This window comes from Neobacillus vireti, from assembly GCF_036962345.1.
In the GTDB taxonomy this organism is placed as follows: Bacteria; Bacillota; Bacilli; order Bacillales; family Cytobacillaceae; genus Neobacillus; species Neobacillus vireti_A.
This window is the reverse complement of sequence record NZ_JBALNB010000020.1, coordinates 1-45,171: the sequence shown is the minus strand read 5'-3', so window position 1 is coordinate 45,171 and position 45,171 is coordinate 1. Positions and strand designations below refer to the sequence as shown.

The following is a 45,171-nucleotide window of genomic DNA, read 5'->3' as shown; positions in this document are numbered from 1 at the left end:
AGGATGAAGGACAAATCAGAAGATTCTTCAACGAGTTTTGTCCTTCATAAAGTATTTTTGGAAAATAATCAACATCAATCTTTAACAAAGCCAATTTAAAAAGAGGCATGCAGCCTCTTTTTTATTTTCTATTTAATCTCTTCTTAAAGTAAGTGTAAATATAAATGGACAACATCAACCAAACATAACCAAAGGCAAATCCGCCAATGACATCGGTCGGGTAATGTACTTGAAGAATGACACGACTTGCACCAATCAGCAATAGTAACAATACAGTGATGGTCACAACCATTCTTTTAGCAGACGCAGAATTCAGCCCTTCAATCACCAGGTACGCAATAAAGAAATAAAACGTTAATCCCACCATGGCATGTCCACTAGGAAAGCTTAAACTATCCACATGTGCTAAGTGTTCGAGCTCAGGTCTTGGACGTGCAATCCACTCCTTTAAAAGCTTGTTCACTTCATTTCCTAGCGCAGTTGAAAGTGCAATAGCTGCTGCTCCCAAAAAGTGCCGTTTTATTAACAATAACCACACTAATACAACCAATGCAACAATTCCAATCCCCTTTTTATCCCCTAACTCAGTCAACAGGAGAAAAAATGGGTTTAAGCTGTCAGGTACATAGGCAAATAAGTCCGCGAGTCTTTCATCTACCCAAAAAGTTTCGTTTGCAGCCACTTTCATAGAAATATAAATTGATATAATAATTGCTAGAAATAACAATATGTAGGTACTTTTACTTTTCATAAGCCTTAAGTAATCCTTTCTTTAATAAAATACTTTAAAATTATAATGGTAATATAGATAAAAATCTACTTTATAGTAAAAAGGTGTTAAAATAGTTTGAAAATACGATTTATTTTATGGTCAGGGGGTTAATAAAATGATAAATCAATTGTTTGCAAAATTAGAAGATTACTATGAAGAAATGGTTTCGATCCGCAGGTTTATGCATCAGCACCCAGAACTGTCCTTTCAAGAATATAACACAGCCCAGTTTGTAAAGGAGTTCTACGAAAACCTTGGAATAGCTGTAAAAGGTAATGTAGGGGGTAACGGGGTCGTAGCAAGAATTAATGGGAAACTTCCCGGTAAAACAGTTGCCCTCAGGGCAGATTTTGATGCACTTCCTATTCAGGATGAAAAAGAAGTACCATATAAATCATTAGTCCCTGGAGTCATGCATGCATGTGGACATGATGGTCATACTGCAACCCTTCTCGTGTTAGCCAAGGTATTAAATGAGTTGAAGGATGAGCTCAAAGGAAATTACGTCTTTATCCACCAGCACGCTGAGGAATATGCACCAGGCGGGGCGGTCACAATGATTGAAGATGGTTGTCTAGATGGTGTGGATGTCATTTTTGGAACTCATTTATGGGCAAGTGAACCGACCGGTACCATCCAATATCGAACAGGTCCCATTATGGCGGCAGCTGATCGTTTTGAAATTGAAATTCAAGGTAAAGGCGGGCATGGAGCTCAGCCACATAAGACAAAGGATGCCATCGTCACGGCTTCCCAGCTTGTTATCAATCTACAGCAAATCGTCAGCCGGAAGGTAAACCCTGTTGAATCTGCGGTCGTCACAGTTGGCTCATTTTTAGCTGATAATGCCTTTAACGTGATTGCAGATAAGGCGAAGATTATTGGAACCGTCCGTACCTTCAACGATGAAGTTCGCCAGTTCATAGAAGAAGAAATTGATAGAATTATCAAGGGCACTTGCTATCTTTCTGATAGCACGTATAACTATTTGTTTGAAAGAGGTTATCCAGCAGTAGTTAACCATGCAAAAGAAACAGAATTTCTTAAAGCTTCTGCTAGGGAAATTCCCGAGATAATCCATATTGAAGAATCGGAACCGCAAATGGGTGGAGAGGATTTTTCTTATTACTTAAAGAAAGTACCGGGCACCTTCTTTTTTACTGGTGCAAAGCCGCCTGGTAAAGACTCATCCTACCCCCACCACCATCCAAAATTTGATATTGATGAAAAGGCAATGTTAATTGCTGCCAAAACACTTGGTACTGCAGCCATTCGGATTCACCAATCTGAGTAAAAATAAAGCCCCTGACATTATTAAAGTTCAGGGGCCTTTTTAAGTATTCTTAACCGATAGGCATTCATTGCAGTCTCGCCCAAATGTTTTAGCAGATTGTTATTGGCATAAGCGCCAACGAAGGCACCGATACCCGGCACTAGCTGGAACATCTTTACCAGATCAATATAGTCTCTGTATTCTTGTTGAAATTTTCGCCAATCCATTTCAACAAGGGATTGCTTTCTCTTCTCCCAGTTTTCGATTTCAGATAATGTTTCTCGACGAATCTCATCACTTGAAAATGCCAACTGGAAGATATGGAGAATAAATAGCCGTTCTTCAAATTCTTTCGTGTTAAATCCATATATAGCAGCCGCTTCAAAGAGAAATTTCATTTTAATCGATAGAAGTAAAGGAAAATCAGCAAGGCCAAGCAGAATTCCACCTGCTCCCGTCCCTGCCCCTTCAACCAGTGCAGTTTTCTGAAAGACAGCCGTTTTTTTTCGCATTAATTCATCTCGTTCTGCTAGTGTTAATCCAGCAGCTTGATTTTTGTTGGTCGTTAATTGCGAACCAAATAATGTTGTTTTGACCATACCCTTAATGCTTTCAGTCATCATGTTATGGACTTTTTCAGGGATCATTTCATTTATTTTGCCTTGAGCTTTTTTAGATATTCGATTCATCATCCCAGAACGTCTTGTTAATTTTCTTTTCCAGTCTTCTACTTCGTCATATACTTTTAACTCATATTCATTCATGCTTCACTCCCCCTCAGCAAAAAGATATTAGTTTTTTTAAAAATACATTCATGCTTTTAGTCTTTTCTTACTATAAAAATGAACAAATAAATAACTAAACAGCAGTCCTGTCAGGAGGATGATTCCCGTAAACATCCATTGCCCTTTTATCAATAGAACCAAGGCAAACACGGAGGTTTGAATGAAAAGAATGTTCCTAAGAATCGTATGGAAAGCCTCAGTTTTATATGTTTGAGAAACTGGATATAAGTCAATCCAAAGCTTGTTTTGGTGATGATACCATAATGGTAAAAGCTGGAATCCAGTTAAATAAAGAAACAAAAGAGAGAAAACTAATTGCCCTGCTCCAAAGGAGATAAAATACAGTGCAATTGCACCAATGACCGTTAATCGAATAAACAGTCCTAAATAATCTGATGACCTCAAGAATGTCCTAGCAAATAAATAAAGATACGTATTATTTTGCGTAAAGGAAATCGAATGAATAAACAAGTCCAGCCATTTTCTTCTTTTCACTGTATCCTTTAATTTCGGTACATCTGTAAATAAATTGGCTAACCGATAAAAGGAAGCCATCCGTTTCTCTTCTTGAGCTATAAGCAAATCCCACTTCAATCCCATTTTCTTCGTTTTACTATTAAAGGAGAAATAATAAAACGCCAAAATGAATGCAAATATCAATAAAAATAAAATATTTGCATTGCTAAAAAGTAAAAAGGTAAATAAAACATTTATGAAATAGCGGACAAACATGTCCCAAATATAAACTGAAGGCTGCACATAGTAGTGAATCCTCCAATTGACTGCAATATTCCAGGCTTTCATAATCAACAAGGCCAGGAAGAAAATAAAAAATGATTGAAATCCGTTTACGCTCACATGTGCGTACAATGGCATCAATACAGCAAGGAACATTAATAAAATATATCCTTGAAAGACTAGACTAATCAACCCAGAGCGTAAAAAGTATCCTTTTAACCTTGATTCGAGTGGAATTAAAAATACTTGGTCTGCTTCTAATAAAAAAGTATATACAGGGCTGTGGGTTAAAATAATTCCTAATATCAATGCAATAATAATCTCAGCAGGAAAATTTAGTGATAATGTTTTTATCCAATTTTGGTAATAAAATGCAGCTGTACCAATTAAAAATAGCAGGACGACCATCAAATGGCCATTTAATATATATCGAAGATAAACGCCAAATTCTTTTAAACGATGGACTGCCCTGTCTTTCCAGAGCTTCTTATCATCAAACATAATTCTCTTCCTTCGTTAATTGGATATATAAATCATCTAATGAAGCAGCTGGCATCGCGAATTGTTTACGGAGTTCGTTAAGCGTACCTTTTGCACGAACTTTCCCCTCATGAAGAATAACGAAGCGATCACAGTATTTTTCTGCTGTGGAAAGAATATGAGTTGACATTAAGATTCCTGCACCGTTATCTTTCATTTTTTTCATTAAATCAAGCAGCGATTGAATTCCTAGCGGGTCTAATCCAACAAATGGCTCATCAACAATGTAAAGTGAGGGCTGTACCAAAAAAGCACACATAATCATTACCTTTTGTTTCATCCCTTTTGAAAAATGTGCCGGGAACCATTTCATTCTTTTTTCCATACGAAACTCAGCTAATAACCTCTCTATTCTTGTTTCATATGTAGTTTTATCTAATCCATACGCCATAGCCGTTAAAGTTAAATGCTCTTCAAGGGTAAGTTCCTCGTATAACACTGGTGTCTCGGGAACAAAGGTAAACATTTTCCGGTAAACTTCTTTATCTTCATGAATGGAACGTCCCTTTATCTTCACATTGCCCCGATGAGGCTCCATTAAACCGATAATATGTTTAATGGTGGTACTTTTCCCTGCACCGTTTAAACCGATTAATCCCACCAATTCTTTTTCATTCACTTCAAATGTTACGTCTTTAAGTACAGGATTCCTTGTGTATCCACCTGTTAGGTCTTCAATCGATAATAAAGACATGTGTAAGTCCCTCCATATCATAATTACCTTACATTTTACCAAATCACCTTTGATAAAAATAGGATTTCAAATTCTTATTACTTTTTTGTATATTTCTGTTCAAACGGGTTATCATAATATTCGAAGGGGAAACACCTACTCGATGAAGTGATTCATCAAAAATTTGAAATGAGGTGTCTGTCAAAGACATTTTACTTTTCAAACACGCAGATTCTAAACGTTTCAAATAAGGGGATGGTTGTTTTGCACAAGTTGCCTGGTAACCATTTAGAGTTCATGTAACACCAGCTATTTATTAAAAAAATAAATGAGGTGTTTACGGCAGATTATCATCCGTTTTTATAAGTTGAAAAATACTTTAAAAACAACATAGGGGATGGTCAGCTTGAACAATGATTACTCTTTATAAAAAACACTAAATTGTCAAATGAGGTGTTTATCAAAGGTAATTCCCGAATGAACGTATAGTTTGAAGCAATTCCCCTTCGAGAGGACAGGATTCCATGCGGATCCTGTCTTTCTTTTTTATTGTCATTTAATATGGTAAAATACGGATTAAAATAAAGGAAGGGGCTTTTAAAATGAGTGATTGTATTTTTTGTAAAATCGTGACAGGGGACATCCCAGCAGCAAAAGTATTTGAAAATGAACATGTCTTAGCCTTTCTAGATATTAGTCAAGTAACAAAAGGACATACTCTCGTTATCCCTAAAGTACATAAAGAGAATGTTTTTGAACTCACTCCTGATATCGCTAAAAACCTTTTCGAAGCTGTACCTGCAATAGCCAATGCACTAAAGAAGGAATATCATCCGCTTGGTTTAAACCTTGTGAATAACAATGGCGAGGCAGCCGGGCAAACTGTTTATCATTTCCATATGCATTTAATTCCGCGCTATGGACAAGGGGACGGATTTGGGGCCGTTTGGAAATCCAATACGAGTGATTATACATCTCAAACGTTAAAAGAAATGGCAGAAAATATTAGCAAGCATTTATAAAGGATAATAAATTATCTGAAAATTACTTCTTTATTATTTTGATATTCCTGTGCTATAATGATAACAAGTTTTTCGCTGTAGACATTTAGCGTACTACAGGAGAGGCAAATAGCTAGTTTAGCAGAGGAGAGATAAGAAATGAATACAAAGAATCTAGTAGTCCTATCACTTTTAGCAGGAATTGGTGTTGTTTTGCATACCGTAATGCCAGCATTTCTAACCATTAAACCAGACATGATGCTGGCTATGATGTTTTTAGGAATTATTCTTATTCCAGAAATAAAGAGTGTTATGCTTTTATCAATTGTAACTGGAGGATTATCTGCCCTTACAACGGGATTTCCTGGCGGCCAGCTTCCTAATATCATTGATAAGCCAATAACAGCCTTAATATTTTTTGGATTATTTTTGGCATTAAAGCAATACCGTAATTCTATTATTAGTGTTGCTGTCCTAACTGCTATTGGGACGTTAGTTTCTGGCTCCATCTTTTTAGGATCAGCAAATTTAATTGTAGGCTTGCCAGGTCCTTTCACAGCACTATTTGCTGCAGGTGTTTTACCCGCAATTGCGCTGAATACAATTGTTATGGTTATTTTGTATCCAGTTGCTCTTTCAGTTGCTAAAAGAACGAAGCCGTCAACGTCTATCACCATTTCAAAATAAGAAGCAGAAAAAGAACCGAAAAGGTTCTTTTCTGCTATAAACGTAGTAACAATCAAATGCTTGATAACAGAATGGACAGAATTAAAAAAAGTGCTCCACCCCCAGCTAATGAAGAAGCCCGTTTTTTTAATACTTGCTTAGGTGGATAAAATCCGGGTCTTTTTAAAGATAGAATATTACAAATAGCGCTGGCAAAGAGCAATAGACTTAACAAAAAAAGAATGGTTATCACGCTTTTCATATACAACCCCCTTATGAATACCAAAGCTGCTACTACGATTTATATGATATAGTGTCCTTCCCTATGTTTTTCTATATGGAATATTCAAAAAGTTGGAATTATTAAGGGAAAAAAAGTAAAATAAAAAAGAAATACTTTTTCAAGTAGAAAAAATCATAATTTCTAAAAATTTTGTGAATTTATATCTTTATTAATTTTTATTTTATTGGCATAATGTTAATAGAGAAATAAAAAAGTAGGTGAAATTGGGGATGTCGGAGAAACAGTATTCAATGAAAGAAGCGATGCTATTTAGCCAAAGGATTGCACAATTGAGTAAAGCTTTGTGGAAATCAATTGAGAAGGATTGGCAGCAATGGATTAAGCCTTATGATTTAAATATTAATGAACATCATATCCTTTGGATCGCATACCATTTAAATGGGGCTTCAATTTCGGATGTGGCAAAGTTTGGGGTCATGCATGTCTCAACAGCGTTTAATTTTTCAAAAAAGTTAGAAGAAAGAGGTTTGCTAACATTTTCAAAGAAAGAGAACGACAAACGGAATACGTATATTCAACTCACCCCTCAAGGTGAAGATATCTTTCTGCGAATAATGGAATCCTATCATCCAACAGGTAATGCTGCGTATACAGGTGCATTGCCATTAAGAGATCTGTATGGGAAGTTTCCCGATATTATTGAAATGATGGCAATTGTTCGTAATATATATGGTGATGATTTCATGGAAATCTTTGAACGTTCTTTTCATAATATTGAAACAGAATTTAATGAAGATGATGGTAAACTTAAGAAGACAGAGAAAACAGAACAAGAACTCTCTTAGTCATTGAGGCATTTATTAAACTCTAGAAAAAGAGTTTCGTAAAGGTGCTGCCTTAAACATGATTGAACAACTTCTTTCGCGTCAAGTTCTGCTGGCAATGAATTTAAAAACTCGATGAAAAGCGGATGAAAATGGATAAAACCTTCCGCTTTTTGTTTTTCCATTTTTTTGTTCAAATCCTCACAAATCTCATTAAATGCCTGCACTTCCTGTTCTGATATCCCCTTCTCAATTACCAATCTATAAAAATCAAGGTTGGGGGCAGCTAACATTTTTAACAGCAACTTTTGATGATATTCAAGAAGTTGCACTCGAGATTGTAGTTCAACTAATTTATCCATTTACTTTGACCTCCTGACTCTTGTTCTAAATTATCATACGTTCATTATTTACCTTTTCAAGCTGGAAATAAACCTTTTTGTTCAAATAGTTTTGCAGCATTGTTTATTTTAAATTAATAAAAATTCATTTACTACTTTTCTACCATTCTTTTTAACTATCTTTTTCTGTAAATTTTTGATAATGTAATAAGCATATAAACGAACATCAGGGAGGGAATCGTTGATGATCTCCGTATTTATTGTTTTCGCCATCTTTATTTTGTTTTATGTTAACAAAATGACTAATTCCCTTTGTATTCAAAAGGATATTCCAGAGGAACGTCAGCATAAAGTATTTCGCACAATAAATATATTAGTCACCATATTACTGATTTCATCCTATGTAGAAATTTTGTATACATAGGTTTACCATCATGTAATTCTGTCTGAACAAAAAATAAGAGCGATGAGAAAATTCTCATCGCTTTTTATTCAGCTTATAGCCAAGATGCTCCAATAATGATTAGCAAGATGAAAAGGACTACAATTAACGCAAATCCCCCACCGTGGAATGTTCCAGACACACAATCCTCCCCTTCCTTAAACGGTTAAAGCTGTTGTCTGCATCAGATGTTATACATTTATTAAAACCAAGATGCTCCAACAATAATCAATTGAATGAATAGGACTACAATCAATGCAAATCCTGCTCCGTATCCGTGTCCACCACTCATCGTAATACGGCTCCTTTATTACTTACTACGATATACTATTCAAGCTTTATTCATTTCGTCTAGGCTCTTACCTTATTTCTTAGGAAAAAGTCCAATTTTTTCTTTCTGGGTGTTTATCTAATAAGGATAACAGCTTAGTCAAGGGGCAGATGAATAGGTTTTTAGTTATTTCTTAGATATTATCGTATGTATCAATTCCGTATTAGCTTTAGGTAAATGCCCAAAATTTACGAAACAAATACGCAGAATTTTTTTTGCAGTGGTAAGCAATTATGTTATAGTATAGTTTGTGGACAAAAACCCACAAGAATTTACTGTTTAGGAGAGGTTCCTCATGAAAAAATGGATGTTAGCCCTTACATTAGCTGGCGGGGTTATTGCCTTAAGTGCATGTAATCAGAGCGGCAGTTCTACTGTGGCAGAAAGCAAGGCTGGAGATATTACACAGGAAGAACTTTATGAAGCTATGAAGGAAAAGGTGGGTGCACAAGCATTACAACAGCTTGTATATGAAAAAGTCCTTTCCGACAAATACGAAGTAACCGATAAAGAACTGGATGCGAAGGTTGCGGAATTAAAGGAGCAGCTAGGTGAAAATTTCGATGCTGCACTTGCACAATACGGCTATCAGAATGAAGATGACTTTAAAGAAACCATGAAACTTGGTATGTTGCAAGAAAAAGCTGCTATGAAGGCAATAAAAGTAACGGATAAAGAAGTTAAGGAATACTACGATAACTATAAGCCTGAAATAAAGGCTCGTCATATTCTTGTTGAGGATGAGGCAACAGCAAATGAAGTGAAGCAAAAGCTTGATGCGGGCGAAAAATTCGAAGATGTAAGTAACACTTACTCTACGGATGAGGCTGCTAAAGCAAATGGCGGCGACCTAGGCTGGTTTGGTCCAGGAGCTATGGTTCCGGAGTTTGAAGAAGCTGCTTATGCGCTTAAAAAGGATGAAATCAGTGGCCCTGTTCAGACATCACATGGTTACCATATTATTCAAGTAACTGACAAAAAAGAGAAAAAACCATTTGAAGAAATGAAAGGCCAAATGGAAAAAGAATTAAAACAATCAAAACTAACGAATGAAAAAGTAAACGAAATCATGCAGAAAGAAATTAAAGACGCAGATGTAAAAATAAGTGACAAAGACTTAAAGAACGCACTTAATCCTGCTGCTGCAGCACAACAATAACAATTAATAACATAAATTAAAGTAAGAAGGGACATTGCATCCCTTCTTATTTTTATTCTGCCGTGACTCTTTCTCCCTCACGTCTTTCTTTTTCTGCTTCAAGTCGCGTTAAATATATTTCTCCTTCTTTTTCGATATTTTCCATTTCCAATAAGCGTTCTTCCCTGCCTGTTTTGATCGCCATTAACGCACTAATAACAATACCAACCACAACTGCATATACCCAAATAGGAATAGTCAATTTACATTTGCTCCCTTCATTAGCGGTTGTCCACTTTTTACTTAAACATATTCGATTAAAAGCTAAATATTCATCCTACAAGCAAAAAAAATAACCCCGCAGGAGGGTTATCTATTATTTATGAAATACAGGCTTATAGAATGAACGATTATCTAAAGCAAATACTCGTTCAGTGAATTCACCCGGTTTTACACGTTCTAACGCACGGTCAAGCATGTTCATTTTTGCATCGAGATTATCAATATAATGGAGAATTTCAGCTTCTTTAATGAGCGGCGGCTTCGGGCTGCCCCACTCCGCTTTTCCGTGATGGCTTAAAACAAGGTGCTGGAGGATTAATACTTCTTCACCCGCTATCCCGAGTTCTTCAGCAGCTTTCCCTATCTCATTTACCATAATCGTAATGTGACCAAGCAAGTTTCCTTCGACCGTATACACGGTTGAAAGGGGACCTGATAGTTCTACTACTTTGCCCATGTCATGCAAGATAACACCTGCATAAAGCAAGTCTTTATCAAGGCTAGGGTAAAGTGTGGCAATAGATTTAGCTAAATCTAGCATGCTGACAACATGGTATGCCAATCCAGAGACAAACTCATGGTGATTTTTCGTTGCAGCCGGATATTCCAAGAAAGCCTTATTATGTTTCTTCAATAAATGGCGAGTAATTCTCTGGATGTTCGGATTTTTCATTTCAAAAATATATTGTGTCAGTTTGCCAGTCATGTCTTCTCGACTTAATGGAGCTGTCTCAATGAAGTCTTCCAATTTAACGATGTCACTTGGTCCTGTTCTGCGAATCTGTCTAATCTTCAACTGGTTTTTCCCGCGATAATTATGAGTGTCCCCAATAATCTTAACGATTTTTTGCGCCGTATAGTTCTTTTCATCCTCTTCATTGGCGTCCCAGAGTTTCGCTTCTATTTCACCACTTTGATCTTGCAGGATAAGTGTTAAAAACGGCTTTCCATTACTAGCGATTCCTTTTGTGGCACTTTTTATAAGTAAGTACAAATCTACCTGTACGCCTGTATCATAATCTAGGATTCCTTTATTCATCTTTCTCTCCCCTTCCCCGATAGTAAAAGTATAACATTGTCTATGAAATTACTTCGACATGATCTTTATGAAGATGTTGAATATTTTCAGTTTGAAAATGTGGAAGCAAATGTTTGTGACAGGTAAAAAATAAAATTTGGTTCGTTTTTAATGTGGTCAAAAGCTCTATGATCTTTTTGGTTCGGTTCTCATCAAAGTTCACAAAACTATCATCGATGATTATAGGAAAGTGATACTTTTCATATAATGTAGCAGCAAGCGCCAATCTAATAGAAACGTATACTTGCTCTGTAGTTGCTTGACTTAACTCATTTGCTTCAAATAACGTATAGTCACTTCTTTCAATAAGAAAACCTGTTCCTGACTTTTGCAAATGTATACGGTGATACTGTTCCTCAGTTAGAAAATACAGGTATTCCTCTGCCTTTGCCAGCATTCTTGGTAGATGAGCATTTTTATACTTCTCAACCGTTTGTGATAAAATGTTCTGTGCTATGCAGTAAACAGACCAATCTTTGGCTGCGTCTTCTAATTCAAATTTTTTCTGTTTAAAGATATGAAGCAGCTCAGAATAAGATCCTCCCTCTTCAAGGACTTGAATCTGGTAGTTAATCGCAGCTTGTTCTTTTTGCAGTTCAGCTAATTTTGATGATAAGGCTTTTATTTTATCATGATACTGGCTTATTTGTTCATCCACATTATGGATATGTAATAATCTTTCCTGCTCTTTTCCTGTTAGGACCGAGTATTGTAACTGTTTCTTTATATCCGCAAGCCTTTCAATTAGCTTGATTTTCTTTTCAACTTTCCTGCCCAGCTCATAGAATGCCTCTTCATCTACTACATTGGCTTCTTGAAGAAGTTTTTTCCTTTCCAAGATTAGATGTGCTTGCTCCTGCTTCATTTGTTTAAGATCTGCTTCGAAATCCTCAAGCTTTTCTTTCTTCTCTTGACTCTTTATAAGCCTTCCATGTTCTTCCTTTAATTTATCCCGCAGTAAGAAGGCGGTTTTTGCCAAATCATTTCCATGATCAGCTATATATTCTTTTGAGTAAAATGCAAGTCTTTCAGTAATCTTTGACTGTTCAAGGTTGATATTTTCCAATCTTATGAGCAGATGCCTTTTTTCTCTTCCAACTAATTTATATTGTTCAATCAGCTGAAATGCTTCAAGGAAAAACGAATTGGCAATGTATTCAGGGATATTAAGCTCCTTGCTGAGTTTCAATAGCAATTCTTTATTTTCTGCTTCTTCACTTTCCCACTCTTCAAATTTCCGGATTACCTTTTCATATTGGGTTTGCTGCTGCTCAAGCTTTACTTTTAACAGCTGAAGCTTCTCTCTTAGGAGTTGATCCTGATTCAATTTCTCTTGGATGGCTGAGATGTTACTATTTTTAAAAGACCCAAGTTTTTGAATTAACTGTTTTTCCTTTTCTAACAATTGACTTAGCACCTGGCTGATGTCAGTTTCATTTTTAGGATTACGACGATTCCCCAGAAAAGCACCAATGAGGATGCTGCCTAATATTCCCATAACCAATAGTATCCATTGCTGACTATATAATCCGTAAAAGGCTAGCAACAGTAAAAGCACACCGATTACAAGAAATTGTATTTGCTTTTGTTTATGAATTTTTGCAAAAGCTTTTTTTTCTTGCTCATTTGAATGTTGATAATACTCCATTTTGTCTTGGACAGCTTTTAATTCAAGTTCAACTTTTCCTTTTTCTCTCTCTTCAGTAACTAACTTTTCAAGTCTTGCTCTTTCTTGAACTGCTATCACTTTCGTTTCGGCCTTGTGAACTTTTTCTTCTAGTTCCTCCAGCACGTTTTGCTCCTCGCGAAATTTCTCCTCAAGCTCCTGTTTTACTTCCGAAAGCTTTTGCTTTTTTCGAGAAACCTGCTCAACTTGATTTTTCATATAAATATTTGTATTAATGGCAAATATTTCTTCTTCATTCAAAGGTAAGTGCAGTCTTTCGTTAATATTCGAGATTTTATCTTCTAAATCAACTAATTTTAATTCACATTGTTGTTTTTCTAAAGTCAATTGTTCGTAAATGGGAATCTGGTTTAAAGCAGCAAGCAACTGTGACTCGTGTTCAAGAAATTGCTTATCTGGCTTAATCGCTGCAATTTCATTTCTTAATTGCATCACTCTTTCCATTAAACCAGAAATCTGAGCATTATATGGATAGATAAGCTGATTTAACTTTTCTATTCGCTCAACACCTCTAGCAGGAAATGGAATATCCCCTAACGACACAATTTCATTATTGATCCATCTCTCCTCTTTAACGAGTGAATGAATTTTCTGCCATTCATTTAATTTATCTACCTCACCCTTTAGCTCCAGAAGAGAATGACTTATATTCTTTATTTCTGTATTAATTTTTTCTTTATCTGTAATTAACTTCTCGTATTCTTGATTTTTAGCTGCTGCTTTAGTAAGTTCACTGTTAAGTTCATGAACGGCTTTTAGTTTTTCATTTATCACTGGCTTCTTGCCGCTTGGTTTAAAACGGGCCTCTAATTCCTTTTGAAGCTCTGCCTCAGTCTTTGCTAATCGTTCTGTTCCGAGTGTACCAGTAGAAAATAAAAATCTGCCTAGTTCTTCGCCCTTCATTTGGTGGATGTTTTGCAGCCCATGGATATTAAATGAAAAAATGGCTTGGTACAACCCTTTATCCATATTTCCAAGTAATTGTTTAAGCAGTTCCTCATTACCAGTCGTTCCATCCTCTAGCGTTACCGTAACATCTCCGAGAGCCTTACCTCTTATCCTCTCAACCGTTACAAGTCCATGTCCATCAAAGAATATCCTAAGCTTTCCACCATAACTTGACCCATTTTTGGGCTCATAGCGAAGTTCCGAAGATTGTTTTGTTGGGAACCCAAATAATATGCCATGAAGAAATGCCATGATAGTGGATTTCCCTGCTTCATTTTCACCATAGAACACTTGAAAGTCGGACAAATTTTTTATTTCTATGTTATTTAAATGACCAAAGCCATATATGTGTATCTCTTGGATTTTCAACCTTTCCTCTCACCTCCTACTGATATAAAAGCCCAATTAATAGTCTTTCAGCCTTTTCTACTAATTCTTTCTGCTCACTTTCTGTTAAGCCTTTTAAATATTTTCTGCCGCTTTGATGATGTTCATATAATGGCGCTATTGCAGATTCTACATTTTGATAGTTATCTATGGCTGCAAAAAGCTCTGTATAAAAATCCGCTTCATTCATTAGATGTTTTCTATCATGCTCAAGGTTTTGCTGTATGAGTAAGTCAACGATCCAAACAAATGATTGTTCCTCATTTTCATAGTCTAGAAGTAAATCAAGCAGCTCAGTGTCTAAGATTTTTTTCTCGTGACTATCCTCCAAATGAACATTTTTTAGATTCAAGGTTAACAGAGTTCCCCTTCCTGTTTTCCGGAAACGTTCAATCGTAACTTGGCATAATTGCAAGACTTCTTGAAAAGTATGTGCAGAAGCTGCATCGACAGACACTTCTTCCCATACTACATCGGAAGTTTCAATAAATTTAATATTAGCTTCTACTTCATTTAAACAAACATGGTAACAGCCTTTTATCCCAATTTCCTTCCTATTTCGGCCTTGAAGGTTTCCTGGATAGATAATAGGTGGATTTTCAGATAATATTGTGCGTTTATGAATATGACCTAAAGCCCAATAATCAAATTGTTTCTCCATAAGGTCCTTGATTGAGAAGGGAGCGTAATTATCATGCTCCGTCCGACCTCCTTCATTCCCATGAAGCAGTCCAATATGGAAATCCGCGGGCTCGATTTTGTGATAGTCATCGATCCGTTTTTCTAGGATATGTCGCTGTAAATAGCTGAAGCCGTATATATGGACCTTTTCACCGCGTTTTGTATGTAATACCTTCATTTCAACATCACTTCCAAAAAAGTGGACATTTGAAGGCATATCTAGATGAACCCATGAACCATTTAAGTGGTCATGGTTACCGTGTATAATATAAACAGGAATTTCCTTTTGTAAAAGCTTCTTCATTTCATTACGGAAGCGAGATTGAGCCCGTAAGCTTCTGTCTTCACCATCGAATAAATCTCCTGCGACGACAACAAAATCAACGTTGTGATCAATAGCTGCTGCTGTTAGTTTTTTTAAAGCTGCAAACGTACTCTCTCTCACTCTTGAAAGGATGGCAGCAGGTAAATTCTTCAAGCCTACCATCGGACTGTCCAAGTGCAGGTCAGCTGCGTGTATAAATGATATCTGTTTCATAGAATTTCCTTTCAGTGAGTTTTCCTTCATTGTAGCATCCTAAAAAACCGAATGCACGTTCTGGATGAAATTTTTTAAAAAAGCTTTGCCAATTTTGACAAAGCCTCGTGCTTTTATTCTTTTTTTGTTAATTGCAGCGCCTTTTTTATATCTTTGAAAGAATTTGATTTCCCATACATAAGGACTCCCCCACGATAAACACGAGCACCAAATACTGCTAAGAAGGCAATCGTGCCTACTAGGACCGCAATCCCTAATGCAGCCTCCCAAACTGGAATATTCAGCATTCCGACTCGTAAAAACATAATCATTGGGGTGAAAAATGGTATATAGGATGTAATGACGATAAAAGGTGAATCCGGCTTTCCAAGACCAAACATGGCAATCATAAATCCGGCTACCACGAGTAATGTCATAGGAGTAATCATTTGTTGAACATCTTCAATTCTACTGACCAGTGAACCCAAAAAGGCGGCAAGGGTCGCATAGAGGAAATAACCTAGGATAAAGAAAATAACAGCATAGGCAATTGTTGATAAAGATGTATTCCCAAATCCAAATGCATCAAAAAAGCCGCCTTCTAGAGAAGATAAATTCCTTTTTATCGAGAAGTAACCTACAGATAAAAGTACTGCGAGCTGAGTTAAACTTAATAAACCAATACCGAGTATCTTTGCAAACATCTGTTTAATCGGTGATACACTGGATATCAAGATTTCCATCACTCTCGAAGACTTTTCTGTAGCCACTTCCATTGCAATCATATTGGCATACATGATCACTGCAAAATAGATGATGAACAGCAGGACATAAACAAGTCCTCTAGCCTGATTTAATTCTTCTTCTGTTTTGGCATTTTCTTCAAGAGCCGTTTTCTCGAAGGAAACGGGTTCATAGAGTTGCTGGAGCTGCTCTTGTGTTAAGTTGATTTTTGAAGCTGCCAGCGCCGTTTTCATTTGCTGAAGCCCAGTTTGAAGATCGGTAGATAACGTTGAATCTGCTACACTCATCGCTTTATAAGTAGCTTCAGGCAATTGGTCTTGGTCGTAACGCAGCTCGACAACCCCTGTATATTTGCCTTCTTCTACAGCCTTTTCAGCCTCTTTTTCCGTACCGTTAAACTCAGTCAGCTCCAGGTTTTTATTTAAAACGTTCATTTGTTCTTTAAGCGGTGCATATAGCTGACCTGTTTCATCTAACACAGCAACCTTTTCTTTATCACTGCCTTTATCAAAAACCTCAATGATTGAGCTCATGTTGGTCAAACCTAAAGTGATGACTACGGTCAACAAGGTTGTGATCAAAAATGACTTTGTTTTTAATTTACTGAAATACGTATGGAATAAAATAATCCAAAACTTATTCATATGAATCACCTACTTTCTCGATAAAAATATCATTTAAAGAAGGTTCTTCCAGGTCAAATTTCCGAATGAATCCTTTGTTTACTATATCCTTAAGTATTTTTTCTGCAATGTATTCTCCCTCAATTTGGAGATGGATTCCCTCTGAAGTAGACCTTGACTTAACCACACCGGAGAAATTTTTTAGCGAATCCAATGGAAAATCGGCATGAATCACTAAATTCTTCTTACCAAATGCACGTTTGATTTCTTTTAATGAACCATGTACAACCGGAGATCCTTTATGCATAATACAAAGGTGCTCACACATCTCTTCCACATGGTGCATCTGGTGGCTTGAAAAAACAATGGTCGTTCCATTTTCCTTTAGTGAGAGCACAGCCTCTTTGAGCATTTCAACATTAACAGGATCCAAACCGCTGAAAGGCTCATCAAGAATTAATAATTTTGGTTTATGTATGACCGCGGCAATGAACTGAATTTTTTGTTGGTTTCCTTTTGAGAGCTCTTCTACTTTTTTATTTTCATACTCAGGGACTTTAAATCTCTCCAGCCAGAATTTCAATTCGGAGACTGCCTCGCTTTTTGGCATTCCTCTTAATCTTGCCAAGTAAACGATTTGGTCGCTAACCTTTAATTTTGGGTATAAACCTCTTTCTTCTGGAAGGTAGCCAACTAAATGGCTGGTTGAATAATTAATCGGCTTGTCGTCCCAAGTAATTCGTCCGCCGCTAGCATCCAGCAGTCCTAAGATCATTCGAAACGTTGTTGTCTTCCCGGCACCGTTGGCCCCTAAAAAGCCAAACATTTCTTTTTCAGGTATAACGATGGATAAATCCTTAACGGCCGTAAAGTCGCCGAATCGTTTTGTTACATGGTCAAGTTTTAATACCATACAAATTCCCCCTTCAGAATTTACTATACGTTATTCATCTGGTAAAGTTTCACTTTTGCAAAATACCAAGAATTATGGGAATATTATAATATTAACAGGTATTTAGGAGGAGTAAAAATGAAAACTTACAAGTTAACTGCATTTGAAGCAAATGGAGAAAAAATAGTTGATGAAGCCATTCAAGCTGAACATGATGAGGCAGCAAAGGAATTGGCTGAAAAATTATTAGCTGAAAAGAATTTACTAGAGAAAACACATCGTTTCACATCACCAAGCGGGAAACTATTATTGTTCCATTCCTAGTCTTTTAAAAAGAAAAAAGAAGCGATTTCGCTTCTTTTTTCTCTATTTTATTTATTTTCCAATAAATTTTGCTGGTCTCTTTTCTATAAATGCCCGCATTCCTTCTTGGTGGTCGAATGTTCGACGCATATTTAGCTGACCATGCTTTTCTAGTTCTAATAGTTTTAATAGCTGCGGCCGATTCATGTCAGCTAGTATTTTTTTTGTTTTAATCATCGCCTGCACGGGACGGCTAAGCCATTCAGATAGTCTAGCTTCTAGGACATCTTGCAAATCTCCAGCAGCCACCTCCTGAATTAACCCCATTTCTAAGGCTTCCTGTGCATTCATCATTTTCCCTTCCCAAATTACCTGTTTTGCCTTAATTTCTCCCAATCTTTTTTCTAAAAAGAAATGGGAACCCCCATCTGGTATTAAACCAATTCCAATAAAATTCATGGCCAGTTTGCTGGTATTGTCGGCTATAATGTGATCAGTAGCCAGCGCAAGACTGAATCCAAGGCCTGCAGCTGGACCATTTACAACACTAATAGTCAGTTTTGGAATACTATAAAGTGTAATAATTAATTCACTAATAGAATCCATTACCGGGAAGAATTCGCTTTCACTCAATTCAGAAAGCATGGTTTTAATATCTCCGCCTGCTGAGAACGCTCTGCCGCTTCCTGTTAACACTACAACATCGATGTCATCTGATTCAGCAATTTCTTTAAGCTTGCTGACTAATCCCCTGATCATGTCACCATCAATTGCATTTAACGCTTCCGGCCTATTCATTTCAACGGTTGCAACCCGGCCGTTTACCCTCACTTTTACCTTATCCGTTACAAAATTGATTGTCACCCCAAACGCCTCCCATTCCTTTACTCACTTCCATTATAGCTTGAATTGATGTGATAAAGAATAAATTTTCATAATATATGGAATTTTCACTATGAAGGTTTATGAAACTTTCATACTACAAAAAGGACAAAGAGAGTATTCTCTTTGTCTTTGACGAAATGCAGTGCAGTTCAATGCCTCACCAACCTACTTCCTTAACATTTCATTTTGCACCTGTTCACGTAAGTTCATCTTTAAAAACTTTCCAACTGATGTCTTTGGTATTTCGTCCATAAATAAGATTTCATCTGGAAGCCACCATTTGGCAAACTGCGGTTGTAAAAATTCTATTAACTCTTCTTTTGTCACCTTATCTTTATATGCTTCCTTTAACACCACACATGCTACAGGTCTCTCCTGCCACTGTTCATGCGGGACAGCCACTACTGCCGCTTCAAACACAGCTTCATGGGCCATTAAAGCATTTTCTAAATCGACAGAAGAAATCCATTCACCACCGCTTTTAATTAAGTCTTTGGTACGATCGACGATTTTTACAAACCCTTCCTCGTCAATCGTCACAACATCTCCTGTATGAAGCCAGCCGTCCTGAAATGCCTCCAAAGTTCGCTCATCTTTATAATACTCTGATGCAATCCAAGGGCCCTTGATGCATAATTCTCCCATTTCTTTTCCATCCCAAGCAACTTCGCCAGTCATGCCGATAACTTTAATGCTTAAGCCCGGAACTAGAACCCCTTGCTTTGCTCTTATTTCTAGTCTTTCTTCATAATCTAAATTTTCTTGATAGCTTTTTAATGTTGAAATAACTACGAGCGGACTTGTTTCGGTCATACCATACGCATGCAGGAATGGAATGTTGTGCCGTTGTTCAAAAGCCTTAATCATCCCTTTTGGAGCTGCAGAGCCGCCGCAAAGCACGCCTCTTAAACTGCTAAGGTCATAAGAGCACTCATCAACTTCTTTTAACAACCCCAGCCAAATGGTTGGGACACCCGCCGTAATGGTTACTCTTTCACTTTCAATAAGCTCTGCAATTAGTTTTGGTGTAAAATATGGTCCCGGCAGCACTAGGGATGTGCCAAACCATACTGCAGCAAAGGGCATTCCCCATGCATTGGCATGAAACATTGGTACGACTGGTAATGCAATATCTCTTTCACTCATTGCCGCACTGTCTGCCAGACCTAACGCCATACTATGGAGAAAAATCCCTCTATGAGAATAGACGACTCCTTTTGGATTGCCCGTTGTCGCAGAGGTATAACACATACCAGCAGGGTCATTTTCTTCTATGTCTTCAGGATAGTTAAAATTCGGATTCGCTTCAGCTAATAAATCTTCATAATGATAGATTGGTGAAAGTGTGGTTTCAGGGAGTACCTTGTCATCTGTCATAATCACATAAGCCTTAACGCTTTTTAGCTCAGATGCACATTTTTCAAGTAATGGAATCAAATCAGGATCTACTAAGAGGATACTATCTTCTGCATGATTAATAATGTAGGAAATATGCTGCGGAGCAAGACGAATGTTGATCGTATGAAGGACAGCACCGATACACGGTATTGCAAAATATGCCTCTAGATGACGATGATGGTTCCATGCAAGTGTTCCTACTCTATCACCTTTTTCTATTCCTAGCTTTTTAAGACTATCTGCCAGTCTCCTAGTTCTTTCACCGATTTGCTCGTAGGTCATTCGATGCATACCGCTTGCAGTTCTGGAGATTACCTGTTTTTTAGGAAAATACTTTTCCGCTCTTTCCATCATCTGTGTCATTGTTAAAGGCGTTTGCATCATTGCTAAATCCCTCCATTAATGATAACGTTCTCAAATCATGTTATTCTTTTGTCCTATAAAATATTCGTCATGATTATGACAACCCCTTTATAAAGAACGAAAAATTCGCAAAAAAATCTCCTGCCTTTTATTAAGCAGGAGATCCTTTTTCTGAGAAGATTTCATCTAATATTTTTATTTTTTGCTCTGTATACGTTTCAAAGCTTTCATTATATGTTTTTGGATCTTTTGGATTCGCAAACTGAGTGATTTTCCCTGTTAATGGGTCGATGAATTTACTGGCTGCTCCGCATCCAAGCCCAATAATGGTCTGCTGCTCCTCCATAATCATGATATTATAAATACTTTCTTGATTCGGAAACGCATACCCGACATTCTCAAGATTGCCAAGAATGTTTTTTTGCCGATAGAGATAATAGGGCACATAACCGTGACTATCTGTCCACTCTGTTGCCAATTTCATCATTTGCTCTACTTCATCACGATCTGCTACTTTATATTTTTCTTTATTTTTCGTCATCTCCGAGGCGCGTTTGAACGATAACGTATGGACCGTTAATGATTCTGGCATCAGCTTTTCGGTTTCTGAAAGTGAATGTGTAAATTCAGGCATCCCCTCACCTGGAAGACCAATAATAAGATCCATATTAATATTGTTCATGCCCATTTCTCTTGCCAAATGATATTTATCAATGGTTTCCTTAACACTGTGATGGCGCCCAATCGCTTTTAATGTTTCCTGCGTATACGACTGTGGATTAATACTGATTCTGTCTATTTTCCATTTCTTTAATACCGATAATTTCTCAGGGGTAATCGTATCCGGACGTCCTGCCTCGACTGTAATCTCACGGATATTCTCAACGTCTGGGAACGAAGTATACATCTCTTCGTACAGCATATCCATTTCTTCTGCCGTAATACTTGTAGGTGTCCCTCCCCCAAAGTAAACGGTAGTAATTCGTACACCTTTTGCGTTCAGCCATTCACCAATTTTCTTCATTTCAAAATGCAGCCCGCCTAAGAAAGAATCGACAGATCCTTGTCTGCCGTTTATTGCATAGGCCGGGAATGTACAATATGCACATTTTGTCGGGCAAAAAGGAATACCGATGTATATACTAACCTCTTTTTGAAGGGAATAAAGATCAGGAACAACCGCCAGCTGTCTGTCGACAATCTGCTGCATAAGCTGTATTTTTTCATCGGTAATCAGGTAATCATCCTTTAATTGCTGGTGAGCAATTTCTTGGGGAATCGCTTCTTGAACTTTACGATGTAAAAGCTTTGTTGGTCTAATCCCTGTTAAAATCCCCCACTTCTGAGTAATTCCTGTCCAATTTTGCAATAATGTTACATACACATGGGCAACGGCATTTTTTATCTGCTTAAAATACTCCTTCTCTGTTTGAAAAGGCTGCACTGCTTTTTGATAATCGTTTGAAAAGGTTTTGCCCTCTGTATCAAGTAACTCAGCACAAACATGAATAAATTTATCTTCATTTATATTAAATTTTATGGTTAAATCAGCCTTATTGTCTAAAACCTTTACAATCTCTGTTTCTTCAAAAAACAGATTTGCAATCAGCGTTAATTGACGATTTAACCTTTCGTCGTCTAACCCAATAATCGAAATTCTCATTAGAACCACTCTTTCAAATAGCTGTATTCTTAAAATAGTTTTAAAAATCTTAAACGCCTTAAATAAACTTCTTTAAGTGTACATAATCACCAAAATAAGGTCAATACAGTGGAAATCATTCACAAAACCTAAAAGACATCACCGTATGTGACGATGATGCCCGCTTAATTACTTTTTAATAATATTCATTTTTCTTAAAAACTCAATTGGCTGCTGTTTTCTGAAGTGCTCTTTCACCATATAGGCGACACCATGCTCATTTTTCGATCTAGTTACCCAGTCCGCTGCTCTTTTTACCTCAAATTCTGCATTAGACATTGCCACACCTAGACCAGCAGCCTGAATGGCTGGAATATCATCTAATCCATCTCCAATTACAACCATTTCCTTTAACTTGATGCCAAGATGACTGCCTAGAAAGGTCAAGCCATTTAGCTTCGAAACTCCTGCAGGGACGATATCTAACCGTAAACGATCTAATTGAATGGTGTTTATTTCAGTAAACATCTTATCCATTGCTTCTTTTGCGTCCTCCAAATCACTCTCCTCTTCAAAATAAACCTCAATTTTCGGAGGAGTAACGGGCTGATCATGTAAATACTCACTTAGTGATCCAACAAACTGCTGAGAATAAAAAACAGGATCCCCCGATGTAAATACGGTTTTCGCTAGCAAATTGTTATTTAATTTCAGCCTATTTGCTAAAGAAAATTGTTCATGGACTAACCTGATTTGACAAGGCATTCCTTCTAAGAAACGAACGGTATCATAGGTAATATTCTCGTGAATTCTTTCAACATAATTCTGTTTATCCTGGACATTTGCAATAACCGCACCTTGGTGCGTAATAAGCGGGTTTTTTATTTTTAATGCCCTTGCAACCTTCTTGGCTGAGGGAAAACTTCTAGATGTCATAAGCGTTACATAAATTCCCTTTTGCTGAACATACTCAATGGCTTCCTTCGTTGACTTATGAATTTTTCCATTACTTTGCAAGAGAGTTCCATCAATATTTAATGCAAGCAAACGATAAATCATGACGCTGCCCCCTGTTCTTGGTGAAGTTACCCTTATATCACTTTTATGATTTTTTCACCACAGATAGAACAAGGTCAAATAGAAAAGAAAAAACTTCCGGATCTCCCGAAAGCTTTTTTGTTCTCTATGACATGTTACCGTAAAGTTCCTCTAAAGGCTTCATAATTAGTTGATTTAGCTCTCCAATAATCATGCTCATTCTTTGCTCTGCCTGCATTAGTCGAGAAATTCTTTCATTCTGTTGGACTACAGCAACCGTTGATTGTGCCTGTTGAACTTCCTGCTCTGTAATTTGCTGACCCATCATTTGTTTTTGTTGTAAATTCATTTGGACCTGTCGGAAGTTATCAAACATTCTTTTTGCTGCTGGATCTGCATTTACTTCATTATACATTTGCTGTAAATGTTTATATTCATCACTTTGACGAATCGCCTTTTCCAAAGCATAGGCTGCATCGTATAAATTAACTGACATCCATCCCACTCCTCTATAGAAAATAATCTTAATAACTATAACAAACTATGTTGGGAAATGCGAGAATGTTCAATCTTATGACATTTTTGAATCACCAACCATTGGGCGATTACATACGATACCATATCAACGAATGCCTATTTTTCACCAAATATTCGCCGTTAAATGAGGAATGTTCTATGACCCTAATCACGATTGTTCCTATAAGAGCCTCTAATCCGACAGAGCTATTTGTTCATATTTCATCACACTTAATTAATCAGTGGCAGCTAGAAACACGTGATATCAGAATTTCTATAGGAAAGAAAATGGTATCAGTAAAAATTCAGCCAGTAGAAATGCCAGCAAATATGATTTATTTTCCAGAGTTTCTGTTCCAGCATTTTTCCCTGCCGATTCAACACTATAAATTTCACGCCATATATAATAAAGAATTTCATTACCTTTTTTTTGGTCCAGTCATTGGTCTGGTTACCGATTTTAAGAATGAAGGAACCGAAGAACCCCATTTTCGTTCCATTCACAGCTTTTGTGAAGAACTTCATCATGGAATAGCAGACAATGGAGGTTTCCTCTATGTTTTTTCCTATCCAGATTTTTCTGTTCAAGGATTTTATTTCAAGGATGGGCATTGGAAATCTGCTGAACTGCCATTTCCTGACGTTATCTATAATCGGATCCATTCTCGCAGAACAGAATACGGGAAGGAATACCAACAATTTCGTCAATCGCTCGCAGACTTACGTATTCCTATTTTTAATGATCGCTTTCTTTCGAAATGGGAGGTCCATGAGCACTTAATCCATGAAAATCATCTCCACTCCTATATTCCTGAGACCAATATCTACACAAAGGATCATCTAGCAGCTTTTGTACAAAAATATGAGACTGTTTTTATTAAACCTGTACATGGAAGTCAGGGGCGTAACATATACAAACTAGCTAAGGATGGTAACAACACTCTATTGCAATCGTCAGTAACCACGATATCAGGGAGCAAGGAAATTGTTTTGCCCATTGACAAGCTTTATCAGCATTTAAAACCGTTACTGAACAATCGAATCTACATTATCCAGCAGGGTATTCCCCTGCTTACGTATCAATCAAGAGGAATGGACTACAGAGTGCTGTGTCATAAAAACTACCAGAACTCCTGGAATGTAACCTCTGTGGTTGCCAGAATTTCTGCTGAAGAAGAGTTTGTATCAAATATTGCCAGGGGCGGAGAAGTAATGACTCCAATCCATGCTCTAAAAGAAATCATGGACATTTCCGAAGCAAAACAGCTGATATCCAAAATAAAGGAACTAGCGATTGAAACAGCTTTAATCATTGATAGAAAGTCGCCGGGAATAACCGGTGAACTCGGAATTGATATTGGAATCGATATGTGTCATAAACCATGGCTTATTGAAGTCAATTCAAAGCCATCAAAAAACTTTGAGGATGGTCAAATGAAGCTAAGACCGTCCGCTAAGGCGATTATCCAGTTTTGTACGAAACTCGCATTAGATTCGGGACTCAGAATGGAGGATTCATAGATGATAACGTTTGGCATTATGACTTTAAATTTTGAAAGCGAGGCCTCCTATATTTATCAAATAGCCTCCCGCAGTCATTCATTTGGAATAGAGTGTTATCACTTTCTTCCTTCGACTATTAATCCACTTACAAATCAAGTGCAGGGGAGACGTTTTGACAACAAGGAACAGCGTTGGGTGGAGGATGAGTTTCCTATTCCTTCTCTCATCTATGACCGCTGTTTTTATGGTGATGATGAACATTCAAAGCAATGTATCCCGATTGTTTCTTGGTTAAAAAGCAGAGAAGATAGTACCTTTTTAGGTTTTGGGCTGCCCAATAAACTAGATTTATATGAAACATTAAGCCATTCTAGTCTAGCCCCCTATTTACCTCTTTCACAGGCGATTGGAGATAGCTCGGATGTTGTCAATGCCTTAAAAAAACAGAAAAGAATCATTCTGAAGCCAATAAATGGCTCTCAAGGGTTTGGAATTTATTATTTAAAGAAAAACGAAAAGTCCATCCATGTCAAAACAGAAAAAAACAAAAAAATTATCTCAAGGATTTTTCCGAATGAGTCAAAGTTATGCCAATGGCTCCAATCGTTACTCAACTACCGGCCTTATCTGTTGCAGCCTTATCTAGAGCTATCAAATAACGATTCACAGCCTTTTGATATCAGAATTTTACTCCAGAAAGATGAACAAGGTCTATGGGTTGAACGTGGTATGGGAATTCGAGTAGGAAATACTGGAGGCTTATTATCAAACCTAAGTGCAGGCGGCACGGTCAATGATTTCCCTTCATGGTCCTCCACCTTATCATTAGTCAACAAAGAATATATTTGTAATGAATTGAACTTCATAACAACCAATCTCCCGCACATACTTGAAAAGGAAATCCTGCCGTTATTTGAGATTGGTATTGATATCGGAGTGGCAAAGAATGGTGCCCTTTGGATTCTTGATGTTAATTCAAAGCCAGGAAGAAAAGTGATAGTAAAAACAAAGCCAGATTTACAAGAAACCTTATTTCTTGCCCCGCTTCTTTATGGGAAATACCTTACTGATACTGATCATAAAGAAAGGAAAAGCTACTATGAGAAAACGCTATACCATTGAAATTGCTGAGACGAGCAAATTAATTGCATACTGTCCTCAGGAGCTCTTGCAGGATAAGATACTAAAAAAAATTGCCTTTGGATCGAAAGCAGTCGAGGTTGACTTTGTCCCGCATCCTAAGCATGAAAATAGCATAGTAATTAGTAAAGAAATTCAAAAATACCTTCTTTTTCCTAATTTTTCAATAAGATTACATGTATTTGTTGAAGAACAAGTTCTCCATATCGGACCATTAGTTGGTATCTTTACAGCTGGATTCACTCCGTTTCCACTCCGTCCGATTGGAGACAGAACGAACTTTTTCTCTAAATTGTTATCGGTAAAATCAAATGTTGGAGCAATCCCATTTGTTTTTGGTGAACAGCATATTAACTGGGAAAAGGGTACGATTAATGGCTATTTTTATCATGATAACAGTTGGCAGAGCTTAGAGGTGCCATTTCCTCACGTGATCTATGATCGACTGCCGAATCGAAAAAGCGAACGAAACCCAAAATTAGCAAAAGTGAAGGAAACATTACAAAAGGACTACCTCATTCCATGGTATAATCCTGGATTTTTTAGTAAGCTGGATATTTACGAAAGATTACAAGAGGATGATTCAGTCACCATTTACCTTCCAGAGACCCATCCATTCACATCCTTTTCATTGATTGAAGGCATGTTATCAAAATATGGTCATATCTATCTAAAGCCAATAAACGGCAGCCTTGGGTTAGGGGTTCATCAAATCCTCTATGATAAAATTCAGGTCGAGTACTACTGCCGCTATCAAGATCATACTGGTGTGAATCGTTTAAGGAAATTTTCTTCAATTGAAGCTCTATTTCAAACGGTCTTTGCACATCGTAATTTAGACAAAATGATTGTCCAACAAGGAATTCACTTATTGAGACATGAACAACGACCGATTGATTTCCGTATCCATACGAATAAAGATGATGCCGGGGAATGGCATGTCACAGCATTGGCTGCGAAAATAGCAGGACGCGGCAGTGTAACCACCCATGCGAGAAACGGCGGGGAAATTAAAACAGCTGCTGAAATTTTTGAAAAAGAAGAATGCCGCCTTTATACAGAGAAGCTGGTAAAGGCCGCTCTCCTGTTAAGTAAAAGCATCGAAAACAATATGGAAGGCTTTATAGCGGAGATTGGATTTGATTTAGGCATTGATAAGCATGGTAATGTTTGGTTATTTGAAGCAAATTCAAAACCCGGCAGATCGATTTTCAGCCACCCTGAGCTAAGGGATTTTGATCAACTTACCTGTAAATTATCAATGGCTTTCGCGGTTTTTTTAACGGAACAATCTATCCTGTATCCCGAGGATGTTATCAAATGGTAGGTTTATGGAACAATAGTGTAAACCCCGTTATCGGAATTTTAACCGCACGAAAAAAGGATGGCTCGATTGCCGGAAATGGTCCCCTATTTATGGAAATACAAAAACGGCTTATTTCACTAAATGGAATAAGCTTTGTCTTTACACTTGAAGGAGTTCATGAAGAGGTTATTGAAGGGTTTTCCTTTAATCCAGAAGAGAATTCATGGAAAAAAATAACGGCGCCCTACCCAGACCTTGTATATAATCGAATTCCCTTCCGGAAAGCAGAGATAAAAGGCACTGAATTCTTTTCTTCTTTAAAGGATAAAAACATCCCCTTTTTCAATCCAGGATTTATCGATAAATATGAGCTATATGACCTCTTTAGAAGCCATCCATTTCTCCATTCCTATATACCTGCTACTATTCCTGCCGTTCAAAAACCAATACTTAGCTCTTTCCTAGGCAAATTCAGAAGTATTTACTTAAAGCCTGCTCAGTCTGCAAGAGGAAATGGGATATTCAAATTAGAAATAGATTCACATAAACAAGTCCATTTAAAGGGATTAAAGAAAGCCGAATTGTTTTTAACTTTTGACCATTTTTGGATGAAATATGAACACGAATTGATAGAGAAAAACTATTTGGCTCAGGAAGAGATAAAGCCCAGCCTTTATGATGGTAAACGGTTCGACTTTCGTATTCTCGCTCATGCTAAATATGATCATTATATTGTAACAGGAGTTGGAATCAGACAATCACAGGAGCAGGATTTAACCACTCATATCCCTACAGGAGGAAGACTCCTTCCGTATGAACTATTACAGACTGAGGATCATGATCAATTTATTGTAACCATTGTCGAGCACATCGGCAAAGCTCTTTCAGCACAGTATGGTTTTTTTGGTGAATTTTCAATTGATGCAGGGATTAGTCAATCCGGGCAATACTATATTTTCGAGGTAAACTCAAAACCAATGAGCTTTGATGAAGATGAAATAGAAGCTAGAAAAATTGAGCACCTGTGCCGGTTGTTCCTGCAGCTCACTGGTTTTAAGTTTGACTGAAAAATTATTCTGGAATGTTACTGTCTTTTCTCGTAAGCTAGAGGTAGTAACTAGCCTGCAGGGAGATGAAAAGAATGCTGACACACTTTCAATTTAAGCCTTTATTTGAAAATAAAAATATCCCGGGATGGAGTTTTTCTTTTTACTATCAAAAACTACGATATTCTGGTATTTATCACCAAACTGGAAAAATTGAATGGAGTGCTCCTACACCCAAACAGGTGGATATGGAGGATTTGACCAGTCAAATTCACGAGCTAATGCTTTATCATGTCTATGATTAACCGAATGAAATCCTGCCCTTTCCACAAACTAAGGAAAAGCTAAGGAAGGGTAGGATGAAGATGGATGAAAAAAACAGGGTTCAAGTAAAAAAAGACTTAGAGTATGAAGGAAAAGACAATGTCTATTTAGATATTGACAGAATCATAAACGAAGGATTGTCGGGGGGATCTGTCCATTCTCGGCATGATACAACTAATATAGAAGAAGCACGAAACCTTACGGAAGAGGAACCCCCTCACACAACAGAATGAAGGTTGAAAGACTAATTCCTTGTGACTATCAGGAGTTAGTCTTTTTTTATGATATAATTATTGCATTATTCTAAAATGACATAAACGGAGAAGTTGACCTTGCTTAAAAAAATCATATCGTTATACAAGGATTCAGTCCTATATTCTGAACCTCCACTATACATATCTGACAAATACTACATATTCTTTGATCAATCTGAGAAAGATTGGCTTGCAATTCCAAAATCCAGTCTAACTGAAAAAGAGTTAAATCTGCTTCAGGTTCTTTATGAACAAGTAAAAGTTCCTTCAATGCCCTTACCTACACTCTCTAGAAAATGGCATGAATTTTTATTTTTAAATAAGGAACTTCCATCATTCAATTCTGAAAGTGAATTCCGATTTATTCAGTTCCAGATTAAAGGCAGCGGAGTGGATCAAGATGAGATCGAATCTGCCTTACAAGGCTTTTTTTCTGAAGACATCCAAATCATATGGGAAGATCCTTATAATGGTATTGTCATAGAAGAGAAGAGGCAGATTACTCTTTCAGAAAGTGAGATTACTTCCATATCTGATACATTAGAAAGTGACTTTTATGTAAAGGTATTTTTTTATATCGGCAAACTTTATCCCTATTCCAATCAGTTGCGAACCCAGTTTCAACAAGAAAAGGAGTATTTTGAATTTGCAAAGAAACATCTTTCAGGTGCAAATATTCTCTCTTTCGAAAAAGTATTTCCTTCTTTTGTTGCGGCAAACCTTCCTGAACAGATTAAAGAAAAGGTATATAAGAATTTTTCAGGGGTATTTTTAGAGGATCCCGAATTATACGGTACGATTAGAGTTTTTCTGGAGAATAACTTAAACGCCAGTATGACAGCTAAAAAATTGTACGTTCATCGAAACACCCTCCAATATCGAATAGACAAATTTATCGATAAAACAGGCGTTCAATTAAAAGATTTTTACGGAGCTTTCACTGTATTGTTAGCTTGTTTATTATTCGAATATGACAACCTGCACAAAGAATAAGCTGGTAACTTTGTGCAGGTTGTCCATATTGTTTGTAAACCTTTTCATGTACACTTAAGTTAATCAAAACAGGGAGGGTTTACACAATGGCAGAATTAAAATTAGATCATATTTATAAAATTTACGATAATAAGGTTACGGCGGTTACCGACTTTAACCTACATATACAAGATAAGGAATTTATCGTATTTGTTGGTCCATCAGGCTGCGGTAAATCAACAACACTTCGTATGGTTGCAGGACTTGAAGAAATTTCACAAGGTGACTTTTTCATCGACGGAAAAAGAGTAAACGATGTAGCTCCTAAAGATCGTGATATAGCCATGGTTTTCCAAAACTATGCACTTTATCCACATATGACCGTTTATGATAATATGGCTTTTGGTCTAAAACTTCGTAAGTTTCCAAAAGATGAAATTGATCGCCGCGTAAACGAAGCAGCTAAAATCTTAGGATTAGAAGCTTACTTAAAAAGAAAGCCAAAAGCATTATCAGGTGGTCAACGTCAGCGTGTTGCATTAGGACGTGCGATTGTCCGTGACGCAAAGGTATTCTTAATGGACGAGCCTCTTTCTAACCTTGATGCAAAACTTCGTGTTGCCATGCGTGCAGAAATCGCTAAGCTTCACCGTCGTTTAAACACAACTACTATTTACGTAACACATGACCAAACAGAAGCGATGACAATGGCTTCAAGACTGGTAGTAATGAAGGACGGTCTTATTCAACAAGTAGGAACACCGAAAGAAGTATACGAAAAGCCTGAAAACGTATTTGTTGGCGGTTTCATCGGTTCACCTGCAATGAACTTCTTCAATGGTAAGCTTGAAGATGACAAGTTTGTAGCTGGTAACACTTCTATTTCTGTACCTGAAGGTAAAATGAAGGTTCTTCGCGAGCAAGGTTATGTTGGAAAACCAATTATCCTTGGCGTTCGTCCAGAAGACATCCATGATGAGCCAGTATTCATTGAAGCTTCAACAGGTACAAAAGTCAAAGTAAACGTAGACGTAGCTGAATTAACGGGTGCAGAATTAATGGTTTACTCCAGCATTGACAGCCAGGACTTTGTAGCGCGTCTTGATTCAAGAGCTGATATTCACCCTGGAGATTCACTTGATCTAGCATTTGATATGAATAAAGCACATTTCTTTGATGTAGAAAATGAGTATCGTATTCGCGCAAAGAATGAACAATAGATAAACGTAAAGGTCCCTTCTTCCGGGACCTTTTTATTCTTTTATAAAGATTACATCATCCTTCTGACAGTTTGGACATGTATAGAGGTGCGGGCATTTTTGACCTGAATTTGTGTCCATGTAACCGTCTTCCATCTTCATTAAATCGATATCCATGTACGGGCTGTAATCATCATAAAAATCCATTAACCTTCCGCTATCCAACATTTGCTGTCCACATTGTGTACATATCAGATATACTTCGCGTAAACCATTGCAAATCGGGCATATTGACATTTCTATTCACCCTTTAGTTTTTTGTATGAGGTTAGTTTGTGTTACTAAACACGCACTATGTAATGGGAAAAATTACTAATGAATTAATCGAATAAGCTGTCCATTTTTTATCATAATAAATATTACAAAGCAAGCAACACTTACAAAGCACCACCAACTTATAGCGATGGGTTAAACCATATAAAGGGTCTTAAGCCGGTGCAAATCCGGCTAACCCAGCCACACTAAGGAAAGCAGAAAGCAGCTCCAATATCTTATAACTTTAATGATGGGTTAGGCCAAGGTGGCAATGGTTTATCTTAACCATAATGGTTCAATTCCATACTGACCCCAAAATTATTAAGAGGAGTGTTATTCAACTATGGCTAGTAACAACAACTCTAATCAACTTTTAGTACCTGGAGTGGAGCAAGCACTTCAACAAATGAAGTATGAAATTGCATCAGAATTTGGTGTACAACTTGGTGCAGACACAACTTCTCGTGCCAACGGTTCTGTCGGTGGAGAAATCACTAAGCGTCTTGTAGCAATGGCTGAATCACAACTTGGCGGATACCAACGCTAAATATTAGTAACGCACAATCAAACAAATAAATATCATGGCTTAAGCCCCCTCCACCTGCGGAGGGGGCTTTCAATGGGTTAAACCATTTTTTCAGGTTTAACCCATTCGTCAAATTCCTTAGCGGATACATACCCTGTTTTAATGGCCGCTTCCTTTAAGGTGCTGTTTTCTTTGAAAGCCAGCTTGGCAATCTCTGCTGCTTTTTCATAGCCAATATGTGGATTTAATGCTGTCACAAGCATTAAAGATCGTTCCACATGTTTTGTGATTATTTCTTCGTTTACTTCTATTCCAACTGCACACTTTTCATTAAAAGAGCGAATGCTGTCTGTTAACAGGGTAATCGTTTGAATTAGATTGTAAATGATGACCGGCTTAAAAACATTTAATTCAAAATTACCCTGACTTGCTGCAAAGCCAATGGCAGCATCATTACCGAAAACCTGGCAGACTGCCATTGTTAATGCTTCACTTTGAGTAGGATTGACTTTACCAGGCATAATAGAACTTCCCGGCTCATTTGCCGGTATCGTTAACTCACCTATCCCGCTGCGCGGCCCGCTAGCAAGCCATCTCACATCATTGGCAATCTTCATTAAATCGGCTGCAAGTGCCTTTAGGGCACCATGTACATAGACAATTTCATCATGACTTGTTAAGGCGTGAAATTTATTAACGGATGACTGAAATGGGTAACCTGTCAAAGTTGAAAGCTGTTTCGCCATTTTATCCCCAAACTCATGATGGGCATTAATCCCTGTTCCTACCGCAGTGCCGCCAATCGCAAGACTTAGCAGGTACTTGAATGAGTCTGAAATCATTTGTTCACCTTTTTCAAGCATTGCCCTCCATCCGCTGATTTCCTGTCCAAGAGTCAATGGTGTCGCATCCTGCAGATGAGTTCTGCCAATCTTGACGACATTCATAAATGCCTTTTCCTTTTTAATTAAAGTGGTCTTTAATTCGTGAAGAGCGGGAAGTAAATTCTCCGTTATTTTTATGTACGCAGCAATATGCATGGCTGTGGGAAAAGTATCGTTAGAACTCTGCGACATATTTACGTCATCATTTGGATGAATCTTCTCTTTACTTCCTTCTTTCATTAATAATTCATTTGCACGGTTTGCAATAACTTCATTCACATTCATATTGGTCTGGGTGCCGCTTCCTGTCTGCCAAACTGCTAGTGGAAAATGATCGTTATAATCTCCTGAATGGATTTGATCACAAACAGCTACGATTGCCTTCATCTTGATATCAGCTAATTTACCTAGTGAATGATTTACTATCGCTGCTGCTTTTTTAACGAGCGTTAAACCATAGACGACTTCCAATGGCATTTTTTCGGAACCAATAGCGAAATTATTTAGACTTCGCTGTGTTTGTGCTCCCCAAAATTTATCCGCTGGAACCTGAACTTCGCCTAGTGTATCTTTTTCAATTCTAAAATTTACCATTCTTTTCACCTCACTATCATATATATTCCCATTAAAGTAAAAAAAACTACAGACATTTAGCTGTAGTTTAATGTTTAACAATCATATACCCGATATAATATGAAAGAATTAAGAAGCTTCCTATTACATTTACAATTGAGAAGTCTGCCATTTTCATCCCACCCCTTTAATATAAAAGCTTAAACAAATATAAATTAACATACTATCTGGGGTTTCAATGTGATAAAAATAACAGTCTTTCACCAAAATTGTGAAATATTTGTGAACTTTTATCCAGCTATGCTAGAACCACCTTTTTGCAGTTCATACATTTGATAATATCTTTTCTTTAGCATCATCAATTCTTCATGTGTACCGCGTTCAACAATTTTTCCACGGTCTAGGACTAGAATTTGATCTGCACTTCGAATGGTGGATAACCTATGGGCGATGATAAAGGTAGTTCTTCCTTTTTTCAGGACATCCATAGCTTCCTGGATTACTGCTTCTGTTTCTGTATCAATACTAGATGTTGCTTCATCTAAAATTAAGATAGCTGGATTAAAAGCAAGAGCTCGCGCAAAGGAGATTAACTGGCGCTGCCCGCTAGAAAGTGTACTGCCTTTTTCGATTACTGGTTCATCATACCCCTTTTCCAAGTTTTTAAAGACTTTTTCTGCCCCCACATCCTTTAATGCCTTTTCGACCATTTCTTTCGAGATTTCTGGATCATTTAGGCTTACATTCGAGGCAATCGTACCGGTAAATAAGTACGGATCCTGCAACACAATCCCCATATGATTTCGAATCGTTTGACGAGGTATGCTGCTAATGTCCTTCCCATCAATAAGAATCTTTCCTTTTTGACAATCATAAAAGCGGAAAAGTAGATTCATGATCGAGCTTTTTCCCGATCCAGTGTGTCCTACTAGTGCAACTGTCTGCCCATGTTTAGCTTCAAAATCAATATACTTTAAGACATATTCGCCTTCTTTGTAGCCAAATGACACATGATCGAATGTAACATTGCCATTAAACCTTTCGATACGTTTAGCACTTACATTTTCACCTTGCTCATCCAATAGCTTAAACACTCTTTCGCCCGCAACTAATGCGCTCTCCAAATTGGCTAGTTGGTTAACAATTCCCTGTACGGGATTAAAAAGACGATTGATGTAATCAACGAATGCATAGAGAACACCCAGTGAAATGACTGATTCAGGATGTAACGATTGACCGCCAAAGTACCAAATGAATGCAACAAAAACTAAGTTTCTTAAAAGGCCCACTAAATTATGTGAAGTTAAGGCATTTAAACTTAATAATTTATTTTGATACGTAAAATGTTCTGTATTAAGCTTTTCAAACTCCTTTTGGGTATCTTGCTCCCTGCTGAATGCTTGAATAATATTCATACCGCCAATGGATTCGTTAATCGTGGCATTAATATCACTTATTCGAGAACGAATAACATGATTATATTTAGCAGCAAACTTACGATATAAGATTACCCAGCCATATAGGATCGGCAATAAGATTAAACAAATGGCAGCCAGCTTCACATCTAAGATAAATAAGGCTGCATAAATGCCGGTAATATAAATCGCACCCGTAAAAAATTGAGCTAATACGGTTACATAAAGTTCGCGAATTGCCTCAGTGTCATTGGTAACCCTTGCTACGACTTTTCCCGCTGGCAGGTTATCAAAATAATGGATGGGAAGCCGTTGAATTTGACCGTATACATCCTCTCGCATTTTTTGGATGATCCGATTGGCTGACTTTTGCAGCATATACCGCTGTCCGTATTGAAATAGCGCTGATATAACTAATAAACCAAAATAAATGATTAGCAATTTGACAATCCCTGGGATTTCAAGTTGGTAGAACGCCATTAGCTCCTTATTTGTTAACGACTCTGCGGTATACTCAACCTTTTCATTTCCCTTTTGAAGTGTTAAGATTCCCTGTTCGAAGGTTCTCTTTCCATCAAATTCCAGTTTCTCCTCTATAAAGATAAACTTAGCAGCTACCTGCAAAATTCTAATTTCTTTGCCCTTTTCTTCATTTTTAGAGAAATTCTTTGCTTTTTTATAAAATTTCCCTTTATATTCTGCGGCATTTTCTCCATTCTTCTTCGTTTCATACCAAACAGACTCAATCCCTAGAATGTGCTGGTCGATAATATTTTTTGCGATAAATGGACCTGCTAGGTCAGTTCCAACGGAAATAGTCAGCATCAATAGGGCAGCAATAATGATTTTTTTATAGTTTAAGGCATATTGAGTTAATCGCCGTCCTGTATTCATGCTGTAACCTCCTCTTCAAAATTACTTTCCACCTGTTGCCGTAAATATTGTTCTTTATACCAGCCCTCATTCAATAACAATTGTTCATGTGTTCCCTCTTCGATGATTCTGCCTTCATCTAGGACAATAATGTGGTCAGCATGCTGCACTGCTGACATTCGGTGTGTGGTAATGATAGTTGTTTTGTCATTCCTAATCGTACGAATATTATCGACGATTCTCTTTTCCGTTTTCGCATCGACAGCAGATAAGGAGTCGTCAAGAATAAGAATTTCCGGATTTTTTATTAGCGCACGTGCTATGGATATCCTTTGTTTCTGACCCCCTGATAGTGCTACTCCTTTTTCACCAACAAGTGTCTCTAACCCTTCTGGAAGCATATCTAAATCTTTTCGGAGTGCAGCTAAATCGATGGCCTTTTCCAATTCTTCCTCCGTTGCTTCCTTGTTTCCAAATAATATATTTTTCTTTACAGTTCTTGAAAAAAGAACATGATCTTGGGGTACATAGCCAATCCAATCACGGACCTGATTTACTGTCTGCTCTTTAAGTGAGACTCCTGAGATCGAAACCAAACCTGTTCCAAGAGGATATTGCCTTAATAATTGTTTGATTAGAGTGGTTTTCCCACTTCCAGTTTTCCCGACAATTCCTAGTGTTTGCCCTTTTTGCAACTGGAAGGTAATCTTGGATAAATTATCCCCCTTGGAGGTTGGGTATTTGAATGTTACCTCTTTGTACTCAATACTGTCGGCATTTTCAACCATAACCGGCTGTGGAGGTTTCTCTACTGTCTCTTTAAAGGCAAGTGTTTCATTTACCCTGTCCAAAGAAGCATTTCCTCTTTGCATGATATTAATCAATTCTCCGATTGCAAACATCGGCCAAATCAGCATACCCAGATATACATTAAAGGAAACTAAATCACCTAGTGTTATCGACTGTTTGAATACTAAATAGGCTCCATAACCGAGGCCAATCATATAGCTGATTCCGACCAGTATTTTTACGGTTGGATCAAATAATGAGTCAATTCTTGCTACATTGATATTTTTGTGAAAAACATCTTCTGTTAATTGATGAAACCGTCTTGCGTCTGCCTCTTCCTGAACATAGGCACGAATCACTCTCACGCCTGCAACAGATTCTAAAACTCGATCATTTAACTCCCCGAATGCATCCTGTGCTTCCATGAAACGTTTATGAATCCTATTTCCGTAAACCTTCATGATATAAGCCATGATTGGCAGTGGCAGGATAGCGGCAATCGTCAGCTTCCAGCTAATTAATATCCCCATTGTAATAATAAGTATCAGCATCCAGACACTTGAATCTACTAGTGTTAATATCCCAAACCCTGCGGTAACGGATATCGCCTTTAAATCATTGGTTGCCCTCGCCATTAAATCTCCCGTTCGATTTTTCTCATAAAAGGTAGGCGACATTTTTAATAAATGTTTCATAAATCGAGAACGTAACTTCCTTTCAACAAGGAAGGCACCGCCGAATAATTTATACATCCAAACGTACGTAATACCGTATGAAAAAACCATTATTATCATCATATAGCCAACATACTTAAAGATACTCCCCGTACTTATTTCACCAAGATGTATATCATCTATGGCCATTCCGATTAACTTTGGGGGTAAAACATCTAGTACCCCAACTAAAATTAATAATGTAACCGCAATCAGATAACGCTGCCAGTTTTCTCTAAAAAACCAACTTAATTTCTTTAAAACTGAAAACATGTCTAACCCCCCTTGTAAAAAAAAGAAAAAGGCATACCGCAATAGAGTGCAGTATGCCCCACCTAAAAATAGAGACAAAAAAACACACGTTACGTATAAAAAGAACGTAACCTGTGTTTTAATCCATCCAATTTTTTAAATCGACTCACCAAAAAAGGTCAAAAGGACGCAGGTTACATTCGAATATTCAGTTGCAGATAAAGTTCCGTTTACTTCAATCATTTTGTAACCCTCCATTTCCTTTTTTTTCATCCTTTGTTAGAGTATCACCAGTTTATTTAGATGTCAATTGCTATTTTTCAGAATTTTCCTAACGACTAATCTGTCTTTTTTCGAAAAATCTTCCGTACAAATAATAAGTAAAAAAGTGTTGGCATTGGTGCTTGAATAAGACCAACGATTCCCCATAACCAATAATTATGGTTGCGTTTCCTGGCATCTAAGAATAAAAAGATACTTTGAAGCAGCAGTATCCCAGCTATTAGAATGATAACAGCTGGTGAAAGTTCTTGAGTCATTGATTTTTCACCTTCTTACTAAAACGGCTCATGGTATAAAGTGCAATAAAAACCGTGGTAATAATTTGAATTAGTATAAAAACGGTCGGCATTTGATATAAAGAAACAATGACTCCGCTTAAAATCATTAATGCGGTCATAATAAACAAGGATAATTCTTTTCGTAAATTTTTCCTGTTTTTCTCCATTTCAACCTCAACCATTTGTTCAAACCATTGTAAATCAGGAGTATAGATAGGGAATTGATCAACCTTACTTAACCCTTCTTGTAGTTTGTGAATAGCATCTAAGTCATGTTTATTTTGATGTTCGTTTTCGAGTTGGACGACCTTCTGTTTCTTCACCTAGTTTCAGCTCCCTTCTTACTGCCAAAATTCCATTATGGACTCTTGATTTAACCGTACCAGGGGAAATTTTCATCCAAGCACCAATTTCATCATAGGAATATCCATAATAATGTTTAAGTACGATTGGGACCCGTACATCTACTGGCAATTTTCCTAATGCCTCCAAGGCATCATTCCATTCCTCATTACGGCTTTCAAAATGCCATTTTAACTTACGAAAAACTTCCTCTTGTCCTTTCCATTTACGCTCTCTTTTTTGCTTTCTACATTGATCAATGTATGAATTGGTAGCAATGGAGATTAACCAAGTTGAAAATTTACTTTGACCATTATAGAGATGAATTTTTTGAATACATTTTGCCATAGTATCTTGTGCGAGTTCTTCTGCTATATCGGGATTCATTGTAATTTTCAATAAATACCTTACAAGGAATGGATAATTTTCTTTAAAAACACAAGCAAATGCAAGATGATCCCCTTCTTTTGCACTTTTTATGATTGGATCCATCCGTTAGTCCTCTCTTTCCCCCATCAATCCCTCTTTTATCTATTTATGTATAAGACGTGTATGCACGATTTTCGTTCACTGATTTTTTACTTTTTTATAATCCAAAATCTACTTTATTCTATCACAAAAGGCACGAATTTCTTCGTGCCTAGGTTCGAATACTTACTAACGCGATTGATGAAGGACAAAACTCACCTAGATTCCATACAATTTGTCCTTCATCACATCTATGAAGGACAAAATTCACCTAGATTCCATTCGATTTGTCCTTCATCACACCTATGAAGGACAAAGCTCACCTTGTTTCCATTCGATTTGTCCTTCATCATATCTATGAAGGACAAAACTCACCTTGTTTCCATTCGATTTGTCCTTCATCACATCTATGAAGGACAAAATTCACCTAGATTCCATTCGATTTGTCCTTCATCATATCTATGAAGGGACAAAACTCACCTTGTTTCCATTTGATTTGTCCTTCATCACACCTATTAAGGACAAAACTCACCTTGTTTCCATTCGATTTGTCCTTCATCACACCTATTAAGGACAAAACTCACCTTGTTTCCATTCGATTTGTCCTTCATCACACCTATGAAGGACAAAACTCACCTTGTTTCCATTCGATTTGTCCTTCATCACATCTATGAAGGACTACATGGGCAATCTCGTTCCGCCACCCTATTAATGATTAAAATTAGGTCCTATTTTATTCCAGCGTTTCTCCCATTTTTCTTTTTGCCTACGCCATTTTTCTTCCCATTTTCTGGCACCTTCATAAAAATTCTCTTCAAGTGATTTTCGAATTATCTCTTCCTCTTCTTGTTTATCTTTCATCAACGTATCAATGTGTGGGACATTAAAACGTGTGGGAGGAGTATCTTTTAATGCTTCTTTCATGATTTCACGGAACACAATTGCTGCCCCTCCACCACTTGTTGTTTTAAGGTAATGTTTCTCATCGGTTTTATCGTATCCTACCCATACCGCTCCAACTAACTCCGGTGTATAGCCAACAAACCATTGATCTTTAACACCTTTAACCCCTTCGATTGGCACTTGTGTTGAACCTGTTTTCCCTGCAATTTCTATGCCTGGTATTTGGGCACTCTTCCCCGACCCCTGCTCTACTACTCCAAGCAGCATCGTATTTATTTGATCCGTCACAGCTTTTGTTGTAACTTTTTCTTTCCTCTCCTTCCACTCTGCTACCAGATTGCCTTCTGCATCTATTATTTTATTAATGACATGGGCTTTCTTTCGGACACCATTATTTGCGAAAACAGAATAGGCTTCAGCCATTATTAAGGGAGATACTCCGCGTTCTACACCCCCTAGAGCAAGGGAAAGATTTCGGTCACCCTTTTCTAAAGGAATCCCATATCTTCTCGTTGCCTCTAATCCCTTTTCAATCCCAATTTCATTTAATAGCCACACGGCTGAAACATTTTTCGAATCCTTTACCGCTTCGTACATAGGTACTTCGCCTGCATATTCATGATTGTAATTGCTTGGTTCATACTCCCCAAAGCTCATTGGTTCGTCCTTTAACATATCTGTTATTTTCCAGCCGTTTTCTAGTGCAGGCGTGTAGACTGCCAGCGGTTTTATCGATGAGCCTGGCTGTGCCTTTAATTGAGTTGCACGGTTATAACCTCTAAAAGTATGTTCCCCGCGTCCTCCAACGATTGCTCGGATGCCGCCGGTTTTTGGATCAAGCAGAATCCCGCCGCTTTGAACAATTTGATCACTTCCCTTTGGAAATAAGGTCTTATTTTCGTAGGTTTTTTCCATCGAATTTTGCATATTAGGATCCAGTTCGGTATAGATTTTATATCCCCCTGTTAATAATTCATCTTGAGACAAATGATATTCCTTAATGGCTTCCTCAAACACTTGGTCAACATAGTGAGGATATTTCCCTCGGTAGGGGTCCCCGCCTCTATTATTTAAGATTACTTTTTCATTTATTGCTTGTTCATACTCCTGTGGTGTTAAATAGCCTTGCTTTTTCATTTGTGCTAGAACAAGGTTTCTTCTCTGTGTTGCTTTTTCTAAGTGACGATAGGGATTTAAAGATGAAGGGGCCTTAATTAAACCTGCAAGTAAAGCTGATTCACCAATCGTCAGATCGTTCACTTCTTTTGCGAAATAATTTCGTGCCGCATGCTTAATTCCCCATGCTCCACCACCAAAATAGATCTGGTTTAAGTACATTTGAAGGATTTCCTGTTTACTGTATTGCCTCTCAATTTTTATTGCTAAAAATACTTCATCTACTTTTCTTTTCAAGGTTTTTTGTGAGGTTAGTAACGTGTTTTTTGTTAACTGCTGGGTAATGGTGCTGCCGCCCTCTACCATACCGCCAGCCTTTATATCCCGGATAAGCGCCCTGGTAATCCCGATAAAGTCAACACCATGGTGTTCATAAAATCGTCTGTCCTCGATGGCGATGACTGCATTTTTCAACGTGTCAGGGACATGTTTAATTGAAATGCCTTCATTTTTGTTGGCTGATATCTTGCTGGCAATTTCACCATGTAAATCATAAAATACTGTCGCTTGAGGGAGTTCATTCTTTAGTGGAGAAATATCCACATCCATCGAATAAGCATATACAATTCCTAAAAAGCCTAAAATCAGAAGAGAAAAGGAAAGAACCATCACTTGGGTCATATGCCACCGCTTCCAATTATTCACAACCTTTTTCATGCTCTCCTCCTTGATGTAAATATACAATTATGTTGGACATCATTTTCTTTTTCCCTAAAAAGGGAAAAATTAACCAAATGGGTGCAAATAAAAAAGCAACCGAAATATTTCCCGATTGCTTCTCTTTATTGGTATAGCTTGGTAACCTCTTTAAAGCGGATTTTCGCTTGTTTCTCATCAAAGCTGCTATAAATCCGATAATGTTTGTCATCCAAAATACGAAAATGTTTACTAAGAATATTCTGCTGAAGGATAAAGCCGTTTTTTCTTAACACTTCTCGCCACCAAATCCGGCCGCCAAATGTTTTCATTTTTCGGTAGTCGATCCCTTCGCGCGCAACTGTCTCTAGAACTTCTAGCGGTTCATTTCCAAATAAAAATTGGACTGTTTCGGTTTCTCGAAACAATGCAACGATTGATACAACCGTTGACCAGCTTGCAAGTACCCTCCCTTTTTCAATCTGTACCAGTGTTTTTTTGGATATACCTATAATCTCAGCCATTTTATCTTGTGTATAACCTGCTTCTGTGCGGATTAATCGTAATTTATCAGAAACTAGCTTAATGATCTCTTCTCTATTCATCTTCGTAACCCACTTTCAATTCCTACTAGTGTAATATTACACAAGTTCCCTACAAATTAAAAGAAAAAAACTGCTATCGTATTTGATGATAGCAGTTTTTTGTTCATTTAGGGGGAATGCCGCACTGACTTTGACTAGAGCAGGATTTTTCAAGATCACAAGCTGCACATTTTCCTTTTTTTGATTTATTTATAAATTTAACCAATGCCCATGTGGCGTAACCAAAAATCGCAGCGCCAATGATAATATTTGCTATCATAGAGATCACCTTCCTACTCTTAGACTAGACCAAACAGCTTGCCGCCCTGATAAATAAACAAGCATAAAACATACGCAAGTATTAGGGCATAAAGAATTGAAAAAGCCGTCCATTTTCTTGAACCTGTTTCTTTATAGATTGTTGCGGCAGTTGCCAAACAGGGGATATATAATAGAATAAAAACCATAAAGCTGTACGCAGCAAGCGGTGTATAGAAATCGCTCAGTAAACCTTGCAAACTCGCATTTTCGGGTACGAAATAAATAATATTCATGGTAGAAATAATAGCTTCTTTTGCTAAAAATCCTGTTATTAGAGAGGCCGCTGCCTGCCATGTCCCAAATCCAATTGGATCAAGAATTGGTGCAAATACATTTCCAATCGCTGCTAAAAAGCTATCATCCATTTCCACTTTTAATCCATTTGGTCCCGTATAGGATAACAGCCAAATGAAAACAGAACCAGCAAAGATAAATGTTCCAGCTTTTCGAACAAAGCCCTTTCCCTTATCCCAGGTACTTCTCCAAAGCGACTGGAATTGAGGTAGCCGATATGGCGGCAGTTCAATAACGAACAGAGATATTTCAGATTTCAATAAGGTTTTAGAGAATATTTTTGCTAATAGTAATGCAATTACAATTCCCAGAACATAAAGACTTAACACAACTAGAGCTTTGTGTCCAACAAAAAATGCACCAACAAATAATGCGTATACAGGAAGTCGTGCAGAGCATGACATGAGTGGTGTTAATAATATTGTCATTAGTCTTTCACGTGACGTTTCAATTGTTCTGGCAGCCATGATACCAGGTACATTACAACCAAACCCGATCATCATCGGAATAAATGCCTTTCCATTTAGCCCAACAGACTCCATAATCCGATCCATTACGAGGGCAACCCGTGCCATATAACCTGAATCCTCTAATAAAGAAATAAAAAAGAAAAGAATAAAAATCTGTGGAACAAATACTAGTACCCCGCCGACACCTGCAATGAGACCCTCAATAATCAGCGCATGGATAAAGTCAGAAGCGTGTATCGCAAGTAATAGGCTTTCAAATCCCGCTGTTACCGGTCCAGTCAAAAATCCATCAAGGATGTCAGACAATGGTGTTCCCAGCCAATCAAACGTCAGCATAAACATCAAATACATGCATAGCAGGAAGATTGGCATTCCTAAGTAACGATTGGTAACAATTGCGTCTATTTTTTCCGACAAGGGTTTAGTTGTACCTATTTTTTGAACAGATGACTTTAAAATTTTCTCTATAACTTCTTTCCTCTTCATATATATAAAACTTGCAAGTGTTTTTACATTGTTATTTTCTTGTATAACTACAGACTCTAACTGGGAAATAAGTTCTTCAAGCTTATGAACCTCAACAAAATCAGCGAGATATGTTTTTACATATTCATTGCTCTCAAATAGTTGAATAGCAAGCCATCTAGGTGAATGATTGGTCTTCCCTATTAATTCCATACTTATTTTATTTATGGCATCTTCTACAGCACCACCATAATAAATATGTTTTTTTACCTTTGAATGGTTGGATTCAGTGGAAATAACTTCAATTAATCGATCACACCCTTTTCCACTCCGAGCAACTACAGGAACAACGGGTACCCCTAGGATTAGTGACAGCTTTTCAGGATCAATTTGAATTCCTCGTTTTGATGCGACATCAACCATATTTAGGCCGATTAGAGATGGTTTTTCATATTCAAGCATTTGTAAGGTTAAATGTAAATTACGTTCTAACTGAGAAGCATCTAAAATATTTAACAGCCTGTCTACCTGTTCTTCCAAGAAAAAAGAAGTTACAACCCCTTCATCCTTTGATAATGGATTAAGTGAATAAACACCAGGCAAGTCAATTAACCTTCCTATATTATTCTTAAAGACTCCGACCTTTTTCTCAACGGTTACGCCACTCCAGTTACCAACGTATTCATAGGATCCTGTTAGATTATTAAACAATGAGGTTTTTCCAGTATTCGGGTTTCCAATGAGGGCAACTTCCATTAAACTCTCTCCACTTCTATTAAGCGTGCCTCTTTGCGGCGGAGACCAACACACTGTCCGCATGATTCAATCATCACTGGTCCGCCAAATGGCATGATACATTTAACACAAACTTCTGAACCCTCAGTAATTCCCAGGTCCATCAGCCTTCTCTGTACTAAGCGGCCTACCTTAGAAATATTAACGATGATTCCTTTCTCTCCTACCTTAAATGATCCGAACATTTCTATCACCCTTACATATGTTAATTGAGAATGATTATCTTTATTTATAAGGTAATTTTACCATTTATATCTGCTAAATTATGTGACAAAAAACCGAAATAAAATAAGAAAAGCGTAAGCGCCCTGGTCAGCGGCG

At 37.4% G+C, this 45,171-nt stretch carries 47 protein-coding genes; 16 read left to right on the top strand and 31 right to left on the bottom strand.

Translation table 11 applies throughout. The annotated features are described in order from the left end of the window. Positions 1-121: 121 nt before the first annotated feature. Positions 122-751, bottom strand: coding sequence for a phosphatase PAP2 family protein (locus V7108_RS23555; RefSeq protein WP_335517694.1), 630 nt, complete (start codon positions 749-751; stop codon positions 122-124). A 136-nt stretch (positions 752-887) separates the two neighbouring features. Here V7108_RS23555 and V7108_RS23550 point away from each other — a divergent pair, with 136 nt between their 5' ends. Then, positions 888-2,066 (top strand): M20 family metallopeptidase, encoded by a 1,179-nt coding sequence (locus tag V7108_RS23550; protein WP_335569618.1) that lies wholly within the window; start codon positions 888-890, stop codon positions 2,064-2,066. Between the two features lie 20 nt (positions 2,067-2,086). Here the strand turns inward: V7108_RS23550 and V7108_RS23545 are convergent, their stop codons facing one another. From V7108_RS23545 to V7108_RS23535, 3 genes are read right to left on the bottom strand one after another with little or no spacing between them, the layout of a single operon-like run. Beyond that, positions 2,087-2,809 (bottom strand): EcsC family protein, encoded by a 723-nt coding sequence (locus V7108_RS23545; RefSeq protein ID WP_335517699.1) that lies wholly within the window; start codon positions 2,807-2,809, stop codon positions 2,087-2,089. Positions 2,810-2,857: 48 nt separating this feature from the next. Then, complete coding sequence (locus V7108_RS23540; protein WP_335569617.1) at positions 2,858-4,069, bottom strand: ABC transporter permease; 1,212 nt, start codon at positions 4,067-4,069, stop codon at positions 2,858-2,860. Beyond that, positions 4,062-4,802: an ABC transporter ATP-binding protein gene (locus V7108_RS23535; protein ID WP_335517705.1), complete on the bottom strand. Its 741-nt coding sequence runs from the start codon at positions 4,800-4,802 to the stop codon at positions 4,062-4,064. Before V7108_RS23535 ends, V7108_RS23540 begins: the two co-directional genes overlap by 8 nt. Before the next feature lie 581 nt (positions 4,803-5,383). Here V7108_RS23535 and V7108_RS23530 point away from each other — a divergent pair. Then, on the top strand, positions 5,384-5,803 hold the full coding sequence (locus V7108_RS23530) for an HIT family protein (RefSeq protein ID WP_335520165.1): 420 nt from the start codon (positions 5,384-5,386) through the stop codon (positions 5,801-5,803). A gap of 138 nt (positions 5,804-5,941) precedes the next feature. Then, entirely contained in the window at positions 5,942-6,469 is a 528-nt protein-coding gene (locus V7108_RS23525; protein ID WP_335520167.1) for a tryptophan transporter, read from the top strand. Positions 6,470-6,521: 52 nt separating this feature from the next. Here the strand turns inward: V7108_RS23525 and V7108_RS23520 are convergent, their stop codons facing one another. Further along, positions 6,522-6,710, bottom strand: coding sequence for a hypothetical protein (locus V7108_RS23520; RefSeq protein WP_335569616.1), 189 nt, complete (start codon positions 6,708-6,710; stop codon positions 6,522-6,524). A 251-nt stretch (positions 6,711-6,961) separates the two neighbouring features. Here V7108_RS23520 and V7108_RS23515 point away from each other — a divergent pair, with 251 nt between their 5' ends. After that, entirely contained in the window at positions 6,962-7,537 is a 576-nt protein-coding gene (locus V7108_RS23515) for an HTH-type transcriptional regulator Hpr (protein ID WP_335520170.1), read from the top strand. Here the strand turns inward: V7108_RS23515 and V7108_RS23510 are convergent. Then, the gene (locus V7108_RS23510) at positions 7,534-7,878 is read right to left on the bottom strand and encodes a DUF1878 family protein (RefSeq protein WP_335520173.1); all 345 of its coding nucleotides are present in this window, start codon (positions 7,876-7,878) and stop codon (positions 7,534-7,536) included. The two genes, V7108_RS23515 and V7108_RS23510, sit on opposite strands and share 4 nt — an antisense overlap. Before the next feature lie 223 nt (positions 7,879-8,101). On the opposite strand from V7108_RS23510, the gene V7108_RS23505 reads away from it, so the two are divergent. Beyond that, entirely contained in the window at positions 8,102-8,281 is a 180-nt protein-coding gene (locus V7108_RS23505; RefSeq protein WP_335569615.1) for a hypothetical protein, read from the top strand. Between the two features lie 73 nt (positions 8,282-8,354). Here V7108_RS23505 and V7108_RS23500 read toward each other — a convergent pair whose 3' ends face one another. Both V7108_RS23500 and V7108_RS23495 read right to left on the bottom strand, forming a co-directional pair. Then, positions 8,355-8,441: a YjcZ family sporulation protein gene (locus V7108_RS23500; protein WP_335512118.1), complete on the bottom strand. Its 87-nt coding sequence runs from the start codon at positions 8,439-8,441 to the stop codon at positions 8,355-8,357. A gap of 60 nt (positions 8,442-8,501) precedes the next feature. Continuing rightward, positions 8,502-8,591: a YjcZ family sporulation protein gene (locus tag V7108_RS23495; RefSeq protein WP_335512113.1), complete on the bottom strand. Its 90-nt coding sequence runs from the start codon at positions 8,589-8,591 to the stop codon at positions 8,502-8,504. 334 nt (positions 8,592-8,925) lie between these two features. Between V7108_RS23495 and V7108_RS23490 the strand changes: the two genes are divergently transcribed. Continuing rightward, positions 8,926-9,789: a peptidylprolyl isomerase gene (locus V7108_RS23490; RefSeq protein ID WP_335512111.1), complete on the top strand. Its 864-nt coding sequence runs from the start codon at positions 8,926-8,928 to the stop codon at positions 9,787-9,789. A gap of 52 nt (positions 9,790-9,841) precedes the next feature. Here V7108_RS23490 and V7108_RS23485 read toward each other — a convergent pair whose 3' ends face one another. From V7108_RS23485 to V7108_RS23460, 6 genes are all read right to left on the bottom strand, one after another. Next, on the bottom strand, positions 9,842-10,030 hold the full coding sequence (locus V7108_RS23485) for a sporulation YhaL family protein (RefSeq protein ID WP_335512110.1): 189 nt from the start codon (positions 10,028-10,030) through the stop codon (positions 9,842-9,844). A gap of 114 nt (positions 10,031-10,144) precedes the next feature. Next, a complete protein-coding gene (gene yhaM, locus V7108_RS23480; RefSeq protein ID WP_335512108.1) occupies positions 10,145-11,089 on the bottom strand; it encodes a 3'-5' exoribonuclease YhaM in 945 nt (314 codons plus the stop codon). Positions 11,090-11,129: 40 nt separating this feature from the next. Next, positions 11,130-14,132: an ATP-binding protein gene (locus tag V7108_RS23475; RefSeq protein WP_335569614.1), complete on the bottom strand. Its 3,003-nt coding sequence runs from the start codon at positions 14,130-14,132 to the stop codon at positions 11,130-11,132. A 16-nt stretch (positions 14,133-14,148) separates the two neighbouring features. Next, positions 14,149-15,369 carry a metallophosphoesterase family protein gene (locus tag V7108_RS23470; RefSeq protein WP_335512104.1) on the bottom strand — a complete coding sequence of 407 codons (1,221 nt, stop codon included), beginning with the start codon at positions 15,367-15,369 and terminating at the stop codon, positions 14,149-14,151. A gap of 113 nt (positions 15,370-15,482) precedes the next feature. Continuing rightward, positions 15,483-16,736 (bottom strand): ABC transporter permease, encoded by a 1,254-nt coding sequence (locus tag V7108_RS23465; RefSeq protein WP_335512102.1) that lies wholly within the window; start codon positions 16,734-16,736, stop codon positions 15,483-15,485. After that, positions 16,729-17,628 (bottom strand): ABC transporter ATP-binding protein, encoded by a 900-nt coding sequence (locus V7108_RS23460; protein ID WP_335569613.1) that lies wholly within the window; start codon positions 17,626-17,628, stop codon positions 16,729-16,731. The genes V7108_RS23465 and V7108_RS23460 overlap by 8 nt, the downstream gene beginning before the upstream one ends. Before the next feature lie 117 nt (positions 17,629-17,745). Between V7108_RS23460 and V7108_RS23455 the strand changes: the two genes are divergently transcribed. Next, positions 17,746-17,931 carry a YhzD family protein gene (locus V7108_RS23455; RefSeq protein WP_283864138.1) on the top strand — a complete coding sequence of 62 codons (186 nt, stop codon included), beginning with the start codon at positions 17,746-17,748 and terminating at the stop codon, positions 17,929-17,931. A 51-nt stretch (positions 17,932-17,982) separates the two neighbouring features. Here the strand turns inward: V7108_RS23455 and V7108_RS23450 are convergent, their stop codons facing one another. The 5 genes from V7108_RS23450 to V7108_RS23430 all read right to left on the bottom strand — a co-directional run bounded on the left by V7108_RS23450 (position 17,983) and on the right by V7108_RS23430 (position 23,732). Beyond that, positions 17,983-18,774, bottom strand: coding sequence for an enoyl-CoA hydratase (locus V7108_RS23450; protein WP_335512097.1), 792 nt, complete (start codon positions 18,772-18,774; stop codon positions 17,983-17,985). Positions 18,775-18,960: 186 nt separating this feature from the next. After that, on the bottom strand, positions 18,961-20,577 hold the full coding sequence (locus V7108_RS23445; RefSeq protein WP_335512095.1) for a long-chain fatty acid--CoA ligase: 1,617 nt from the start codon (positions 20,575-20,577) through the stop codon (positions 18,961-18,963). Positions 20,578-20,707: 130 nt separating this feature from the next. Next, positions 20,708-22,219 (bottom strand): coproporphyrinogen III oxidase, encoded by a 1,512-nt coding sequence (locus tag V7108_RS23440; protein WP_335512093.1) that lies wholly within the window; start codon positions 22,217-22,219, stop codon positions 20,708-20,710. 168 nt (positions 22,220-22,387) lie between these two features. Next, the gene (locus V7108_RS23435) at positions 22,388-23,257 is read right to left on the bottom strand and encodes a Cof-type HAD-IIB family hydrolase (RefSeq protein WP_335512091.1); all 870 of its coding nucleotides are present in this window, start codon (positions 23,255-23,257) and stop codon (positions 22,388-22,390) included. A gap of 124 nt (positions 23,258-23,381) precedes the next feature. Next, entirely contained in the window at positions 23,382-23,732 is a 351-nt protein-coding gene (locus V7108_RS23430; protein ID WP_335512089.1) for a YlbF family regulator, read from the bottom strand. Positions 23,733-23,911: 179 nt separating this feature from the next. Here V7108_RS23430 and V7108_RS23425 point away from each other — a divergent pair, with 179 nt between their 5' ends. From V7108_RS23425 to V7108_RS23390, 8 genes are all read left to right on the top strand, one after another. Further along, entirely contained in the window at positions 23,912-25,273 is a 1,362-nt protein-coding gene (locus V7108_RS23425) for a YheC/YheD family endospore coat-associated protein (protein WP_335512087.1), read from the top strand. Further along, complete coding sequence (locus V7108_RS23420; RefSeq protein WP_335512085.1) at positions 25,274-26,377, top strand: YheC/YheD family endospore coat-associated protein; 1,104 nt, start codon at positions 25,274-25,276, stop codon at positions 26,375-26,377. Continuing rightward, complete coding sequence (locus V7108_RS23415) at positions 26,355-27,722, top strand: YheC/YheD family endospore coat-associated protein (protein ID WP_335512083.1); 1,368 nt, start codon at positions 26,355-26,357, stop codon at positions 27,720-27,722. The genes V7108_RS23420 and V7108_RS23415 overlap by 23 nt, the downstream gene beginning before the upstream one ends. Beyond that, positions 27,716-28,768, top strand: a complete 1,053-nt coding sequence (locus V7108_RS23410; RefSeq protein ID WP_335512081.1) for a YheC/YheD family endospore coat-associated protein — start codon at positions 27,716-27,718, stop codon at positions 28,766-28,768. The genes V7108_RS23415 and V7108_RS23410 overlap by 7 nt, the downstream gene beginning before the upstream one ends. A gap of 74 nt (positions 28,769-28,842) precedes the next feature. Continuing rightward, entirely contained in the window at positions 28,843-29,052 is a 210-nt protein-coding gene (locus V7108_RS23405; protein WP_335512079.1) for a YheE family protein, read from the top strand. Positions 29,053-29,112: 60 nt separating this feature from the next. Next, entirely contained in the window at positions 29,113-29,304 is a 192-nt protein-coding gene (locus tag V7108_RS23400; protein WP_335512116.1) for a hypothetical protein, read from the top strand. A gap of 99 nt (positions 29,305-29,403) precedes the next feature. After that, entirely contained in the window at positions 29,404-30,318 is a 915-nt protein-coding gene (locus V7108_RS23395) for a PucR family transcriptional regulator (RefSeq protein WP_335512076.1), read from the top strand. An 86-nt stretch (positions 30,319-30,404) separates the two neighbouring features. Further along, a complete protein-coding gene (locus V7108_RS23390; protein WP_335569612.1) occupies positions 30,405-31,517 on the top strand; it encodes an ABC transporter ATP-binding protein in 1,113 nt (370 codons plus the stop codon). Between the two features lie 33 nt (positions 31,518-31,550). Here the strand turns inward: V7108_RS23390 and V7108_RS23385 are convergent, their stop codons facing one another. Next, the gene (locus V7108_RS23385; protein ID WP_335569611.1) at positions 31,551-31,793 is read right to left on the bottom strand and encodes a hypothetical protein; all 243 of its coding nucleotides are present in this window, start codon (positions 31,791-31,793) and stop codon (positions 31,551-31,553) included. A gap of 361 nt (positions 31,794-32,154) precedes the next feature. Between V7108_RS23385 and V7108_RS23380 the strand changes: the two genes are divergently transcribed. Then, on the top strand, positions 32,155-32,358 hold the full coding sequence (locus V7108_RS23380) for an alpha/beta-type small acid-soluble spore protein (protein WP_335512069.1): 204 nt from the start codon (positions 32,155-32,157) through the stop codon (positions 32,356-32,358). Between the two features lie 77 nt (positions 32,359-32,435). On the opposite strand, the gene fumC is transcribed toward V7108_RS23380, so the two are convergent. The 11 genes from fumC to V7108_RS23325 all read right to left on the bottom strand — a co-directional run bounded on the left by fumC (position 32,436) and on the right by V7108_RS23325 (position 45,035). Next, positions 32,436-33,815 (bottom strand): class II fumarate hydratase, encoded by a 1,380-nt coding sequence (gene fumC, locus V7108_RS23375; protein WP_335512067.1) that lies wholly within the window; start codon positions 33,813-33,815, stop codon positions 32,436-32,438. 269 nt (positions 33,816-34,084) lie between these two features. Then, on the bottom strand, positions 34,085-36,103 hold the full coding sequence (locus V7108_RS23370) for an ABC transporter ATP-binding protein (RefSeq protein WP_335569610.1): 2,019 nt from the start codon (positions 36,101-36,103) through the stop codon (positions 34,085-34,087). After that, positions 36,100-37,857: an ABC transporter ATP-binding protein gene (locus tag V7108_RS23365; protein WP_335569609.1), complete on the bottom strand. Its 1,758-nt coding sequence runs from the start codon at positions 37,855-37,857 to the stop codon at positions 36,100-36,102. The genes V7108_RS23370 and V7108_RS23365 overlap by 4 nt, the downstream gene beginning before the upstream one ends. 317 nt (positions 37,858-38,174) lie before the next feature. Then, entirely contained in the window at positions 38,175-38,375 is a 201-nt protein-coding gene (locus V7108_RS23360; RefSeq protein WP_335512064.1) for a sigma-Y antisigma factor component, read from the bottom strand. Further along, positions 38,372-38,719 carry a YxlC family protein gene (locus V7108_RS23355; protein ID WP_335512062.1) on the bottom strand — a complete coding sequence of 116 codons (348 nt, stop codon included), beginning with the start codon at positions 38,717-38,719 and terminating at the stop codon, positions 38,372-38,374. The genes V7108_RS23360 and V7108_RS23355 overlap by 4 nt, the downstream gene beginning before the upstream one ends. After that, positions 38,673-39,230, bottom strand: coding sequence for an RNA polymerase sigma factor SigY (gene sigY, locus V7108_RS23350; RefSeq protein WP_335512059.1), 558 nt, complete (start codon positions 39,228-39,230; stop codon positions 38,673-38,675). The genes V7108_RS23355 and sigY overlap by 47 nt, the downstream gene beginning before the upstream one ends. Positions 39,231-39,914: 684 nt before the next feature. Beyond that, positions 39,915-41,942: a transglycosylase domain-containing protein gene (locus V7108_RS23345; RefSeq protein ID WP_335569608.1), complete on the bottom strand. Its 2,028-nt coding sequence runs from the start codon at positions 41,940-41,942 to the stop codon at positions 39,915-39,917. A gap of 125 nt (positions 41,943-42,067) precedes the next feature. Then, complete coding sequence (locus V7108_RS23340; RefSeq protein WP_335516861.1) at positions 42,068-42,526, bottom strand: helix-turn-helix transcriptional regulator; 459 nt, start codon at positions 42,524-42,526, stop codon at positions 42,068-42,070. 103 nt (positions 42,527-42,629) lie between these two features. Then, positions 42,630-42,785 (bottom strand): FeoB-associated Cys-rich membrane protein, encoded by a 156-nt coding sequence (locus V7108_RS23335; RefSeq protein ID WP_335516864.1) that lies wholly within the window; start codon positions 42,783-42,785, stop codon positions 42,630-42,632. Between the two features lie 19 nt (positions 42,786-42,804). After that, positions 42,805-44,811 carry a ferrous iron transport protein B gene (gene feoB / locus V7108_RS23330; protein WP_335516867.1) on the bottom strand — a complete coding sequence of 669 codons (2,007 nt, stop codon included), beginning with the start codon at positions 44,809-44,811 and terminating at the stop codon, positions 42,805-42,807. Further along, positions 44,811-45,035 carry a FeoA family protein gene (locus V7108_RS23325; RefSeq protein ID WP_335569607.1) on the bottom strand — a complete coding sequence of 75 codons (225 nt, stop codon included), beginning with the start codon at positions 45,033-45,035 and terminating at the stop codon, positions 44,811-44,813. Before V7108_RS23325 ends, feoB begins: the two co-directional genes overlap by 1 nt. Positions 45,036-45,171 lie beyond the last annotated feature (136 nt).

Bases quoted from the DNA above. Each gene is read 5' to 3' on its own strand.
- V7108_RS23555 (WP_335517694.1), bottom strand. From the start codon at position 751: ATGAAAAGTAAAAGTACCTACATATTGTTATTTCTAGCAATTATTATA.
- V7108_RS23550 (WP_335569618.1), top strand. From the start codon at position 888: ATGATAAATCAATTGTTTGCAAAATTAGAAGATTACTATGAAGAAATG.
- V7108_RS23545 (WP_335517699.1), bottom strand. From the start codon at position 2,809: ATGAATGAATATGAGTTAAAAGTATATGACGAAGTAGAAGACTGGAAA.
- V7108_RS23540 (WP_335569617.1), bottom strand. From the start codon at position 4,069: ATGTTTGATGATAAGAAGCTCTGGAAAGACAGGGCAGTCCATCGTTTA.
- V7108_RS23535 (WP_335517705.1), bottom strand. From the start codon at position 4,802: ATGTCTTTATTATCGATTGAAGACCTAACAGGTGGATACACAAGGAAT.
- V7108_RS23530 (WP_335520165.1), top strand. From the start codon at position 5,384: ATGAGTGATTGTATTTTTTGTAAAATCGTGACAGGGGACATCCCAGCA.
- V7108_RS23525 (WP_335520167.1), top strand. From the start codon at position 5,942: ATGAATACAAAGAATCTAGTAGTCCTATCACTTTTAGCAGGAATTGGT.
- V7108_RS23520 (WP_335569616.1), bottom strand. From the start codon at position 6,710: ATGAAAAGCGTGATAACCATTCTTTTTTTGTTAAGTCTATTGCTCTTT.
- V7108_RS23515 (WP_335520170.1), top strand. From the start codon at position 6,962: ATGTCGGAGAAACAGTATTCAATGAAAGAAGCGATGCTATTTAGCCAA.
- V7108_RS23510 (WP_335520173.1), bottom strand. From the start codon at position 7,878: ATGGATAAATTAGTTGAACTACAATCTCGAGTGCAACTTCTTGAATAT.
- V7108_RS23505 (WP_335569615.1), top strand. From the start codon at position 8,102: ATGATCTCCGTATTTATTGTTTTCGCCATCTTTATTTTGTTTTATGTT.
- V7108_RS23495 (WP_335512113.1), bottom strand. From the start codon at position 8,591: ATGAGTGGTGGACACGGATACGGAGCAGGATTTGCATTGATTGTAGTC.
- V7108_RS23490 (WP_335512111.1), top strand. From the start codon at position 8,926: ATGAAAAAATGGATGTTAGCCCTTACATTAGCTGGCGGGGTTATTGCC.
- yhaM (WP_335512108.1), bottom strand. From the start codon at position 11,089: ATGAATAAAGGAATCCTAGATTATGATACAGGCGTACAGGTAGATTTG.
- V7108_RS23470 (WP_335512104.1), bottom strand. From the start codon at position 15,369: ATGAAACAGATATCATTTATACACGCAGCTGACCTGCACTTGGACAGT.
- V7108_RS23465 (WP_335512102.1), bottom strand. From the start codon at position 16,736: ATGAATAAGTTTTGGATTATTTTATTCCATACGTATTTCAGTAAATTA.
- V7108_RS23460 (WP_335569613.1), bottom strand. From the start codon at position 17,628: ATGGTATTAAAACTTGACCATGTAACAAAACGATTCGGCGACTTTACG.
- V7108_RS23455 (WP_283864138.1), top strand. From the start codon at position 17,746: ATGAAAACTTACAAGTTAACTGCATTTGAAGCAAATGGAGAAAAAATA.
- V7108_RS23445 (WP_335512095.1), bottom strand. From the start codon at position 20,577: ATGATGCAAACGCCTTTAACAATGACACAGATGATGGAAAGAGCGGAA.
- V7108_RS23440 (WP_335512093.1), bottom strand. From the start codon at position 22,219: ATGAGAATTTCGATTATTGGGTTAGACGACGAAAGGTTAAATCGTCAA.
- V7108_RS23435 (WP_335512091.1), bottom strand. From the start codon at position 23,257: ATGATTTATCGTTTGCTTGCATTAAATATTGATGGAACTCTCTTGCAA.
- V7108_RS23430 (WP_335512089.1), bottom strand. From the start codon at position 23,732: ATGTCAGTTAATTTATACGATGCAGCCTATGCTTTGGAAAAGGCGATT.
- V7108_RS23425 (WP_335512087.1), top strand. From the start codon at position 23,912: ATGACCCTAATCACGATTGTTCCTATAAGAGCCTCTAATCCGACAGAG.
- V7108_RS23420 (WP_335512085.1), top strand. From the start codon at position 25,274: ATGATAACGTTTGGCATTATGACTTTAAATTTTGAAAGCGAGGCCTCC.
- V7108_RS23415 (WP_335512083.1), top strand. From the start codon at position 26,355: ATGAGAAAACGCTATACCATTGAAATTGCTGAGACGAGCAAATTAATT.
- V7108_RS23410 (WP_335512081.1), top strand. From the start codon at position 27,716: ATGGTAGGTTTATGGAACAATAGTGTAAACCCCGTTATCGGAATTTTA.
- V7108_RS23405 (WP_335512079.1), top strand. From the start codon at position 28,843: ATGCTGACACACTTTCAATTTAAGCCTTTATTTGAAAATAAAAATATC.
- V7108_RS23400 (WP_335512116.1), top strand. From the start codon at position 29,113: ATGGATGAAAAAAACAGGGTTCAAGTAAAAAAAGACTTAGAGTATGAA.
- V7108_RS23390 (WP_335569612.1), top strand. From the start codon at position 30,405: ATGGCAGAATTAAAATTAGATCATATTTATAAAATTTACGATAATAAG.
- V7108_RS23385 (WP_335569611.1), bottom strand. From the start codon at position 31,793: ATGTCAATATGCCCGATTTGCAATGGTTTACGCGAAGTATATCTGATA.
- V7108_RS23380 (WP_335512069.1), top strand. From the start codon at position 32,155: ATGGCTAGTAACAACAACTCTAATCAACTTTTAGTACCTGGAGTGGAG.
- fumC (WP_335512067.1), bottom strand. From the start codon at position 33,815: ATGGTAAATTTTAGAATTGAAAAAGATACACTAGGCGAAGTTCAGGTT.
- V7108_RS23370 (WP_335569610.1), bottom strand. From the start codon at position 36,103: ATGAATACAGGACGGCGATTAACTCAATATGCCTTAAACTATAAAAAA.
- V7108_RS23365 (WP_335569609.1), bottom strand. From the start codon at position 37,857: ATGTTTTCAGTTTTAAAGAAATTAAGTTGGTTTTTTAGAGAAAACTGG.
- V7108_RS23360 (WP_335512064.1), bottom strand. From the start codon at position 38,375: ATGACTCAAGAACTTTCACCAGCTGTTATCATTCTAATAGCTGGGATA.
- sigY (WP_335512059.1), bottom strand. From the start codon at position 39,230: ATGGATCCAATCATAAAAAGTGCAAAAGAAGGGGATCATCTTGCATTT.
- V7108_RS23345 (WP_335569608.1), bottom strand. From the start codon at position 41,942: ATGAAAAAGGTTGTGAATAATTGGAAGCGGTGGCATATGACCCAAGTG.
- V7108_RS23340 (WP_335516861.1), bottom strand. From the start codon at position 42,526: ATGAATAGAGAAGAGATCATTAAGCTAGTTTCTGATAAATTACGATTA.
- V7108_RS23335 (WP_335516864.1), bottom strand. From the start codon at position 42,785: ATGATAGCAAATATTATCATTGGCGCTGCGATTTTTGGTTACGCCACA.
- feoB (WP_335516867.1), bottom strand. From the start codon at position 44,811: ATGGAAGTTGCCCTCATTGGAAACCCGAATACTGGAAAAACCTCATTG.
- V7108_RS23325 (WP_335569607.1), bottom strand. From the start codon at position 45,035: ATGTTCGGATCATTTAAGGTAGGAGAGAAAGGAATCATCGTTAATATT.